Below are 54,132 nucleotides of genomic sequence, written 5' to 3'. Positions count from 1 at the left end.
CTCGGCCGCATCCACCCCGGCATGAAGGTTTCGGTCGCCTCCGATACGGCGCCCGACAAGCCCTACGAAGGCACGATCGGCTTCATCTCGCCGGTCGCCGAATTCACTCCGAAATCGGTGGAGACGCCGGAACTCCGCACCGACCTCGTTTATCGCCTGCGGATCGTCATCGACAAGCCCGGCCCGGATCTGCGCCAGGGCATGCCGGTCACCGTGCGCCTTCCCAGGCCGACGGCAGGCGGACAATGATTGCCGCCGAGACCGGCTCGCTGACAGGTTCGGACGACAAGCCGCTCGTCCGGATCGACGGCGTCACCAAGCGCTTCGGCGACGCACCCGCCGCCCTCGACACCGTCTCCGGCACGATCGGCGGCGGCGCGATCACCGGCCTCGTCGGCCCTGACGGCGCCGGCAAGACGACGCTGATCCGCCTGATGACCGGTCTGATGCTGCCCGACACGGGAACGATGGAGGTTCTCGGCTTCGACACCAGGAAGAATGCAGCCGGCATCCAGGCGGCGATCGGCTACATGCCGCAGCGCTTCGGCCTCTATGAGGATCTCTCGGTGCGGGAAAATCTCGATCTTTATGCCGATCTGCGTGGCTTGCCGAAGAGCGAACGCGCGAGCGCCTTCGACGAACTGCTCACCTTCACCGATCTCAAGCGGTTCACCGGCCGGCTGGCCGGGAAACTCTCCGGCGGCATGAAGCAGAAGCTCGGACTTGCCTGTGCGCTTTTGAAGAAGCCGCGCCTGCTGCTGCTCGACGAGCCGGGCGTCGGCGTCGATCCGATCTCGCGCCGCGACCTCTGGAAGATGGTCGAGAACCTGACGAAGGAAGGCATCGGCGTGCTCTGGTCGACCGCCTATCTGGACGAAGCGGAAGCCTGTGATCACGTGCTGCTTTTGAACCAGGGCAAGCTGCTCTTTTCGGGAAAACCGATGGAGATGACCGAGCGCGTCAAGGACCGGGTCTTCAGGGTATCCAATGTCACCGGCCGCCGCCGGCAGGTGCTCGCCGAACTCCTGCAGGCCGATGGCGTCATCGACGGCGTGATCCAGGGCGAGGCGATCCGCCTGGTCGCGGCGAAGGACAAGAAGCCCGATATCAGCAAGGCCGGCGATGGCGCAACACTCGCCCCTGCGCCGCCGCGCTTCGAGGATGCCTTCATCGATATGCTGGGCGGCGGTCCGGGTGGCCGCTCCAGGCTCGCAGAGGCGCAGCAATCGCTGAAGGCTGAGAACGACCGGCCGGTGATCGAGGCCAAGGGCCTGACCAAGCGCTTTGGTGATTTCACCGCTGCCGACGATATCGGCTTCGATATCCGCCGTGGCGAGATCTTCGGCCTGCTCGGTCCGAACGGCGCCGGCAAGTCCACCACCTTCAAGATGCTCTGCGGCCTGCTGAAGCCGACCGGCGGCGAAGGCCGCGTTGCCGGTTTCGATCTTCGCCGTGATGCCGCCGAAGCCCGCAACCAGCTCGGCTACATGGCGCAGAAATTCTCGCTCTACGGCGATCTCACCGTCATGCAGAACCTCGAATTCTTCTCTGGCGTCTATGGCCTTCGCGGAAAACACCGGCGCGAGCGCATCGACCTGATGGCGGACATTTTCGATTTCGGTCGCCATGCCGGCGAACCCGCCAAAGATCTGCCGCTCGGCCTGAAGCAGCGCCTGGCGCTTGCCTGCGCCGTTATGCACGAGCCGCGCGCCCTCTTCCTCGACGAACCGACCTCCGGCGTCGATCCGATCACCCGGCGTGAATTCTGGACGCATATCAATGCGCTGGTCGAAAAGGGCGTCACAGTGCTCGTCACCACCCATTTCATGGACGAGGCCGAATATTGCGACCGAATCTCACTGATCTATCGCGGCCGCTCGATTGCGCTCGGCTCGCCCGATGAATTGAAGGCGCGGGTCGCGACCAAGGAGCAGCCGGACCCGACGATGGAGGATGCCTTCATCGCCCTCGTGCAGCAATCGGAAGTGGAGGATGCCGCATGAGTGTCTCCTCCGGTCGGCTTCGGCGTCTTTCAGCCCTGGTGCGCAAGGAAAGCTTGCAGGCGATCCGCGATCCGAGCAGCATCCTCATTGCCTTCGTGCTGCCGCTGATCCTGCTTTTTCTGTTCGGCTACGGCGTCTCGCTCGATACCACCCGCACCCGCATCGGCCTCGTGACCGAGGAGATGACGCCGCTGACGCAGGATCTGTCGGCCAGTTTCCAGGCCTCACGCTATTTCGATGTGGCGATGGGCCGTGACCGGCGTCTTTTCGAAGAAGACCTCGTGGTCGGCAAGGTGCGCGGCGTCGTCGTTATCCCCGCCGATTTCACCACCCGCTACACCGCCGGCAACCGTCCCGATATCCAGGTGATCGTTGATGGCTCCGATCCGAACACGGCGAACTTCGTCCAGAATTATGCCCAGGACGCCGTCGCCAACTGGGAGCGGCAGAGACAGGCGGACGTCGCCTCGCATAGTCCCGCCATCGCGGTCGAGCAGCGCTTCTGGTTCAATCCTGAACTGACCAGCCGCAATTTCCTCGTGCCGGGCTCGATCGCCATCGTCATGACGCTGGTCGGCACGCTTCTGACCTCGCTCGTCGTCGCCCGCGAATGGGAGCGCGGCACCATGGAGGCGATGATGGCGACGCCGGTGACGGCGGTCGAACTGCTCGCCGGTAAGATCCTGCCCTATTTCCTGCTCGGCCTCACCTCGATGACGCTCTGCGTGCTGCTTGCGGTCTTCCTCTTCGGCGTGCCGTTCCGCGGCTCCGTCGCCGCCCTTTATACACTCTCGGCCGCCTTCCTGATCCCGGCGCTCGGCCAGGGCCTGTTGATCTCGACGGTAACGAAGAACCAGTTCCTCGCCTCGCAGTTGGCGCTGATTACAGCATTTCTGCCGGCCTTCCTGCTGTCGGGCTTCCTCTTCGAGATCAATTCCATGCCGACCGTGATCCAGTGGATCACCTTCATCGTGCCGGCGCGTTACCTGATCCCCAGCCTGCAGACGGTCTTCCTCGCCGGCGACATCTGGCCGATGTTCGTGAAGGCGATATCGGTCATGCTGACGATCGGCGCCATCATGTTCATGCTTGCCGCCCGCAGCACCAGAAAGAGGATCGGCTGAGATGGGATGGACAAGGCTTTACGCCCTCATCGTCAAGGAACTGCTGGCCGTGCTGCGCGATCCCAAGGGTCGCGCCATCCTGATCGGCCCGCCGATCGTCCAGCTTCTCGTCTTTTCCTACGCCGCAACTCTCGAAGTCCGTAATGTCGATATCATGATCCTCAACCGCGACAGTGGTCACTGGGGCCAGGAACTGATCGAGCGTATCGATGGCTCGCCGACCTTTCGCCGGATCGAGATGGCGGGAAGCCAGGCGGATATCCAGGTGGCGATCGATACCCAGACGGCCATTGCGGCGATAGAGATCGGCCCGGATTTTTCGCGCAATATCGAGGCGGGAGCGCCGGCCGACCTGCAGGTGGTGCTCGACGGCCGCCGCTCCAACGCCTCGCAGATCGTCGCCGGCTACCTCTCACAGATAGGCGCCGGCCTTGCTGCCGAGACGCCGGCCGGCAAACGGGCCGGCGCCGACATCGTCTCGACAGTGCCGCGCAACTGGTTCAATCCGAACCTCACCTACCAATGGTTCATGGTGCCGAACCTGATCGCCAGTATCGCGCTCCTGATCGGGCTTATCGTCACGGCGCTGTCGATTGCTCGCGAACGCGAGCTCGGCACCTTCGACCAGCTGATGGTCTCGCCGCTGCGCATGCACGAAATCCTGATCGGCAAGCTGATCCCGCCGATGATGATCGGCCTCTTCCACATCACCGTCTATATCCTGGCTGCCGTCTTCCTCTTTGAGGTGCCGCTGCGCGGCTCGCTCTTCCTGCTTTACGGCAGCGCGATCTTCTATCTCGGTTCGGTGGCCGGCCTCGGCCTGTTCATCTCGGCGCTGTCGATGACGCAGCAGCAGGCGATCCTCGGCGCCTTCCTGTTCATGGTTCCGGCCATGCTGCTCTCAGGCTTCGCCACGCCGATCGAGAACATGCCGAGCTGGCTGCAGCCGATAACCCTCATCAATCCGCTGCGCTATTTCCTGGTGATCGTCAAAGGCGTTTTCCTCAAGGATATCCCCTTGAGCGAGGTAGTGAACCAGACGATCCCGCTGGCGCTGATCGCCGCCGTCACACTCAGCGCCGCCGCCTGGCTCTTCCGCCGGCGGCTGGAATAAGGCATCCCGACCCATGCCTGGGCCACCTCACACAATGTGAATCAGCCTTCCAAAGCGTGACCCTCTCCTGCTGGAACCTCGAATTGGCGCGGTCGTTACCCAAACGCAACCCCAGTAAGGAGAAGCAAAATGTACAAGGTCCTACTTGTCTCCAGCGCTATTGCGCTGTCGTCTCTTGCAACCAATGCGCTCGCTGATGGCGCCGTGACCGGTGCAGCCGGTGGCGCCATCACCGGCGCGATCGTCGGCGGCCCCGTGGGTGCTGCCATTGGCGGCGTGGCCGGCGGTGTCGCCGGTGCCGTTGTCGACCCGCCGCCGCGCGAGGTCGTGACCTATGTCCAGCAGCAGCCGGCCCCGACTGCTTCCGTGGTCGTCCAGGAACCGATCGTCGTCGGCAAACCGCTTCCGGCAGACGTCGTCGTAACGCCGGTCCCTGACAACCCGAAATATGCTTATACGGTCATCAACAATCAACGCGTGATCGTCGAACCCCGCACCCACCGTGTGGTGCAGGTCATCGAATAATCAGGCAACCGAAGCCGCCTGCTGCGGCTCGGCAACTTCCGGCCCCGCTTCGGTGGGGCCTTTTTTCGTACGCTCGCGCCAGCTACCGATCAGCGAGAACAGAAGGATAAGGCGCTGTGGCAACTTGAACTCCTGCGGCAGCGTCTCTATCGGAATTCGCTCGCCATAAAGCTTGCCCTGTTTGAGCGACAGAATATGCATGCTGGAAAGCATCAGCCGACCCTCCATCCCGATTGATCGGATCAGCGTGGCTGACGCAACGGGGCTAGGTCCTTAAAGTCCGACTAAAAACTGCAAAAACTTGCAAAAGCCTATGGCCGCGGCCGCATCCCGGCGCGCGCCAGCCCTTCCAGAACCGGCGCAAAACGCTGGGGATTCTTGGCCGGCTGCCCCGCCAGAATGCCTTCCAGCGTCACATCAGGTGCCATTTTCTCGAGCGCGCGCAGGAACTGCCGCGCCTGCTCCATATTGCCGAGATGCGCGTGTGCGGCGATCAGCATCCAGTAAGTCGGATCGAAATGGGCGTTCAGCGCCAGCGAGCGTGACGCAAACGAAAGTGCTTCCTCGTAATTGCCGCGAAAGATTTCGGCCATGGCGATGCCCGTCAGAGAAAAACGCGCATCCGGATCGCGGGGTCCCAATTTCAGGGCGCGATGCAGGCGCTCGAGCGCATGCTCGATATCGCCGCAGTGCAAAGCCGCAATGCCGGAGCAAGCCGCGACCAGAAGATCGTTGGGATTGGCGGCAGCGGCCGCCTCCAGCACAGCCATGCCGCCTTCATAATCCTTGCCTGTCTGCAGCAACGCCATACCGCAATGGGCCATCACGCGGGGATCGCCGGCCGAATGCTGAAGCCCGCGCCGGGCAAGACTGACGCATTCCGCCTTGTCGTCCGTCCCGAGCCGCGGCCAGCCCATGGTAATGCGATGTTCGAGTACCCAGGCGGCATGCGAAAGCAGCATCGCATTTTCCGGCTCCATGGCGAGCGCCTCCTGCAGCAAGGCATAGGCGGCGGCATTGCTTTCGATCGACTCGTCGATGATCGCGGCAAGGGCGCGCAGATAGAGATCGTAAACTGCCGGACTGTTCGGCCGGTCACGTCGTGACCTCTGGATTTCGGCGATCTCGATCGCCGGCTCGACGATCGAGGCGACGCGTTCGGTGATATGGTCCTGGAAAGCGAAGACGTGGCTGATGCCGTCTTCAAAATGATCGGCCCAGAGATTGGTCGCGGTCACGCCGTCGACCAGTTGTACATTGATACGCACCTGCGCCCCTTCCCGCCGGATGCTGCCTTCGAGCACATAGCGCACGCCCAGTTCTCGAGCCACCTCTCGCACATCGACACTGCGTCCTTTGTAGACGAAGGCGGAATGACGCGAGACAACGGAAAAGGAGCGGAAGCGCGCAAGGGCGGTGATGATCTCCGCCACCACACCGTCGGCAAAATAATCCTGGTCGGCATCGCCGCCGAGATTGACGAAAGGAAGAACCGCGACGGAAGGCGGCTGCGACGCCACGGGCGCCATCCTGCCATCCTCCTGGCGCGGCAGGCGGTAGCCGACCCTGGGAACGGTGACGATCCACTCGGTGCCATCCGGCCGTGCGCCGAGAAGCTTCCTGAGCGCGGCAATCTGAACCGTAAGGTTGCCTTCCTCCACGGCAAGCCCCGTCCAGGCCCGGTCCATCAAATCCGCCTTGGTGACGACCCGGCCCTCAGCTTCCAGCAGCAAGCCGAGCAGCGCGACCGGTCGCGGTCCCGCCACAACGGATTTCCCGTCCCGCCACAGGCTTCCTGTCACGGGATCGTAAAGGAACGGACCAAAGGAGAGCCTCGAGCTGCCCATGCAGAAGCATAGCGTCAAAACCTCGCAAACGAAAAGCCGATGACGCGCCGATGCGCTGCGTAAGCCGCCGTCGGATGAACGGCGGCTTATCCAGCGGACAGGATCAGACCTTCAGCTCGCGCCGTTCGCGCTCGGTCACCATGGCGAGGTCGAGCACCTTCTGCAGGTTGGCGGCGTGGCGGAAGTTCGGGTCCGGCTGGATGCCGCTTGCCACGGCCTCGGCAAAACGCTCATAGTTGGTCGCCACCGGTTCAACCTCGATCTTCGTCCAGGTTGCGGTTTCGACATCCTCGCCGAGGCAGCCATGCAGCTCGGAACCGTTGGGACGATGGATGACCTCGAGGCTGCCCCTCTCGCCATAAATGCGCAGCTTCAACTCGTTCAGATGCCCTGTCGCCCAGCGGCTGGCATGAATGACGCCGAGTGCGCCATTGGCGAAATCGACGGACATGGTGAAGCTGTCATTGGCGTCGAGCAGATATTCGCCGATCTGACCGCCCGGCGCCTTGTTGAAGGTCTTCAGCCGCGCAAAGACGTGGTCGATGTCGGTCGCCGCGCCATAGGCGGCGAAATCCAGAATATGGATTCCGACATCGCCGAGCACGCCATTCGAGCCGTGGCCGGTGGAAAGCCGCCACAACCAGGTGGACTCGGTGCGCCAGTCGCCCCAGGCGCGCGACACCAACCAGCTCTGGAGATAGGATGCTTCCACATGTCTGATCGTGCCGAGCTCGCCGGCGAGCACCATCTCACGGGCGCGCTGCAGCGGCGCGACGTTGCGATAGGTAAGGTTCACCATGTTGATGACGCCGGCCTTTTCGGCCGCCTCCGTCATCTCCAGCGCCTTCGCATAATTCTCCGCCAGCGGCTTTTCGCAGAAGACGTGCTTGCCCGCAGCAATCAGCGCCATCGTCGTCGGGTGATGGATGCGGTCGGGCGTGACGTTCGTCGCCGCATCGAACTCACCCCAGGCGATCGCCTCCTCCAGGGAAAGAAACCGCTTTTCGATGTTGAATTTGTCGGCGAAGGCCGAAAGCCGATCGGGATCGGTGTCGACGGCGCCAACCACTGTCACGCCATCGATGAGGGGGAAGCGGGCGAGCTGGTTTTTCGCCATCACGCCCGTGCCAAGAACGAGTAATCGCATGGATGCTCCTCAGCGGTAACCGGCTTCGCCGGCTTGGTGTAGTTTCGGGCCGCGTTCGACGATCGGCTCCAGTGCTTTTTCTACCGGCACATTTGGAGCGTCGGTGATACCCGTCAACGAGCCCTCAGGGTTATAGGCCCACTTCACGCCGTTGATCAGCACCTTCTGGACATTGACGTCGTGATAGGTCGGATAGGTCTCGTGGCCGGGGCGGAAATAGAAGATGTTGCCGGCGCCACGGCGCCAGGTCAGGCCCGAGCGGAACACTTCGCCGCCCTGGAACCAGGAGATGAACACCGTTTCGAGCGGTTCCGGCACCGAAAACTGCTCGCCGTACATTTCTTCGTTCTCGAGTTCGAAATGTTCGCCGATGCCGGCGGCGATCGGATGGCGCTGATTGATCGTCCACAGACGCTCGCGCTCACCCGCCTCGCGCCATTTCAGCGCGCAGGGTGTGCCCATCAGCCGCTTGAAGATCTTGGAGAAATGGCCGGAATGCAGCACGAGCAAGCCCATGCCTTCCCAGACGCGCTTGGCGACACGCTCGACGACGACATCGGAGACCGCGCCGTGATCCTTGTGGCCCCACCAGGTCAAGACATCGGTTTCGGCAAGGCGGGCTTCGCTGAGGCCGTGTTCCGGCTCCTGCAGCGTCGCCGTCGTCGCCGAGATGCTGGGGTCGGCATTCAAAGCGTTGGCGATCGTCGTGTGCATGCCTTCGGGATAGATGCCCCGGACGATGGCATTGGTATTCTCGTGGATATTCTCTCCCCAGACGACGGTGCGAATGGCCATGATGTGCTCCTGTAGAAACCTGGAAGTATCGATAGGCGGGAAGGCAGGATTCAAAGCGCTTTGGAAAACGGTTCTGGCTGCGCCTCGTCTCCTCCACGTCCAAGGAACACATAGACCTTTGTCAGTATTTTGACAAAGGGGAAAATTTGTCGGACGAAGGCGGAAAATCCGCCTGGAAATACCACAGCAATATCAATGTGAAACGGATTTCGAGAAGAGATTGACGACCATAACGCCTGTTACGATCAGCCCGAGCCCGACGATGGCCGGCAGGTCGAGGCGCTGCTTGAAGAAGACCAGACCGACCGAGGAAATAAGCACGATTCCCAAAGCGCTCCAAATCGCATAGGCGATGCCGACCGGGATGCTCTTCAGCGTCAGCGACAGGCAATAGAAGGCGGCCGCATAACAGGCGACGACGAGTGCCGTCGGCCCGATGCGGGTGAACTGCTGCGACAGTTGCAGCGCGGTCGTGCCGATGACCTCGAGCACGATGGCTGCAAACAGCAGCCCATAGACGGCAGCTTGGCTCATGGCGAATTCCTTTCGGACTACTTGCCGGTCAGTTCGACAAGGCGATCGATGAGATCCCGCCTCAGAACGCCGTTGATATCATGGCTTTCTAACGTATCTGCGAACCAAAGTCCGTCGGCGGCGAAACGCACGACCTGCGCATCGAGGGAGGAGTCGGTGCCGATATACTCCTCCGCCCGTGCCTGCACCCATTGGCGCCAGCGAAGACGCAGCCGGGGTTCGGCCAGAAGCGCGATCGTCACCTGCGTCCAACCCCTGGAATCGTCGGGACGATCCTTGAGACCGGCTACCGCCCTGAGATAGGCGCGGGTAAAGCGGCCCTGCGGCTGCGGATCGCCGCGCATCAGTTCCTCAATATCAGCGTCGAACTTTTCGAGCAGGCTCTCGAACAGGGCATCGAGCAGCGCATTCTTCGTCGGAAAATGATGCAGCAGCCCGCCCTTGCTGACGCTGGAGGCAGCCGACACCGCATCGAGCGTGACCGCGGCCATGCCTTCGCTGGCAGCAAGGCGGGCGGCGACCTCCAGCAATTGCTGGCGCACGAGAGCGGGCTGTTTCTTACGATGATGAGCGTTCGACATGCAAATTAAAAGATACCGTCTGGACGGTTTTGTCAAGAGGAATCGATTGGAACCACTGCGATACCGGGATTATGCGCGAAATGCCGCGGCACCTTGATGACGGTTGCGATCGTTTTCCCAGAGGTGCATGTAGAGGCGGGGACAGATGGTATTCAGGGATGGTTTCGTGACGGAGAAAGTCACCACACTTTACGAGGCGATCGGCGGCGATCCCATCGTGCGGGCGCTGACGCACCGCTTCTACGAACTGATGGACAGGCTGCCGGAGGCGAGGAACGTGCGCGCCGTGCATCCGCCGAGCCTTCAGGGCAGCGAAGAGAAATTCTACGAATATATGACCGGATATCTCGGCGGTCCGCCGCTTTATACCGACAAGCGCGGCCATCCGCGCCTGCGCAGCCGCCATTTCGTCGCCGAGATCGGCCCTGTCGAGCGCGATGAGTGGCTGCTCTGCTTCCGCCGTGCCATGGATGAAACCATTGCCAGCCAGGCGCTGCGCGATCTCATCTGGGCGCCGGTCGAACGGCTCGCCTATCACATGCAGAACAAGGCCCCTGACGATAAGGCCATCTGGCGATAAGGATTGACCATGAGCTTGAACGCGCGTCTGGAGCCGGTGCTCTATCTCTTTGCCGGCCTGTTCGGCGTCGCCGGCGTGGGGCTCGCCGCCCTTGCCGCCCATGGCGGCGGCGAAGCCAATCTTGCGGCATCCGCATCAGCCATGTGCCTTGCCCACGCCCCGGCCCTGTTGGCATTGGCTCTCGGCAACGCCAGGCTCAGAACCGCCTGGCTGGCCGGTTTTCTGATGATTGTCGGAACGCTGCTTTTTGCCGGCGATCTCGTCACCTTGCGCTTTACCGGCTCCAGCCTCTTCCCCTATGCCGCACCGACCGGCGGCTGGGCGATGATGCTTGGCTGGCTGGCCGTTGCCGCGGGCGCTGTCTTCCGGGTTAAGGCTTGAGAGAGTTTTTGCTGACTGCTCACGTCTTCTCCTCCTTCATTCCTGTGCCTGTCACAGGAATGAGGGTATGCGTGGGGCCATGCTGAAGACAGAATCAAGATTTCGCTAAGAGCTAAATCACGCCGCACCAACTGCAATCAAACGCCATCAACCACATTGAAGCCTTCGAAAACCGGCGGCCCCTTGTAGATCGCCTTGTGATCGCCGGCATTGCGGTGCGCCGCGCGAAAACTTTCGGACTTCGTCCAGTTCTGAAAATCCGCTTCGCTTTTCCAGACAGTGTGCGAGGAATAGAGTGTATAGCCCTCCTCTTCGTTGACCTTGCCGCGCAGCAGCCGGAATTCGACGAAACCGGGCACCTCCGGCAGGCTGGAATCGCGGTTGCGCCAGACCGTCTCGAAATCACCTTCGCTTCCGGTTGCGACCTTGAAGCGGTTCATTGCGATATACATGGAATCTCCCTACGCCTGCCTCTTGCCCGCCCTTGCGGAACGCGAGGGAAAAGCGAGGATATTATTACCGTTTGCCGCCGCTTGGCCAAGCGGTCTTGTTGCGGCTTCTCCGGGCATACGCGCTTCCCAGGTCGGGAACAGCGTCACATTCTGGTGGATATTCTGGCGTTCGGCATGCTGCCGGAAAAGTGCGTAGAGCTCGGGCACGAGGCCCTCGCCGGTCTGCGCGGCGAGCTTGTGCAGGCCGATCATGGTGAAGCCGTCGGGGCGCTGGTCGTTCATCTTGCATTGTCTCGTGCGTTCATCGTTTGCAGCGCACGCTCCAGGCTGGATTTGCTGCCGTTGCGAAGCGGGATGAAGGCCTTGCCGAACTTCTTGCAGCCGGTCTTCACCCGCAGGCAGGCATCGTGGCTGATACAGTCGATCGGGCAGAACACGCAGTCGACCGAGGGAAGAACGGTATCGATGCGGGAAACCGCTTCGCGCAAGCCGCCGTCGTGATGAATGAGCTCGGCGCCGAAATTGCTGCAGATCTGGCGGAGATGCGCTACCTGGCAGTCGCGGCCGCCGACATAGAGGAAACTGCGGCCATCCAGTTTGGATCGCCCGGTGGATGCCTGAACAGCGTCCTCGCCCGCGCTGTCGCGGACCTCCCGGTTCGAACCTTTCTTGCCCTTGCGAGCCATATACCACCCGTTCACTCGTTGATCGTCACACGATTCCTGCGTGTGCGGATGGACCTTATTAAACTTGATTTTTAGAGTAAAGTATAAAGTTGATTATTTTTATCATATTTATCGAGCAGTGACTTGAACCGGAAAGGTGTAGGTGCGCGAGGACCCGGCCCAGTCATCTGGCATCGCGGGAAGATTACAGGAAGAGATCCGGGACATAACGGCACCGTCCACCTCGCCCAAGCCCGAACCTCGGACAAGGCCAGATGCGGTGATACCGCCGCTACGGTTGATCGTGATGCGAACATTCAGGGACGCAGAATCGCGACGATAGCGCGATTCCAGCCTGTCAACACAACGGAACAGTCGCGAGACGAGCTTGCCTTTGTAATTGGCTTCAGATGCGCCACCCGCCCCACTCCGTCCACCCGACGTGCGTGAATTATTGTCAGAGTTGGCGTCAGCCTGCCCGTCAACGGCGCCCATGCGCGACTCCTGTTTGGCGTCCCCCTCTGAACCCTGCGCCTTCTTTGGAGGCCGTTTTCTTTCCACCGGCTTCTTTTCCGCGGGCTTTTCCAGCTTCGGTTTGGGCTGCGGGTTGACGATCTCCACCGGCGGTTCCGGCTCGGGAGAATTCGCGGCCGTCTCGACAGGCTTGATCTCTTCCGGCTCGGGTTGCAGCGCGGTTGCGACGGGTGGTTCGGCGGATGTTACCGGTATCTCCGGAGACTGCTCCGGCACCACTGTCGACTTTGGCTGCGCAACTGAAGTTTCAGCGGGGTTTTCCGACACGAGCACCTCTGGTTCCGCAGTCGTCACCGTCTCCGCTGACTGACGCGTAACCTCCCGCGTGGGCTGCACGGCCTCAACCGGCTCCGCATCAGTCGGCTGAACAGTTTCCGGTTGGACAGCCTCTGGCTGTACCACTGCCGTGTCTACTGGCTGGACCGTCTCGGGCTCGACGGTTTCGGGAACAATTTCTTGCTGTATGGTCACTTCGGTCTCGCCGGCGGCACTCTGATCGGCGTCAGAGCTACCGAGCATGACGACGCTGATCGCTTCGCCTGCCTCCATCAGTGTCTCATCCGAAGGCTTGGGTATGACCAGAAACAGCGTGACGGCTAACGCAGCATGAAAGAAAAACGAACCAATACACGTCAGCGCCACCCGCCGCCGCACCGGAGTCTTCTCATCCTCCTGCTTTTCCACCGCCGCGTCCATCGGCGGCGCTGGAACAGAGGCTATCGGTTCTGCTTCCGGATGGTCGGGAAAGGAGGGTATTTGCGCGAAACGCGCATAGTGGACCACGGCCTCGCCAGCCGGCTGCCGCTGCACATTGCGCAGGTCGGAAAGCTCGTGGCCGGGATGCATGTTATTGTCGTTCAGACTGCCGTCAGCGTCCGGCTCCGCGATGAGCACCTGTCTCGATCTGGACTTCGCTGAAATTGCCATTGTGTATGCCTCGGACAGCCTGAAACATGTCCGCCGGAGTTCATCCCCGGCGTATTTTTAGCCCTCGAAGGGAACTGAAATCTGCGAGCGGGTGACCAGACCCTTCATGCATTCGCCGGCAACAGGTCCGTCGCAGACCGGCGTGTCGTTGATGATGATGCGCGTGACCGTCTCGCACTTCACGTTCGGCATATCGAACTGGCGCACGCGCTTCTTGCCCTGCGGCAGATCGCGGAAGTCGAGCACGGTGATGCGGTCGACGGCATTCTTGTCGTTGAAGAAGGCGAGCTCGAAGGAGATCTTGTTGATCGGCGCCTGAAGATTGTTCTCGGCGACGAAGGTCATCATGCAGCCCTTCTGCGATGGCGCCAGAGCGTTGAGTTCGATATCCAGCTTGGCGGTTGCCGCATCCTGCGCCTGGCATATGCTTGAAACCGCCATCACCATGCCAGCCGTAACAGCCGCAAACCTCACCGCCATAATCTTCTCCGCCATTGTCCCGATATCAGCAATCTCAAAAACTTGACTGCATTAGTCTCCTATTGCGTCTTTAAAAAACTATGAGTAAGAAAGTCAAGTTAATTGTCATCAAAACCGGCGATCCCGATCACCGGCTTCACGGAATTGCCAACCGAAATGATGGTTGAAAAGCCAGATAACTTTAAGCATGTGCCGCTGCAGAGCGAGCCTGCGGCGCAGCACCGGATCGTCGAAAGCCCGGATCTTTTCCGCGGCACGAACGAGATCATGATTCGACATGACGGCGTGGTCTACCGCCTGAAGATCACCCGTCAGGGCAAGCTCATTCTCAATAAGTAGGGTAGGACATGACCGAGCAGACAAGACCGGCGCCAGCCGAAATCCGTGCGTTTCGCGCTGAAAATCCGAAGATGCGCGAGCGCGATATCGCCGCCCAGCTGAAGATATCAGAGGCAGCCCTCGTCGCCGCCGAAACCGGCATCAGCGTCACCCGCATCGACGGCAGCGCATTGAAGCTTCTCGAACGCGTCGCCGGTCTCGGCGAAGTGATGGCGCTGTCGCGCAACGAAAGCGCCGTGCACGAGAAGATCGGCGTCTTCGAAAACATCAAGAGCGGCGCGCAGGCCGCCATCGTTCTCGGCGAGAATATCGACCTGCGCATCTTCCCGAGCCGCTGGGAGCATGGCTTCGCCGTCTCCAAGAAGGATGGCGACCAGGAACGCCTCAGCCTGCAATATTTCGACAAATCAGGCAACGCCGTGCACAAGGTGCATCTGCGCCCAAGCTCGAATGTCGAGGCCTATCACGCGATCGTCGCCGAGTTGAAGCTGGAAGACCAGTCGCAGGAATTTATCGAGGCCGAGACCTCGAATGCCGTCGATGAAACCGCCGACGTCAGCCGCGACGAGCTGCGCGACAACTGGAGCAAACTCACCGATACACATGAGTTCTTCGGCATGCTGAAGCGCCTGAAGATCGGCCGCCAGGCGGCCGTACGCAGCGTCGGCGACGACTATGCCTGGAAACTCGACAACACAGCGACGGCAGAGATGATGCATGCCTCGGTCAAATCAGGCCTGCCGATCATGTGCTTCGTCGCCAATAACGGCATCGTCCAGATCCATTCCGGCCCGATCTTCAACGTGCAGCCGATGGGTCCGTGGATCAATATCATGGACCCGACCTTCCATCTGCATCTGCGCCAGGATCACATCGCCGAGACCTGGGCCGTGCGCAAGCCGACCAAGGACGGGCACGTCACCTCGCTGGAGGCTTACGATGCCGACGGCGAAATGATCATCCAGTTCTTCGGCAAGCGGCAGGAAGGTTCCGACGAACGCGTCGAGTGGCGCGAGATCATGGAAAACCTGCCGCGGGCAGCAAGCGTGGCCGCATAAGGATCATAGCGATGACGATGCGTAACAATCTGCGCCGGATCCGTGCCTGGGAACTGGCCCTGACGGCAGCCGTCATGGCGCTGCCGTTGATCCCGACGGCGCGGCCGATCGAAGGCTTCGCCTTCGTGCGCGCCGCCCATGGCGAGGAAAAGAAGCTCGACACGTCACGCCTGGTTTCGGTCGGCGGCGACATCACCGAGATCGTCTATGCGCTCGGCGAGGAAAGCCGGCTGATCGCCCGCGACACGACGAGCATCTATCCGGAGGCGGCGCTGAAGCTGCCGAACGTCGGCTACATGCGTGCACTCTCGCCGGAAGGCATCCTCGCCATGAACCCGACGGCGATCATCGCCGTCGAAGGTTCAGGTCCGCAGGAGGCGCTGGCTGTGCTGAAGAATGCCAGCGTACCCTTCGAGACCGTGCCGAGCGCCTTTACCCGCGACGGCATCATCGCCAAGATCGACCGCGTCGGCACGCTGCTTGGCGTGCCGCACAAGGCGAAGGCACTTGAAGAAAAGGTCGCGGCCGATCTCGACGCGGCGATCGCCGATGCCGAAAAGCGCCCGGAGGCCGAACGCAAGCGCGTCCTCTTCATCCTCAGCGCCCAGAACGGCCGGATCATGGCATCGGGCACCGGCACCGCAGCCGACGGCATCGTCAAGCTCGCCGGCGCAGTCAACGCCGTCGGCGCATTCCCAGGCTACAAGCCGCTGACGGACGAGGCGATCATCGAAGCCAAGCCCGACTTCATCCTGATGATGAACCGCGGCGATGGCGCCGGCACCAAGAACGAGGACCTGCTGGCGCAGCCGGCGATCGCGCTGACGCCAGCAGGCGAGAAAAAAGCGATCATCCGGATGGACGGCGTCTACCTGCTCGGCTTCGGTCCGCGCACGGCAGCCGCGGCGCGGGATCTCAACACGGCGATCTACGGGGGCTGATCATGGCCCTGCCGCAAGCCATGGAACGAGGGCGACACGTCTCGATGGCAGACATGCGCGAAATCAAGCCCGCGGGCGACCGGACGCGGCTTGCCTTGCTGGCAATCGTTCTGCTTGCCGCCGGCTCGGTCTTCTCGATGCTGTTTTCGGTGACGACAGGCGCTTCAGATGCCTCGATCCTCGACGTTATCAGCAACATGGCCGGCTCCGAGACGGCGCTCAGCATGCGTGACCGGATCATCATCTTCGATATCCGCCTGCCCAGGGCGATCCTCGGCTTCCTGATCGGCGCCTCGCTCGCGGTTTCCGGTGCGGTGATGCAGGGCCTGTTCCGCAATCCGCTGGCCGATCCAGGCCTCGTCGGCGTCTCCTCCGGCGCAAGCCTCGGCGCAGTCACCATCATCGTGCTCGGCGGCGGCATCGCAGCCCCGCTCTCAGCCCTTCTCGACATCTACGCTCTGCCGGCGGCCGCCTTCGGCGGCGGTCTCGTCACGACGCTGCTGCTCTACAGGATCGCCACCCGTCACGGCCAGACCTCCGTGGCAACGATGCTGCTTGCCGGCATTGCACTCGGCGCGCTTGCCCTCGCCATGACAGGACTGCTGATCTACATGGCCAACGACCAGCAGCTGCGCGACCTGACCTTCTGGAGCATGGGCTCGCTTGCCGGCGCCACATGGACGAAGATCGCCGCGGCCGGCCCGATCATCCTGTTGTCCTTCACCGCCCTGCCCTTCATGGCGCGCGGCCTCAATGCCATCACGCTCGGCGAGGCGGCCGCCTTTCATATGGGCGTGCCGGTGCAACGGCTGAAAAATGTCGCGATCGTCGGGGTCGCCGCGGCGACCGGTGCGTCCGTCGCCGTCAGCGGCGGCATCGGTTTCGTCGGGATCGTCGTGCCGCATATCCTGCGCATGGCGATCGGCCCGGACCATCGTTTCCTGTTGCCGGCCGCAGCGCTTCTCGGCGGCTCGCTGCTGATCTTCGCGGATGTCCTGGCGCGCACCCTGGTTGCGCCGGCCGAACTGCCGATCGGCATCATCACCGCGGCGGTCGGCGGGCCGTTCTTCCTGTGGATCCTGCTGAGGCAGCGTTCGCGTCTTGCGCTGTGAGCGGATGTTGTGAGTGACGTTCAGATGATCGAAGTTTCCGGCGTCTCCGTGCGCCTTTCCGGCAAGGCCATCATCAGCGACGTTGCCTTCACCGCAAAGGCCGGCGAACTGACGGCGATTGCCGGACCGAACGGCTCCGGCAAGACGACGACGATGAAAGCCATCTCCGGCGAACTTGCCTATGGTGGCTCGGTGCGCATCGGCGGCGACGAGGTCAAGGGGTTGAAACCCTGGCAGCTTGCCGCCATCCGCGGCGTGCTGCCGCAGGCAAGCACCATCTCCTTTCCCTTCACCGTGCGCGAGATCGTCCGCATGGGCCTGACATCGGGTCTCAACCTGCATCCCGACAAGGCCGAGCAGACGGCGGCGGCCGCGCTCGCCTCCGTCGACCTGACCGGCTTCGAAGGCCGTTTCTATCAGGAACTCTCCGGCGGCGAGCAGCAGCGCGTGCAGCTTGCCCGCGTGCTCTGCCAGATCGCCGAGCCCGTCGTCGATGGCAAGCCCTGCTGGCTGCTGCTCGACGAGCCGGTCTCGAGCCTCGACATCAGCCACCAGCTGACCATCATGACGCTCGCCCGCAACTTCTGCCAACGCGGCGGCGGTGTCATCGCCGTCATGCACGATCTCAACCTGACGGCGCTCTTTGCCGACCGCATCGTGCTGATGAAATCCGGCCGCCTCGCCGCCGCCGGCAGCATCGGTGACGTGCTGAACGACGAAACGATGCTGTCGGTGTTCGGCTGCGCGCTGCGGATCAATCAGGTGCCGGCCGACGGCACCCCCTTCGTACTCGCCCACAGCGCCGTTTCCCGCCCCTGAGCCTGCCTGCACGGAACTTTTGACCGTGCGACACGTTGTCGGCAGTGATCTGGGTCAATGCCGGGCGATTTGATTCATGCAACGGACGGTGGTGACCCACGTGCGAAACAGGCGGGCTTGCGCGCGCCCCAGCCAATGGAGACAGCCATGAGCTATTCTATCTTCCAGTCCGGCCGCAGCCGCCGCAACGGCACCTTCCACAATTTGGAATCCGGCATCGAGGAGCAGATCGAAGCGTTACGCGACGAACTCGCGGAACTGACCCGCCTCGTTGGCAAGAGCTCACGCCACCAGGGCGACAAAATCCGCGGCCAGGCCAGCGCCGGCTACGAGGAACTGCTCGGCCGAAGCGAGGATCTGCTGCGCGAATTGCAGCACGGCTATGAGCGCGGCGCAACCGAAATGCGCGAGACCGTGCGCAAGCATCCATTGGCAACGATCGGCGCCGCAGCCGCTTTCGGCCTTGCCATCGCCTTCCTCGCCCGGCGCTGAGGAAGCGCGATGCTGTTATCGATCCTCAGCCTGCTGACGGGCGCAAGCGTGCACCGCACCGTTGCGCGCGCCAAGCGCAATGGCATCTTCATTGCGCTTGCCGTGCTCTTCCTCCTCACCGCCTACGCGCTGGCCGTCACCGCCGGCGCCATCTGGCTCGCCGGCATCTACGGCCCGGTCGGCGCGGCCCTCTTCCTGGCCGCCTGCGCGCTGCTGATCGCCGTCATCGCGCTGGTGGTGATGGCGGTCATCAACGCCCGGGAAGCGCGCCGCGCCCGTGAACGCCGCGCGGCACTGGAATCGCTGGCAACGGTCGGGCTCGGCCTCGTCCGCGCCCAGCCGCTCCTGACCGCCGGCGTCCTGGCGGCAATCGTCGCGGCCAATCTGGTGGGCTCGAAGCGCGAGGATTGATTGAGGTGGCAACCCACCTGCTCCTATCCCGCAACTGTCACGAGAATGGAGAGGGGAAAGTATTTCCTCTTCACATTACCAGCGGAAGATTAGGCATGACTCCCACCTCGCTCTCCCTCATTCCTGTGCTTGTCACAGGAATCCAGCTACGGCGCGTTCCGCGCGGTGAATGAACCGACACGGCAGGTGGGAAAAACCTTTCGCGCCCAAGGACTTGGGCGCACTGGATTCCTGTGACGAGCACAGGAATGAGGGACGAACAGTAGTGCGCGTTAGACAACTATCCACCACTTTTGGATACACGCCCTTCTAACACTCCCACGAACGCAAAAAAGCCGGCGCCCCGAAGGGGCAGCCGGCCTTCCTCCCAAGTATAACTCTTGTCAGAAGGCAAAGGCCTTCGACGTCAGCGGCGCCGACGTTGCGTCGGGGCCGAAATCCGCCTCGCCTGATATCTGCAGCAATTCCTGCAGTCGCTGGCGGGCCCGGTTGACGCGGCTCTTGATGGTGCCGACGGCGCAGCCGCAGATTTCGGCGGCCTCCTCATAGGAGAAACCCGAGGCGCCGACGAGGATGATCGCTTCGCGTTGGTCCGGCGGCAGCTGGTCGAGCGCCTTTTTGAAGTCCTGCAGATCGAGCGCGCCATATTGCGAGGGATGCATCGCCATCGATTCCGTGAACAGCCCGTCGCTGTCCTGTACCTCGCGGCCGCTCTTGCGCATCTGGCTGTAGAGTTCGTTGCGCAGGATCGTGAAGAGCCAGGCCTTCATATTGGTGCCCATCTCGAAATGATCCTGTTTGGCCCAGGCTTTCATGATGGTGTCCTGGACGAGATCGTCGGCACGGTCGTGCCGTCCGATGAGCGAGATCGCGAAGGCGCGAAGACTGGGGAGTGCCGCCAGCAGTTCCCGCTTGAAGCTGGGTTGCGCTTTATCTTCCATGCGGCGATCCTATTCGGCCATTTTGGCGGAAGCCATCATTTCAGCATGGTCGAGCTTTTCGAGAAGGTCGAGAAAACGATCGGGAATCGCTTCATCCTGTGCGGCCGCATAAAGCGACCGCAACCTGACGCCGATCTGATTGTTCGGGTCCAGGATGTCGCTTGCCCGCAGCTCCAGCTTTCGCTGATCGGCTGCCTCTTTCTTGCGTGTAGTCATCAATTCGTCTTCTCGCCGGTTGTCTGTTAGAGGGGCGTGCAGGGGATCAATCATGATTTCAACCATCGACTCCGAACGTTCCAGTGTCGATGTCGCCAGTATTTGCCGTTGCATGGGTCAAAACGCTACGCCCTTTCATTGTCGGCTGGAATAATGCGGCGCGACAAAAAAAGTTCCTCCCGTTCCGGAACTTTTTTAGCAAGGCGACGTTAACCGCTCATTGAAGCCAATGCCGGCCTGTATGCAGGAGCCATTAATGACACTTTCTACTCGAATTGCGCCGCACCTTCCTTATCTGCGCCGCTATTCCCGCGCCCTCACCGGCACCCAGACTTCGGGCGACGCCTATGTCGCCGCCGTCCTCGAAGCCATCATCGCCGATCTGTCGATTTTCCCGGATACGGCGAACGACCGGGTCGCACTCTACAAACTGTTTACGCAACTGTTTGGTTCCACGGCAGTCCAGATTCCAGAGCCGACTTCGCCCTATGCCTGGGAGCAACGCGCCACACTGAACCTTTCCAAGGTTTCGCCTCGTGCCCGTCAGGCCTTTTTGCTCGCCTCTGTGGAGAATTTTCGCGTCGCCGAAATCGCCGATATCCTGGAAACCGAGGAACAGGACGTCATGCATTTGCTCGACGTGGCCTCGCAGGAAATTTCCCGTCAGGTCGCCACCGATATCATGATCATCGAGGACGAGCCGCTGATCGCCATGGATATTGAGCAGATGGTCGAAAGCCTCGGCCATCGCGTCACCGGCATCGCCCGCACGCATGCCGAAGCCGTCGCGCTCTACAATAAGACCAAGCCGAGCATGGTGCTGGCCGACATCCAGCTTGCCGACGGCAGTTCCGGTATCGACGCAGTCAACGACATCCTCAAGACGTCGAGCGTGCCGGTGATCTTCATCACCGCTTTCCCTGAACGGCTTCTGACCGGCGAGCGCCCTGAGCCGACTTTCCTTGTCACCAAGCCCTTCAATCCGGACATGGTCAAGGCACTGATCAGCCAAGCTCTTTTCTTCAACGAATCGACCAGAGTGGCCGCCTGAGACGCAATTTTCCGGACTTCGGAACCAAATCGCCAAAGCATACGTTCCGGTGCTACCGGGACTCCGGTGGCTTTAACGGTTTTTGCAGCGCTTTGTTCTAGAGTTGACAGGCGGTGTCTGGAAGGGCGCTCCCTTCAGCGACGTTCAAGATGTCACAAGGAAAGGCGGTCGAGTGAATACGACTGAACCATTGTCCGGCGTGCCTTTCACCTTCGAAGGCAAAGCCGCAATGATGGAACGCGCGCTCGGCAGCGCCGGGATTTCAATCCTCTGCCAAGACGCCCGGCTGTCGATCTTCTACGCCGAAAATCTGCCGCCGCATTTTGCAGCGCTCTTTATGCCCGGCAACAGCGACGCTGCCCTTTTCGGCGACGCCCATGGGCGATATCTGACAGCGCTGAAACACAAGGTGCTGGAAACCGGGATCCCCAACAATGCCGAGGTCGAGATCGACGTCGACGGCGAAAGGCGTACCTATGAACTGAAGATCCAGCGCACCGGTGAACGCGGCGCGCACGGACTTCTCTCCGTCATGGCCGAAGTGACCGAAAGCCGGCACCGCGAAAAAGTGCTGAAATCGCTGCTGCGCGAACTCTCACACCGCTCGAAGAACCTTCTCGCCATCATCCAGGGGATTGCCACGCAGACCGCGCGCAACACGCTGTCTCTCGACACCTTCCTCCTCAAATTCCGCGGACGGCTGCAATCGCTTTCCAACTCGCAGGATCTGATTACGGATTCGAGCTGGCGTGGCGCCTATCTCTTCGAACTCGCCGAAAAGCAGTTCGCCCCCTATTGGCCGGAAACATCAGGCTCCATGCCTATCTATGGCATCAATGCGCATCTGACGCCGAATGCCGCCGTGCATCTCGGGCTCGCCCTCCACGAACTCATCGTCAACTCCGCCTCCTACGGCGCGATATCAGGCGGCGCCGCCTCGATCACGCTGAATTGCCGCGAAGCCGCAATCGGCGACAGGAAGGCGATCGAAGTCGCTTGGGCGGAGGTGCTTCATGATCAGTCGGAAGTCCACGAATTCAGCGACAACAGCTTCGGCCGCACCGTGCTGGAGCGGGTCGTGCCTTCGTCGGTCAACGGCAAGGCGGAGCTGAAACTCGTTCCCGGCCGCATCGAGTATCGCCTGACCATTCCGGAAACCGAATTCGAGATCTTCAAACGCGTGTGAAAGCCTGGAAATAGGCGCCAAACGGAAAAACAGCCGGTGCGAGGGCGGCGCACCGGCTGTCTTCACTCACCGGGAGGGGACCGTGAGTACGTCCGGATAGTGGGTTGGGGGCGCGCATGTTGGGTCGATGCGATCACCATCCGGATATCGCAATAACGGCGACATCAAACTTTGGTTCCCTCCGATCGGAAAAAAATTCGACTTTTTTGAATCTTTTTTCCGATGCCCTTGGCGCGGGGCGCGTCCAGCCATTTCACGAATGCGGACCAGATAAATTCTTCCAATAAAAACAATCGATTACTTGGCATCCAGCAAGAGAAAACCGTCAAAATTTTACCGTTTGATAAATTTTTAAACCTGAGTTACGCTTTCCCTCACAGGCCGTTTACCAATAATGAGGGAACTTCAATGGAACGACTGGAAACTGGGATTCATGCTGGCCGGCTTTCGCCCGCCGAGTATGAGGCTAATTTTTCCGATCTGCATCCGCGCCTCGACAATCACGAGGCGCTGGTCGCCGCCGACCGCTGTTATTTCTGTTATGACGCGCCGTGCATGACGGCCTGTCCCACCTCGATCGACATTCCCCTGTTCATCCGCCAGATTTCGACGGGCAATCCGATCGGCTCAGCAAAGACGATCTTCGATCAGAACATCCTTGGCGGCATGTGCGCCCGCGTCTGTCCCACCGAAGAACTCTGCGAACAGGCCTGCGTGCGCAACACGGCCGAAGAGCGGCCCGTCGAGATCGGCCGCCTGCAGCGTTATGCGACAGATGCCGCCATGCAGGCCGGCAAGCAGTTCTATGCCAGGGCCGAACCGACCGGAAAGACGATCGCCGTCGTCGGCGCAGGCCCAGCCGGCCTTGCCGCCGCCCATCGCCTGGCCGTGAAAGGCCATTCCGTCGTCATCTATGATGTCAGGGAAAAATCCGGCGGCCTCAACGAATACGGCATCGCCACCTATAAGACGGTCGACGATTTCGCCCAGAAGGAAGTCGACTACATCCTCTCGATCGGCGGCATCGAGGTCCGGCATGGGCAGCTTCTCGGCCGCAATTTCTCGCTTGCCGATCTGCAGGCCCAATATGACGCGGTCTTCCTCGGTATCGGCCTTGCCGGCGTCAACGCGCTGCGCATCGAGGGCGAGAACCTCGCAGGCGTCGACGACGCCGTCGATTTCATCGCGGCACTGCGTCAGGCTGAAAACAAGAGCGAAATCGCCGTCGGCCGCCGCGTCGTCGTCCTTGGCGGCGGCATGACGGCGATCGACGCTGCCGTGCAGGCGAAGCTGCTTGGCGCCGAGGAGGTGACGATCTGTTACCGCCGTGGCAAGGAACACATGAACGCTTCGGAATTCGAGCAGGATCTGGCAAGCTCCAAGGGCGTCATCATCCGCCACTGGCTGGCGCCGAAATCGATCCTGTCGCAGGACGGCAAAGTCGCCGCCATCGAAGTGGAATATACCAAGCTTCTCGAAGGCCGCCTGGTCGGCACCGGCGAAACCGGCGTCATTGCCGCCGACCAGATCTTCAAGGCGATCGGCCAGACGTTTGACGCCTCCGGTCTCGGTTCGCTGCGCATGGAAAGCGGCCGCATCGCCGTCGATGGCGAAGGCCATACCTCGCTCGACGGCGTCTGGGCCGGTGGTGACTGCGTCTTCGGCGGCGACGACCTCACGGTTTCCGCCGTCGCCCACGGTCGCGACGCGGCTGAATCCATCCACCGCACCCTCACCGCGGCCGCCGCTCCGGCTGTCGCGGTTGCATGAAGGGGAGAATGAACAATGGCTGATCTCCGCAATAATTTCGTCGGCATCAAGTCCCCGAACCCGTTCTGGCTGGCGTCGGCGCCGCCGACCGACAAGGCCTACAACGTCGAGCGTGCCTTCAAGGCCGGTTGGGGCGGCGTGGTCTGGAAGACGCTGGGCGAGGAAGGCCCGCCTGTCGTTAACGTCAACGGCCCGCGCTACGGCGCGATCTGGGGCGCCGACCGCCGCCTGCTGGGGCTGAACAATATCGAGCTCATCACCGACCGCGACCTCTATACCAACCTGCGGGAAATGAAGCAGGTGAAGATGAACTGGCCGGACCGGGCGCTGATCGCCTCGATCATGGTACCCTGCGAGGAGCAGGCCTGGAAGGCGATCCTGCCGCTGGTCGAAGAGACCGGCGCCGACGGCATCGAGCTCAATTTCGGCTGTCCGCACGGCATGTCCGAGCGCGGCATGGGTTCCGCGGTCGGCCAGGTGCCGGAATATATCGAAATGGTCGTGCGCTGGTGCAAGCAGTACACCCGAATGCCCGTCATCACCAAGCTGACGCCCAACATCACCGATGTCCGCCGCCCCGCCCGCGCCGCCAAGGCGGGCGGCACCGATGCCGTCTCGCTGATCAACACGATCAATTCGATCGTCTCCGTCGATCTCGACAACTTCGCCCCCAACCCGACGGTTGGCGGCAAGGGCAGCCACGGCGGTTATTGCGGCCCGGCGGTCAAGCCGATCGCGCTCAACATGGTGGCCGAGATCGCCCGTGATCCCGAAACCTACGGCCTGCCGATCTCAGGCATCGGCGGCATCACCACCTGGCGGGACGCGGCCGAATTCCTCGTTCTCGGCGCCGGCAACGTCCAGGTCTGCACAGCGGCGATGACCTACGGCTTCAAGATCGTCCAGGAGATGATCACGGGCCTCTCCGACTGGATGGACGAAAAAGGCCACCGCAACCTCGACGACATTACCGGCCGCGCCGTGCCCAACGTCACCGACTGGCAGTATCTGAACCTCAACTACATCGCCAAGGCCAAGATCGACCAGGACGCCTGCATCAAGTGCGGCCGCTGCTACATCGCATGCGAGGATACCTCGCACCAGGCAATCACCAACTTCGTCAACGGCGCTCGTCATTTCGAGGTGATGGACGAGGAATGCGTCGGCTGCAATCTCTGCGTCAGCGTCTGCCCGGTCGAGAACTGCATCACCATGGAGCAGCTTCCCGCCGGCACCCTCGACAAGCGCACCGGCCGCGTCGTCGACCCGAACTATGCCAACTGGACGACGCACCCGAACAACCCGATGGCACGCCAGGCGGCGGAATAGGGATTTGCAACGCCGCGGAAATCCGCGGCGTTGCAGTCTTGCCAGTAACGTTCGAAGCCTCGGGCCAATTTAACCGCCGAACGACTTCCGATAGGCATTGGGGCTCGTCCCGAGCCGCCTGCGGAAATGATGCCGCATCGTCGCCAGTGTTCCAAAGCCGCTGGCGACGGCGATATCGTCGAGCGAAACGGCAAGTTCCCTCTCCAGCAGATCGCGGGCATGGCGCAGCCGCTCCGTCAGCAGCCATTCGCCGACGCTGAGACCCGTCGTCGCTTCGAAGCGCCGCTGAAAGGTGCGCATGCTCATACCGGCTCTTTTGGCAAGCAGGCTGATCGGCTGGTCCTCGGAAAGGCTTTCGCGCATCCATTCGATCAGCGGCCCCAAGCGGATGCCCTCGCGCTCCTCGTGAACCGGCGCGCGAATGAATTGCGCCTGTCCGCCTTCGCGATGCGGTGGCACGACCAGCCGGCGGGCGACGCTGTTTGCCGCCTCCGAACCGAAATCGCCGCGCACCACATGCAGGCAGAGATCGATGCCGGCAGCACTGCCTGCCGCCGTCAGCAGGCTGCCTTCGTCCATGTAGAGAACGTCGGCATCGAGCGTGATGTCGGGATAACGCGCGGCAATCGTGGCGACATAGCGCCAATGTGTCGTCGCCCTGCGGTTGGCAAGCAGTCCCGATCCGGCAAGAACTGCAACGCCCGAGCAGAGCGACATGATGCGCGCGCCGCGCTGATGCGCTGCCGTCAGTGCTCTCGCGAGGGGTGCCGGCACCGGCGCATCGATCGCCCGCCAGCCGGGCACGACGATCAGGTCCGCCTCATCGAGCACCTCCAGGCCCTTGTCGACGGCGACCGTCAGCCCTCCGGCGGCGCGAAGCGGCCCCGGTTCGATGCCGCAGACCGAGAAGCGATACCAATCCTCCCCCATCTCCGGGCGTGGCAGGCCGAAGACCTCATAGACGATGCCGAATTCGAAAGTGCAGAGCCCGTCATAGGCAAGCGCTGCGACCAGCGGTCCTTTCGTCTGCTGCGGCGAGGAGTTTGGCATGATCTTTACGCTGTCAGTCATGATGGCCAATTTCGCAGAGCTTTAGCATCGGCGATACCAGGCTGCAATTCGAACCAAAAAGGAAATCGCAAATGCCAAGCCCCGTCGCAGACATCCCCGCCGCCGCTGCTGATATCGCCGCTGCCCATTTTGCCGCCAAGCTTGCCTTCGAGACCGATTGCTCCGACGTCCACGCAGCCTTTGCATCTGGCAAGGTCGATTTCGTTCTTCTCGACGTACGCTCGCCGACGCTCTTTGCAAAGTCCCACATTCCCGGCGCCATCAACCTGCCGCATGGCAAGATGACGGCGCACCGCATGTCGGCCTGGCCTTCCGACACGCTCTTCGTCGTCTATTGCGCCGGCCCGCATTGCAACGGCGCTGATAAGGCCGCACTTCGCCTCTCCCGCCTCGGCCTGTCCGTGAAACTGATGATCGGCGGCATGACCGGCTGGGCCGATGAACGCTTCACCTTCGAACAAGGCGTTCCAGCCGCGGCCTGAGCGGCCTCCCTTCTCCGCCGGCAGCGCCGCGCGTCTTTTCAGATGCCCGGCGCTGTCGCCCTTTGAATGGCCGCATAACTTAATCGAACGGAAGATCGCGACCGTCAGAACTCGACGACCACCTTGCCAAAGGGCCCGCGATAGAGATGATCGAGCGCCTGCGGGAATTCGTCGAAGGCATAGCGCTTGTCGATCACGGGCTTCAGCCCGGTCTGGTCGACTGCCCGCACCAGGTCTTCCAGCGCGCGGCGATGGCCGACGGAAATGCCCTGCACGACAGGCGCCTTGAGCAGCAGCGGAGCGGCCTGGCCGGAGACTTCGAAGCCTTCGAGCACGCCGATCACGGAAATGCGGCCATTGATCGCCACCGCTTTCAGTGCCAGGTCGAGATGCGGGCCGCCGACGATCTCAAGCACGTGGTCGGCGCCATAGCCGCCGGTCAGTTGGTAGAGTTGCTCAACCCAGTCGCCCTCGCGGCGGTTGATCGCGTGATCGGCGCCGAGAGCAACGGCGCGCTCGAGTTTCTCCGCGCTGCCTGAGGTGATGAAGACCTCGGCGCCGTGCGCCTTGGCGATCTGCAGGCCGAAAAGCGCCACGCCGCCGGTGCCTTGCACCAGCACCTTGTCACCGGCCTTCAGACCGCCGCGTTCGATCAAGGCGAACCAGGCAGTCAGCCCGGCGCAGGGCAAGGTGCTCGCCTGTGCTGCATCGAGCGTATCGGGTGCGCGCGAATACCATTCCTCCGACAGAACGGTGTATTGGGAAAGGACGCCGGGATAGACGCCGCCGCGTGTCTTGTAAGGCGGCGTGCGGGCATCGCCCAACCCGCGTCCGTCGATCCAGTCGGGCGAAAAGGTCGAAATGACCCGGTCGCCCGGCTTGAAACGGGTGACCTCAGGCCCGACCGTCTCCACGACCCCCGCCATATCGGAGGCCGGCACGAAGGGAAATTGCAGCGGCAATCCCATGCCGCTCTCCATCACCAGCCGGTCGCGGAAATTGAGCGAGACAGCTTCCGTCCGGACCAGGATCCTGTTTCCCGAAACCGGTTCGAGCCTCCGCTCGCCGACCGTGAGATTGTGCTCCGATCCAACCGCATCGATCTGCCATTGCCGTGTTGTCTGCATTGTCTTGCTCCTTGTCCATTGCAGGGAGCGAAAACATATCGTTGAATATTTCGCGCCAGTTGCGATATTAATTCACCAAAATGGTTCCAAAAAGGAAACAAATGGAACAGCTGAAAGGGATCTCGATTTTTGTCGAAGCCGTCGAGGCAGGCGGCTTTTCGGCTGCCGCCGAGCGGCTCCACCTCACACGCTCGGCCGTCGGCAAGACGATCGCACGTCTGGAACAGCGTCTCGGCGTTCGGCTTTTCAACCGCACGACGCGCATGCAGAGCCTGACCGAGGAAGGCCGTTTCTTCTACGAGCGCTGCCTGCGAGCGGTCGAGGAAATCCGCCTCGGGGAAGCCATGCTGGAATCCGGCCGGCGTGATGTGCGCGGCCGGTTGCGCATCTCCATGCCCGTGCTTTTCGGCCGCCATTGCATCGCGCCGATCCTCGCAAGCCTGCTCGATGAACATCCGGATCTCGAACTCGACCTTTCCTTCAGCGACCGGATCGTCGACCTGCTCGAGGACGGCTTCGACCTTGCCATCCGCAACGGACCGCTGAAGGACAATCCGGATCTGATGGCCCGGGCGATCGCCCGCCAGCGCATGACCGTCTGTGCATCGCCCGCCTATCTGGAAAGATATGGCGCGCCGCAGGCGATCTCCGATATTCCGCTGCATGAAGGCATCGTTTACAGGCGGGGCGATAACGACAAAGGGTGGATATTCCCCACTGCAGCCGATCCCGGACGGCGGATGCAGCCGAAGGCACGGCTGCGGCTCGACGACCTCGCGTCGATTTCCGATGCCGCCGTCGCCGGGCGCGGCCTGGCCTGGCTGCCTTGCTGGCTGGTACGCGAGCAGGTGCTGGCAGGCCGGCTCATTCAGGTGCTGAAGCACGAACCGGCCAATGTCTTCGATGCCCATGCCATCTGGCTACGCTCCCCTGTCATGCTGCCCAAGGTGAGGCTCGCGATCGACACGCTCGCCGCCAGACTGCCCGCAATGATGGGCTGAACGTTGGGTGCTGATCGCCAATGGTGGATTGCAGCCACCAGCTGGCGAGAAACCTATGTTATTCCTAGCCGTTTCTCTGGAAATAACCCGATGCCGCAGTATATCGCTAGTTCGTCGCCCCTCATAGCGCACGCCATATCACTCGGAACACGGTCAGCATGTCACTTCGCAGCGCCCTCCGCGCACAAACAGCAGATTGCCACGCCGCGGTCGACACTCTCTTCGGCAGTTTCAACCTCTCACGCCCCCAGGATTACAAGGCCTTCCTGCGCGCCCATGCCCAGGTCGTACCATCAGTCGAACATGCGCTTGAGCAAGCCGGAATCGCCCGCCTGCTCCCCGACTGGACGGGACGAAGGCGTGCACACCTGCTCGCTGCCGACATAAGGGCGCTCGACGATCGATTGCCCCCGCTCCTTCCGCAACCGGCATTGCATTGCGACGCGGCGGTCTGGGGGGCTGCCTACGTCCTTGAAGGCTCCAAGCTCGGCGGCGCCCTGCTCGCCAAGGCCATCCCTGATCACTTGCCCAGCAGCTACCTGAGCCCGCAAGGCCCGAAGGGCGCCATGCGGCTCTTCATGGATCGTCTTGACGGGAGCAACGTCGACGATCCCGCCGCTGCCATAACCGCTGCCCGCGATGTCTTCGACCTCTTCCTCAAAGCCGGGCAACTCGCGCTGGAAGCGGCCCCGATGGAAGCGGTCCCCACGGAAGCTGTCCAATGAGCGGCACGCACGAACCCGTCGATCTCACCAATTGCGACCGTGAGCCGATACACCAGCTCGGCTCGGTTCAACCCTTCGGTTTTCTCTTGGCGGTATCCTCAGACTGGATTGTCACGCGCGCCTCTACAAATCTGGTGGAGTTCCTCGGTGTTGCGCAGACCGACGCGATCGGCCGTCCCATTGTCTCCCTGATCACCCCTGAAGCACTCCACACGGTCCGCAACAAGCTGACCACGTTGCGCAGCTCCGACGTCGTCGAGCGCATTTTCGGCATTGCTCTGACGCCCGATCAAAACAGGTTCGACGTTGCCGTGCATCTGAACGAAGGTCAGGTCATCATCGAAGGCGAGCGCTGCCAGGAAGATAGGCGCGACGCCGCTTCCCTCTCGATGCGCAGCATGATGTCCCGCCTCGATCACACGGAAACAATGGAGGCTTTTTTCCGCGAAGGAGCAAGACAGGCGCGCGCCCTCACCGGCTTCGATCGGGTCATGGTCTACCGTTTCGATGAAAGCGGTTCCGGCGAAGTCGTGGCGGAAGCCGCCCGGGCCGGGATCGGCTCGTTTCTCGGGCTGCACTACCCGGCTTCCGACATTCCGGTGCAGGCACGCGCGCTTTATCTGCGCAACCTGTTCCGCATCATTGCCGATGTCGACGCCGTCCCGGTCCCGATCCTTCCGCCGCTCGACGAACACGGCCAGCCGCTCGATCTTTCCATGTCGGTCTTGCGTTCGGTCTCGCCGATCCATATCGAATATTTGAAAAACATGGGCGTTGGCGCCTCGCTCTCCATATCGATCGTCGTCGACGGCAGGCTCTGGGGCCTGTTTGCCTGCCATCATTACGGCCCGCGTCTGCCTTCGGCCCAAAGCCGCTCTACTGCCGAACTCTTCGGCCAGATGTTTGCTTCGCGCCTTGAAAGCCGCGAACGGCGGCAGGCTCTCGAATACGAGACCAAGGCGCGCCGCATCGCCGACCGGCTCCTCACCTCCGTGGCGGACAATGCAAGCCTGCTCGACGATCCCGCCTGGCTGATCGAGGCGCTTGCCGACGCCATTCCTGCCGACGGCATCGGCGTCTGGATCAACGGCCGGCTGGCACTTGCCGGCATCGGGCCGGACGAGAGAGGCTTCACAGCCCTCGTCCGCCACCTCAACCGCAATGCCGCCGGCCGCATCTATGCCGTGGACAGGCTCGCAGAAGCCTATCCGGATCTTGAGGTCGACGACGCGGTGGCGGGCATGCTCGCCATCCCCATCTCGCGTTCGCCGCGCGATTATGTCGTGCTTTTCCGTCAGGAATTGGTGCGCACCGTCCGCTGGGGCGGCGACCCGTACAAGCCGGTGGAGTACGGCCCCAACGGCCCGCGGCTGACGCCGCGCAAGAGTTTCGAAGCCTGGTCTGAACTGGTGCGCGGCCGCTCGCTGCCCTTCACCGAAGCCGAGCACCGCGTCGCCGAAACCATCCGCGTTACATTGATCGAGGTGGTGCTGCGCCTGACCGACGAGGTCAGCATGGCGCGCCAGACGGCAAACGAGCGCCAGGAACTGCTGATCGCCGAACTGAACCACCGTGTCCGCAACATATTGAGCCTCATCACCGGGATCGTCCGGCAGTCGCAGGCAACCTCCGTCAGCCTTGGCGACTACATCCGCCAGCTCGAGGGCCGCATCCAGTCGCTCGCACGAGCCCATGACCAGATCACCCGCGACCACTGGGCGCCCGCTTCGCTCCGGCAATTGCTGCTGGCAGAAACAGCCGCCTATCTCGGGAAAAACGCACAACGCATCCGGATGAGCGGCGAGGACGTACTGCTGGAACCGCAGGCATTCTCCACCGCCGCCCTTGTTTTCCATGAGCTGATGACCAACAGCGCCAAATACGGCAGTCTTTCCGGCAACGGCAGCGGCACCGTCGAACTCGGCTGGCGGCGCGACGACGAAGGCAATCTGCACATTGACTGGCACGAAAAAGACGGCCCGCCCGTCATCGAACCCAAACGCCACGGCTTCGGTTCGACCATCATCCGCCGCTCGATTCCCTATGACCTCGGCGGCAAGGCGGAGGTCCGCTACGCCAAGGACGGGCTCGAGGCGGATTTCTGCATTCCGGCGCGACATGTCGTCGGCCCGACGAGCGAATCGTCAAAGCCGGCTCCGGTCGGAGCGGCCGATCGCAAGACGATTGCCGACGATCAGCCACTCTCCGGCCTGAATGTTCTGCTGGTGGAAAACAACCTGATCATCGCCATGGATGGCGAGGACATCCTACGCCGGCTCGGCGCCGAGGTGGCAACGGCGCCAAGTGTCAGCGAGGCGATGGAAATCCTGGCTGGCCGGTCCTTCGATCTGGCGCTTCTCGATGTCAATCTCGGCGATGAGACGAGTTTCGGGATCGCCGACCGGCTGGCAGCTGACGGCGTGCCCTTCATTTTTGCCACAGGTTATGGGGAAGGCATCGCCCAGGCGAACAGCCATTCGGACGCACCTGTGCTGCAGAAGCCCTATACGATGGAAGGCATGACGGACATACTGGGCCGCGTGCCGCTTCCTAAAAGGCAATAGACCTCAGGTCTCGGAACGATCCGGTCGCAGCCCGCCGATGAAGAGCTGCTCCAGAAACCGCGCCGCATCCTCGAAGCGGCCCTCACCGGAATGCTCCTGTCCGAGCACGGCCCGCACCTGGACGTCGAAATCTGCGTAATGCTGCGTCGTCGACCAGATGGAGAAGATCAGGTGGTAGGGGTCGCATTTGACGATCTTGCCGGCTTTCGCCCAGGCGCGGATGACCTCCGCCTTCTCGTCGACCAGTTCCTTCAGCGGCCCCTTCAGCTCGTCCTCGATATGCGGCGCGCCCTGTAGCACCTCATTGGCGAAAAGCCGGCTCTCGCGCGGAAAATCGCGGGCCATCTCCAGCTTGCGTCTGATATAACTGCGGATTTCCTCCTCGGGATTGCCCTCGGCGTCGAAGGCCCGCAGCGGCTCCAGCCAGGTGTAGAGCACCCGGTCGATCAGCGCGCGGTGCATGGCTTCCTTGGTGCGGAAGTAATAGAGCAGATTGGGTTTCGACATGCCGGCCACTTCGGCGATCTGGTCGATGGTCGAGCCGCGGAAGCCGCTTGCCGAAAACACGTCGAGCGCCGCCTCCAGGATCTGCTCTTCCTTCTCCTCCTGGATTCGCGTCCGCCTCAGGGTTTTCGCTGCTCTCGGTATGGTCACAGGCTGTTATTTCCCCTTGAAATTCAACTTCTTCGCTCAAGTTTTGCCCGGAGACACCTCCTGCCGCTTTGTTGAGCAACTGCCCGTATTTTTATCGGCGATTTTCGTGATTTTCGTCTTGAGCCCGGCGGTGGAAGTTGTAATGTTTACCAATCGGTCAAATTATCCGCCAGATGAAAAACAAAGGCAACTGGCGATTTTCCGGCGCTCGACAAAACCAATAAGAAGCGCAGGAATAGACCACGGGAACAGGCAGGCATGCCCTTTGCATGACTGCCGCAAACAGGTGAGGGCATAGGAAATGGTGGCAGCACCAGGCGAGAACATGCGCGTCAATGGCGACCGTCTCTGGGACAGTCTCATGGACATGGCGAAGATCGGCCCCGGCATCGCCGGCGGCAACAATCGCCAGACGCTGACGGATGCCGATGCGCAAGGACGCGGCCTCTTCAAGACATGGTGCGACGAGGCCGGCCTGACCATGGGCGTCGACCGCATGGGCACGATGTTCGCCACCCGCCCCGGCACCGATCCCGATGCCTTGCCGGTCTATGTCGGTTCGCATCTCGACACCCAGCCGACCGGCGGCAAATATGACGGCGTGCTCGGCGTGCTCGCGGCCCTCGAAGTCGTACGCACCATGAACGATCTCGGCATCAAGACCAAACATCCTGTTGTCGTCACCAACTGGACGAATGAGGAAGGCGCCCGTTTCGCGCCTGCCATGCTGGCGTCGGGCGTCTTTGCCGGCGTGCACAGCCTGGATTTTGCCTATAATCGCAAGGACCCCGAGGGCAATCTGTTCGGCGACGAGCTGAAGCGCATCGGCTGGGTCGGCGACGAAGAGGTCGGCGCCCGCAAGATGCATGCCTATTTCGAATATCACATCGAGCAGGGGCCGATCCTCGAGGCCGAGGAAAAGCAGATCGGCGTCGTCACCCATTGCCAGGGCCTGTGGTGGCTGGAATTCACGCTGACCGGCAAGGAAGCCCATACCGGTTCGACGCCGATGAACCTGCGCGTCAATGCCGGCCTCGCCATGGCCCGCATCCTGGAAATGGTCCAGAGTGTGGCGATGGGCGAACAGCCGGGCGCCGTCGGCGGTGTCGGCCAGGTGTTCTTCTCGCCGAATTCCCGCAACGTGCTGCCGGGCAAGGTCGTCTTCACCGTCGACATCCGCTCGCCCGACAAGGAGAAGCTCGACCGGATGCGGGCCAAGATCGAGGCGAAGGCGCCCGAGATCACCGATGCGCTCGGCGTCGGCTGTTCCATCGAGGCAATCGGCCACTTCGAGCCGATCACCTTCGATCCGAAACTGGTCACCTCGGTGCGCGATGCCGCCGAGAGGCTCGGCTACAGCCACATGAACATCATCTCCGGCGCCGGCCACGACGCCTGCTGGGCCGCCAAGGTTGCACCTGCGACGATGGTCATGTGCCCGTGCGTGGGTGGTCTCTCTCACAACGAGGCCGAGGAGATTTCCAAGGAATGGGCGACGGCTGGAGCCGACGTGCTGTTCCATGCGGTGGTCGAGACGGCGGAGATCGTGGTGTGAGGTAATCGCCGCGAAGCTCGCCTTTCAAATCATTAAGGAATGGGGAACGATCATGACCACAGTCATCAAAAACGGCACCATCGTCACCGCCGACCTGACCTACAAGGCTGACGTGAAAATCGACGGCGGCAAGATCGTCGAGATCGGGCCGAACCTCTCGGGCGACGAGACGCTGGATGCCTCCGGCTGTTATGTCATGCCGGGCGGCATCGATCCGCATACCCATCTCGAAATGCCGTTCATGGGCACCTATTCCTCCGACGATTTCGAGAGCGGCACGCGCGCGGCCCTTTCCGGCGGCACGACGATGGTGGTCGATTTTGCGCTCCCCGCCCCCGGCCAGTCCCTGCTCGAAGCGCTGACCATGTGGGACAACAAATCGACCCGGGCCAATTGCGATTATTCCTTCCACATGGCGGTTACCTGGTGGAGCGAGCAGGTCTTCAAGGAGATGGAGACCATCGTCCGCGACAAGGGCATCAACACCTTCAAGCACTTCATGGCCTATAAGGGCGCGCTGATGGTGGACGACGACGAGATGTTCGCGTCGTTCCAGCGCTGCGCCGAACTCGGCGCCCTGCCGCTGGTGCATGCCGAAAATGGCGACGTCGTCGCCTCGATGTCGGCAAAGCTGCTGGCCGAAGGCAATAACGGCCCCGAGGCGCATGCCTATTCGCGGCCCGCAGAAGTCGAGGGCGAAGCCACCAACCGCGCCATCATGATCGCCGATATGGCCGGCTGCCCGGTCTATATCGTCCACACCTCCTGCGAACAGGCGCACGAGGCGATCCGCCGCGCCCGCGCCAAAGGCATGCGTGTCTATGGCGAACCGCTGATCCAGCACCTGACGCTCGACGAGAGCGAATATTCCAACCCCGACTGGGATCACGCCGCCCGCCGGGTGATGTCGCCGCCCTTCCGCAGCAAACAGCATCAGGACTCGCTTTGGGCGGGCCTTGCCTCCGGCTCGTTGCAGGTGGTCGCCACCGACCATTGCGCCTTCACCACGGCGCAGAAGCGCTTCGGCGTCGGCGATTTCACCAAGATCCCGAACGGCACCGGCGGCCTCGAAGACCGCATGCCGATGCTCTGGACGCATGGCGTCAACACAGGCCGGCTGACGATGAACGAATTCGTCGCCGTCACCTCGACCAACATCGCCAAGATCCTCAACATCTATCCGAAGAAGGGCGCGATCCTGGTCGGCGCCGATGCCGATATCGTCGTCTGGGATCCGAAACGTTCCAAGACCATCTCGTCCAAGGCCCAGCAGTCGGCGATCGACTACAACGTCTTCGAGGGCAAGGAAGTGACCGGCCTGCCGCGCTACACGCTGACGCGCGGCATCGTCGCGATCGAGGAAAGCACCGTCAAGACCCGCGAGGGCCACGGCGAATTCGTCCGGCGCGAGCCGGTGACGGCCGTCAGCAAGGCGCTGTCCACCTGGAAGGAGATCACCTCTCCGCGCAAGGTGGAGCGCAGCGGCATTCCGGCAACCGGCGTATGATGATGGTGCGTAACGATACGGCCATCAACCGGGGACCGACGCCTCCATGCCAATGACCTCACGCCGGCACCAAAGCGTCCAACTCCGGCAGCAGCACGACGCTCTCCTGCTCGTTCGGATCGGTGCGCGCGATGACCGCCGTGCACGGCGTGCAGCTGAGGTTTGCCGGCAGATGCGGCACGCCGGCCGGGATATAGAAAAGTTCGCCGGCATGGACGACGACGTGATGCTCCAGCCGGTCCCCGTACCAGGTATGCGCCTCGCCGGAGAGCATGTAGATCGCCGTCTCGTGCGCCTCATGCAGATGCGCCTTGGCGCGCACGCCGGGTGGGATCGTCAGGAGGTGCATGCAGATGCCCTTGGCGCCGACCGTCTCGGCCGCGACCCCTTCGAAATAGCTGAGCCCCTGCTTGCCGTCATAGGCATGATTGGGGCGAACGATGTGGCAGGTGGGCTTTGATGTCACGTCCATCCTCATCCTCCATGGAATGTATCGTCGATAAAACCGGCGATAATGATAACACGCAAACCGCGTTCCCGCGGGGAAAACAAGACTGGTCGCATTGATGCAAGCACCTTCCGTCGTATCCGCCAAGGATCTCTGTCTCACCTACCAGGCGAATGACGGCCCGGTGCGTGCCCTGAGCAATGTCAATCTCGATGTTCGCAAGGGCGATTTCGTCTCTTTCATCGGCCCGTCGGGCTGCGGCAAGACGACCTTCCTGCGTGTCATCGCCGATCTGGAGAAGAGCACCTCGGGCGAGATCTCGATCAATGGCATGACGCCGGAAGAGGCGCGCAAGGCCCGTGCCTACGGCTATGTCTTCCAGGCGCCGGCGCTCTATCCCTGGCGCACCATCGAAAACAACATCGCCCTGCCGCTGGAAATCATGGGATATTCTGGCGCCGACCGGACGAGGCGCATCGCCGAAGCGCTCGATCTCGTCAGTCTTTCCGGCTTCGAGAAGAAATTCCCCTGGCAGCTTTCCGGCGGCATGCAGCAGCGCGCCTCGATCGCCCGCGCGCTCGCCTTCGACGCCGACCTGCTGCTGATGGACGAGCCCTTCGGCGCGCTGGACGAGATCGTCCGCGACCATCTGAACGAAGAGCTGCTGAAGCTCTGGACCCGCACCAACAAGACGATCTGCTTCGTCACCCATTCCATCCCCGAGGCGGTCTACCTCTCGACCAAGATCGTGGTGATGTCGCCGCGTCCGGGCCGCGTGACCGACGTGATCGACTCGACCCTGCCTGCCGAACGCCCGCTCGACATCCGCGACACCCCCGAATTCCTGGAAATCGCCCATCGCGTCCGCGAGGGGCTGAGAACGGGGCATAGCCATGAGGTTTAGCCGGTTGAGTTCGAGGGATGGTTGGGCGTCCGGGGCCAGCAAATGGGGGCAGTCGCTGTGAAACCCGACACCTTCAAAGACAAGATCGTCCCCGTCACCACCATTCTGTTGGCCCTCCTCGTCATCTGGTATGTCGCTGCGGTCCTGATGAACGCGCCGTTCCAGCGCGACATGGACGGCCGCGCCGGCGCCACCCCTACGACCATCGAATTCATCGGCAAGACGCTCGCCCAGCCGAAGCCGATCCTGCCGGCGCCGCATCAGGTGGCGCAGAACGTCTACGAGAACACCTTCCTGCGCAGCCTTTCGAGCAATCGCAGCCTCGTCTATCACAGCTGGGTGACGCTCTCCTCGACCCTGCTCGGCTTCGGTTTCGGCATGCTGCTCGGCATCCTTCTTGCCGTGCTGATCGTGCACAATCGCGCCATGGACCGCTCGCTGATGCCCTGGCTGGTGGCGAGCCAGACCATACCGATCCTTGCGATTGCACCGATGATCGTCATCATCTCCTACAATGTGCTGACCGGCGACAATGCAATTGCGCATCTGCTGAACCTCGATTCCGACGCTTCCCGCCTCGTTTCCAAGGCGCTGATCTCCACCTACCTCTCTTTCTTTCCGGTCGCCGTCGGCATGGTGAAGGGGCTGCGTTCGCCCGAAATCATGCATCTCGACCTGATGCGCACCTATTATGCCAGCCCGATGCAGACGTTCTGGAAGCTCCGCGTTCCCGCCTCGATCCCTTTCCTCTTCACCTCGATGAAGGTCGCGATCGCCGCCAGCCTGGTCGGCGCCATCGTCGGCGAGTTGCCGACGGGGGCTGTCGCCGGCATCGGCTCGAAGCTGCTCGCCGGCTCCTATTATAGCCAGACCATCGACATCTGGGCCGCCCTCGTCGCCGGATCGCTGCTGGCCGGTATCCTGGTCGCGATCGTCGGCCTTGCGGCGAAGATCGTCGACCGCACCATGGGCGGGAGGCCGGCATGAGACATTTGAGCTTTTCCTGGCAAGGCGTCGTTGCCCTCCTTCTCTGTCTCGCGGCGCTGACGGCCCTGCCGCTCCTGGCCGATGGCGCGCCGCGCCCCTTCACCGACGGCACGGCAAGCCTCACTTTCACCATCGTCATCACGGCAGCCCTCCTGTCCTTCGCGCCGCAGCCGCCGGCCTATCGTGCCACCGTCTTGTTTATCGGCGCACATGGCGCCGCCTGGATGCTGCTTTCCGCTCTCTCCGGCAATGACGGCGCGGCCACACGGGCTTTCTTCCTGCTGCTCTTTGCCTGCTGGCTGCTTGCCTGGCGATGCGTCACCGAGCTGTCGAAATTGCAGCCCGTCACCACCTTCGGCAGATCGACACTCCAACTGCTGATCCCGGCGATCTTCGGCGCCTGGATACTCATCCTCTGGGAGGCGGTTACGCGCGGTGCCGGCGTCCCCTTCATCCTGCTGCCGCCGCCGAGCGCCATCGGCGCGCGCATCATGGCCTCGCTGCCGATCCTCGGCGACGATGTCAGGCAGACGATCTTCAAGGCGGTGCTGATCGGTTACATCGCCGGCTGCCTCAGCGGCTTCGCCGTCGCGGTGCTGGCCGATCGCATCGTCTTCCTGCGCCGCGGCCTGCTGCCGATCGGCAACATGGTGTCGGCTCTGCCGATCATTGGCGTCGCCCCCGTCATGGTCATGTGGTTCGGCTTCGACTGGCCGTCGAAGGCCGCCGTCGTCATCATCATGACCTTTTTCCCGATGCTGGTGAACACCGTCGCCGGCCTTGCCGCCTCCGGCAGCATGGAGCGCGACCTGATGCGCACCTATGCCTCGAGCGACTGGCAGACGCTGCTCAAGCTCAAGCTTCCGGCAGCAATGCCCTTTATTTTCAATGCACTGAAGATCAACTCGACGCTGGCGCTGATTGGTGCCATCGTTGCGGAATTCTTCGGAACGCCGATCGTCGGCATGGGCTTCCGCATCTCCACCGAGATCGGCCGCATGAATGTCGACATGGTCTGGGCGGAAATCGCCGTCGCGGCGCTGGCCGGCTCGATCTTCTATGGTGTCATCGCCCTGACCGAACGGGCGGTGACGTTCTGGCATCCGTCTATCCGTGGTGGCTAGACGCGCGCGGGCTTTGCAAACAGGTCCGGGCATAACTTCAGAGGGTAAGGATAAGAAAATGAGAAAGTTGATGGTTGCAATGATGGCAAGCGCGATGTCGCTTGCAGCAGCCCATGCGATGGCCGCCGACAAGGTGGTGCTGCAGTTGAAATGGGTCACGCAGAGCCAGTTCGGCGGTTATTACGTCGCCAAGGACAAGGGCTTTTACAAGGAAGAAGGCCTCGACGTCGACATCAAGCCGGGCGGCCCCGATATCGCCCCCGAGCAGGTGATCGCCGGCGGCGGCGCCGATGTCATCGTCGACTGGATGGGCGGCGCCCTGGTTGCCCGCGAAAAGGGCGTTCCGCTCGTCAACATCGCCCAGCCCTACCAGAAGTCCGGCCTGGAAATGGTCTGCCGCAAGGACGGCCCGGTCAAGACCGAAGCCGACTTCAAGGGCCACACGCTCGGCGTCTGGTTCTTCGGCAACGAATATCCCTTCTTTGCCTGGATGAACAAGCTCGGCCTGTCCACGGAAGGCGGCCCGAACGGCGTCACCGTGCTGAAGCAGAGCTTCGACGTACAGCCGCTCGTCCAGAAGCAGGCCGACTGCATTTCCGTCATGACCTATAACGAATACTGGCAGGCGATCGATGCCGGCTTCAAGCCGGAAGAACTGACGGTCTTCAACTATACCGAGATGGGCAACGACCTTCTCGAAGACGGCCTCTATGCGATGGAAGACAAGCTGAAGGACCCGGCCTTCAAGGAAAAGATGGTCAAGTTCGTCCGCGCTTCGTTGAAGGGCTGGAAATATGCGACCGAGAATCCCGATGAAGCCGCCGAGATCGTCATGGACAATGGCGGTCAGGACGAAAACCACCAGAAGCGCATGATGGGCGAAGTCGCCAAGCTGGTCGGCGACGGCTCCGGCAAGCTGGACGAAGCGCTCTATGCCCGCACGGCAAAGGCGTTGCTCGACCAGAAGATCATCAGCAAGGAGCCTGCGGGCGCCTGGACGCACGACATTACCGACGCCGCTGCCAAGTAGTTTCGGCAATATTGCGAAGCGAAACGCGCGGAAGATTTCCGCGCGTTTTGTTTTTTCGGCGCAAGACCGGAAAAAACACCTTGCAACTGTCGCATTTATCGGGCGTCAAACGTCATGGGGTAGAAGCGCGATCAATCTTCGTAATGTTGACATAACCTTGCGGTGATTGATTGACGTCGGAATGGTAATTATTATCGCCTCATGGGGAATTGTTTTCTGCCGGACTTGTAGATCGAGCAAATCGATACCACCTACAAGCCGAATTTGCCGGCGAGGGATGAAGACGGCAAAGGATCGGCGGATACCTCTGAGAATGCAGGAAGGGCAGTGGCCTGATCGCGCGCTGAGTGGCAGACGCGCGAGTTCGGCCAACCTTATCATAAGATTGGACGAAGACGCATGGCACGTAAGCCGATTGGAATTCTAGGCGCCTCCACCCTTTTCGCAGCAGCTCTGGCTGCATCAACCGCATTTTCGCAGGAAACGCCGGTCGCAAAACCGCAGCAGAACCTGCCGGCAATCGTCGTCACCAAGGCTGTCAATCGCACTCTCGTCGACCGTGTCATCGGCACGGGAACGATCAAGCCCGTCGAGGAAGTCTATATCCAGCCGCAGGTCGAAGGTCTGTCGATCCGCACGCTGAAAGCCGATGTCGGCGACAAGGTTCAGGCGGAAAGCACGCTGGCGACGCTCAATGACGACGCGCTGGTGCTGGAAAAGAGCCAGATGATGGCGACGAAAGCCAAGGGTCAGGCAAGTCTCGCCCAGCTGCGCGCCCAGCTCATCGAGGCACAGGCCAATGCCGAACAGGCAAGGCAGCAGCAGGCCCGCGCCCAGGAAATGGTCAAGAAGGGCACGGTTTCCACCGCCCAGGTCGAACAGGCCGATGCGACTGCCGCCGCCGCCAATGCCCGCGTTGTCTCCGCCGAACAGGCGATCGAGGTCGCCGAAGCCGATCTCAAGGTCTTCGACAGCCAGATCGCCGATGCCGATCTGAAGCTGGCACGCACCGACGTGAAGACGCCGGTCGCCGGCACGGTCTCGGCGAAAAACGCCAAGGTCGGTGCGATAGCTGCCGGCAACGGCGACCCATTGTTCACCATCATCCGCGACGGTGATGTCGAGCTTGTCGCCGAGGTCGCCGAAAGCGATATCGTCAGGGTCGTGGCCGGCCAGAAGGCGGCAATTTCGCTTTCCGGCAGCCGCGAGAAGCTTTCCGGCGCCGTCCGCCTGGTGTCGCCGACCGTCGATCCGGTCACCCGCCTCGGCCTCGTCCATATCTCCATCGACGATGACAGCAAGGCGCGTTCCGGCATGTATGGCAGCGCCGAGATCATCGTCCGCGAGACCGAGGGCGTATCGCTTCCCCTGACCGCCGTGCTGACCGGCAATGAAGGCTCCTCCGCCCGCAAGGTCGAGGATGGCGTGGTGAAATTCGCCAAGATCGAGACCGGCATCCAGGACGGTGCCTATGTCGAGATCGTCGATGGATTGAAGACCGGCGACGAGGTCGTGGCCAAGGCGGGCGCTTATGTCCGTGACGGCGACCACATCACTCCGGTGCGTGAACAGCCCCCGGCTTCCAACTAAAGAGACCATCCGATGAATTTTTCAGCCTGGTCCATTCGAAATCCCATCGCGCCGCTTCTGGCCTTCTGCCTGCTGGTGTTCATCGGCATGCAGTCCTTCAATTCGCTGCCGATCACGCGCTTCCCGAACATCGACGTGCCGCTCGTTTCGATCAGCGTGACCCAGAGCGGCGCCTCACCGGCTGAACTCGAAATGCAGGTGACGAAGGAGATCGAAGACGCGATCGCCTCGATCACCGGCATCGACGAAATCCAGTCGACGGTGACCGACGGCAGCTCGCAGACCAATGTGATGTTCCGGATGGAAGTGCCGACGGAACAGGCCGTACAGGACGTCAAGGACGCGATCGACCGAATCCGCAGCGACCTGCCGGCGACGGCCGAAGCGCCGATCGTCACCAAGGTCGATGTCGAGGGCCAGGCGATCCAGACCTTCGCCGTTTCCTCGCCCGATATGTCGCTGGAAGAACTCTCCTGGTTCGTCGACGATACCGTCAAGCGTGCGCTGCAGGGCCAGGCCGGTATCGGCCGCGTCGATCGCTATGGCGGCGCCGAGCGCGAAGTGCGCATTGAACTCACCCCCGGCAAGCTCGATGCCTATGGCATCACCGCTGCAAGCGTGAACCAGCAGCTGCGTGGCACCAACATCGACCTCGGCTCCGGCCGCGGCCAGGTGGCCGGCAGCGAACAGGCGATCCGTGTTCTGGGCGATGCCCGCAACGTCGCCGAGCTCGCCGACACGACGATCGCGCTGCCGAACGGCCGCTTCGTCAAACTGTCCGATCTCGGTGTCATCAAGGACACCTATGAAGAGCCGAAATCCTTCTCGCGCTTCAACGCCACGCCGGTTGTCACCTTCGGCGTCTTCCGCTCGAAGGGCGCCAGCGAAGTCAGCGTCGCCGAGACCGTAGCGCAAAGCCTCGACAAGGTGCGGACCGAAAACCCGAACGTGAAGATCGAACTGATCGACGATTCGGTGTATTTCACCTATGGCAATTACGAAGCCGCCATCCATACGCTGCTCGAAGGCGCGTTGCTCGCCGTCATCGTCGTCTTCCTGTTCCTGAGGAACTGGCGCGCGACGCTGATTTCGGCAATCGCCCTTCCGCTGTCTGCGATCCCGACCTTCTGGATCATGGACATGATGGGCTTCTCGCTGAACCTCGTCAGCTTCCTCGCTTTGACGCTCGCGACCGGTATTCTCGTCGACGATGCGATCGTCGAAATCGAAAACATCGCCCGCCACATCAAGATGGGCAAGACGCCCTATCGGGCGGCGATCGAGGCGGCTGATGAAATCGGCCTTGCCGTCATCGCCACCACCTTCACGATCATCGCCGTCTTCGTGCCGGTTTCCTTCATGCCGGGCATTCCGGGCCAGTACTTCATCCAGTTCGGCCTGACGGTCGCCTTCTCCGTCTTCTTCTCGCTGATGGTCGCACGCCTCATCACCCCGATGATGGCCGCCTATCTCATGCGCGCCGAAGACGGCATGGAAGACCATCACGACAATGACGGCCTGCTGATGCGTGGATACACCCGTCTCATACGCGGCACGACCGGGCGCTGGTATACGCGTTACGCGACGCTGATTGTCGCCTTCGCTTTCCTGGTCGGCTCCGTTTTGCTGCTGATGCAGGTTCCCGGCAGCTTTTTGCCGCCGGAAGATGCCTCGCGCATCGTTCTCTCCGTCGAGCTGCCGCCCAATGCACGGCTTGACGATACCGAGAAGACGACGGATGCGATCTACGATCGGGTCAAGGACATCAACGGCGTCGAAAGCGTCTTCGTCCTCGGCGGCGCATCGCCGAAAGGGGATCTCGAACTGCGCCGCGCCACCATCACGCTGGCGCTTCACAAGCTCGACCAATCGCTGATCAAGAAGATGGTCAATGACGGGCTCGGCCATATCCCGGTCATCGGGCCGATGCTGCCGAAGGTGGAAGTCCACGGCCGCGAACGTCCGCAATGGGATATCGAAAAGGAAGTCTTCGCCAAGTTGCGCGACATTCCCGACGTTCATATCCTCAAGCTCAACGACCGCGGCGAACGCGACCTCTCCTTCAACTTCCTCTCCAAGAACGAGAAGGACCTGAACGACGCCGTCGGCATTCTGGAATCCAAGCTTCGCGCTGATCCGCTGCTGGCCAATGTCAGCGCCGACGGCGCCCTCCCCCGCCCGGAACTGCAGGTTTACCCGCGCAAGGACGAGGCCGCCCGCCTCGGCATCACGCCGCAGCAGATCTCCGAGACCATCCGCGTCGCCACCATCGGCGATGTCGATGCGGCCCTTGCCAAGATCTCGCTCGACGATCGCCAGATCCCGATCCGTGTCCAGGCGGCACTCGACATGCGTCGCGACCTTGCGGCGCTGCGGGCACTGAAGATCCAGACCGCCAGCGGCGGCACCGTTCCGCTCGCGAGCGTCGCCAATATCGACTATTCGGAGGGCGTAAGCTCGATCAAGCGCAACAACCGCTACCGCGTCGTCTCGATCGGTTCCGACCTGCCGCAGGGCGTGGCGCTCGACACGGCTTCGGCCCGGTTCCGTGAAATCGTCAAGGAGGCCAATATTCCGGCCACGGTGCACCTTGCCGAAAGCGGCGACACCAAAGTCCAGTCCGAGATGCAGCAGAGCTTCGTCAACGCCATGTTGATGGGCCTCCTGCTGGTGCTGACGGTGCTGATCCTGCTCTTCAAGGACGTGATCCAGCCCTTCACCATCCTGTTCTCACTGCCGCTCGCCATTGGCGGCGTCGCAGCCGGCCTGATCCTCACCAGCAATCCGCTGTCCATGCCCGTCATGATCGGTATCCTGATGCTGATGGGTGTCGTCACCAAGAACGCCATCCTGCTCGTGGATTTCGCCATCGAGATGCGCCACCAGGGCATAGCCCGGGTCGAAGCCATGGTCGAAGCCGGCCGCAAGCGCGCCCGGCCGATCATCATGACCTCGATCGCCATGTCGGCAGGCATGCTGCCTTCCGCGCTCGGTGTCGGCGAAGGCGGCTCCTTCCGGGCGCCGATGGCGATCGCGGTGATCGGCGGCATCATCGTCTCGACGGTGCTCTCGCTCGTCGTCGTGCCCTCCTTCTTCCTGATCATGGACGATCTGTCCCGCCTGCTCGGCTGGGCTTTCGGCCGGCTGGTGGGCCGGAAGGACAATGAGGACCTGCCGCTGTCGCGCGAGGATCTCACCCGCGTCACCCGCGAGAACCGCAGCGAGATCGACTCGCTGGAGGAGCGCCTGACCGCGATCGAAAAGCCGGAAAGCAAGCGCAAGACCGCCAACAGCAACGACACCAACGTGCTCCGCCTGCCGCCCTTCGCGGCGGAATAGTCAAAAAACCCACAAAATGAACGGGCCGGGAGTCAACTCCCGGCCCGTTCATTTTGCCATTCCTTTTTCGCCGTTCTGACCGTCAGAGCCCGCCCTGCTCCCTGAGGAAGCTGACGATCGAGCTGATGCCGTCGCCGCGCTTCATGTCGGAGAAGACGAAGGGGCGGCTCGCACGCATCCGCGTCGCATCCCGGTCCATCACCTCGAGATCGGCGCCGACATAGGGCGCCAGGTCCTTCTTGTTGATGACAAGCAGGTCCGAGCGGGTGATGCCAGGCCCGCCCTTGCGCGGGATTTCCTCGCCCTGGCAGACGGAGATGACATAGATGGTGATATCGGCAAGATCGGGCGAAAAGGTCGCCGCCAGATTGTCGCCGCCGGATTCGATGAAGACGACGTCGAGATCGGGGATCCGCTGGTTGAGGCCGGCGATCGCCTGCAAATTAATCGTCGCATCCTCGCGAATAGCGGTATGTGGGCAGCCGCCGGTCTCGACGCCGACGATGCGGTCGGAAGGCAGTGCCTGCATGCGCACCAGCGCTTCGGCATCCTCGGTCGTATAGATGTCGTTGGTGACGACGGCGACGGAATAATCGTCGCGCATCGCTTTGCAGAGCTTTTCGGTCAGCGCCGTCTTGCCCGAACCGACCGGCCCGCCGATGCCGACACGCAAAGGTCCGTTTCTTGATTTCATGTGCCTTACTCCAATCCAAGCTGATGATAGCGAAGCCGCCCGCCCGCGCCACCGTCAAATGACTTAGAGCGCTTGTTTTTCTTCGAATCACGGAAGCGCTCTATCTCGTTGTTTTCACGCAATTCCGGGCGCAAAACCGCTGCGCACTTTTGCTGGAATTGCTCTAGCCACAGCGATAATTTCGCACCGTCACGAGCGGAACAGCCGCGTCGTCTGCATCTCGTGGCGCAGGCTGGCAATATCGGCCTGCACGGTCGCCGAGCCCAGATCGTCGAGCGTCGAGGCTGCCGCCCGTCGGGCGACCTCCGCGATACATTCTTCAAGACCGGCAAGGATGGCAACGCCATTCCTCTGTCCGGCAACGCCGAGACGGATGCCTGCCGATATCGCCTGCGATGCATAGGCATGCAGGAAGATGGCAAGCGCCTTCTCGGGCTTTATGTCGTGGGCGCCCGTCACCGCCCCGACCGCAATGGGATAAGCGACCTTGTCAGGCAATCGCTCGAACACCTCGTCCGGCCAGGCCCGCGCCGCCGCAAGAAAAGCCTCGCCGAGCAACATCGTTTCCTGATGGCGCTCGCGCGACCCGGCAAGCGCTTCGGCGAGTGCGGCAATCTCGGCAAGGCGCAGGGGCTCTGCCTGGTACCTGTGACTTTCGGCCAGAAGCACGGCATCGTTCCAGACCGACCCATGGCCGATCAGCGTGCCGATCCAGGCCGCAAGCGAGCTCGAATCTGTAACCAGCCCGTCGGACACTGCCCGCTCCAGCCCTCCCGAATAGGCAAAGCTGCCGATCGGAAAGGCCGGCGAGAGCCATGCCGTCAGGCGCAGCAATGCCTGGAGCTCGCGATCATTCGTCATCAAGGCTCAGTCGTGCTTGTGGTCGTGATGTCCATGGTCATGATCCCGTCCATGGTCATGATCCCGTCCATGGTCATGACTATGGTCATGATCATGACCGCGATCGTGGCGGTGCTCATGCTCATGCTCGTAGCCATGTTCGTGATCATGGTCATGGCCGTGATTATGAGCAAGATCGTGATCATGCCCATGCGAATGCCCGCCGTGAGAATGGTAGGCGCCGCGCGCCGGCTGGAACGGCTCGTCGATTTCGAGAACGACGGCGCCGAGGCCCTGCAGCATGGTGCGGATGACATGATCGCGCAGGATGACGATGCGGTCTTCCTCGATCTGCGCAGCAAGATGCCGGTTGCCGAGATGCCAGGCGAGTTCCACCAGATGCGTGCGGTCGCGTCCGCGAACCTCGAAGAGCTTCTCGTCGGCAGCGAGGATCTCGATCAACTCGCCGTCGTCACGTACCAACAGATCGCCATTGGCGAAAAGCACCGCATCCTTGAGATCGAGCATGACCATCTCGCCATTTTCCAGATGCAGCAGCTTGCGGCGCAAATGGCGCAAGTCATGCGGCAGCTTGACCTGGGCGGTCGGATGGGAGGAAGGGGTTCCGGCAGGAAGATAGGAAGTAACGCGCTGCATGGTATGTCCGTTTTCTGAGAGGACGACCATGCAAAATAGCTCTTCCCGATGCAAGCACCAATGGTTTTTCACTCGGATCCATCTTTATATTCCGTAAGCCTGCATCACGTTGTCGCTCTCCAGCCCCCTGCCTTCGACATCGACGCCGTTCTCCGCAAGCCCGTGCCAGGCATGATGCAAACCCTCCCGCTCGTGCACGACGCGATTGCGCCCAAGCGCCTTGGCCAGATAGAGCGCCCGGTCGGCAGAAGCATAGACCTGCTGCTTGTTGCGCTCGGCGACGAGATCGGCCACACCGCCGGAAACGGTAATGCGGATGTCGTGCCCGTCCGCCTTGATGGCGCCGCTTGCGATCCGGGCTCGGACACCTTCGATGCGCTCCATCCGTGCCTCCAGCGGCTCGCCGGAGACGATGACGCCGAACTCCTCCCCACCCAGCCGTGCGACAATGGAAATTTCATCGAAGGTAGATGTGAGCATGCCTGATACTGCGGTAATGACGGCATCGCCGCAAGCATGGCCGAAGCGATCGTTGATCGCCTTGAAGCGGTCGACATCGAAAATCACAAGCGAAGCGTTGCCCTCGGTTTTTTCCAGTGCCTCCGTAAAGGCGCGCCGGTTCAGCAGGCCGGAGAGCGTGTCCGTGCGGCTGAGCTTTTCGAACTCCGCCCGCGACAGCGTCAGCTCATGCAGGGCAAAACCGGCAGCCAGCGACAGCATGCCGGAAACCGTCCCGCCGACGAGCCAGGAAAAAATGGCGCCGAAGCTGATCGCATGCGAGAGTGTCACCGGCAACAGGCCGAAAAAGCCAAGCGGCGGTATCGTCAGCACCATGATGACGCCGGAGAGGACAACGGCAAGAAAGCTCATCTTCAGCGCGAAGACATAGACGTTTCTGCGATGTTGAAAATTGCCAAAATCGGCCTGCAGCGACATCCAGTTTCTCATGAGAATCGACCTTCCTGCCCGGCGTTTCAAGGCATTGATAAGAGCCCAATTGCTGCGGGTGTCTTAATCGACTCGTTAAAATTCGAACGGTTTCAGACGATTCGGTGGACAGAATTTTTCTAGCAGGGGATGCAGCTTTCCAATCCCTGAATCGAACAGCTCAGAGAGACACTTAACTAATTGACATAAAAGCGATTTTCTACGCTGGTCAGTGCCGCTGTTCCAGAATGGTTTAGCTGGGGAAAACATCGGTTTTCCCAGCGATTTTTACAACCAGATGGAGAGTGCGGTTCACAATTCACTTTAGGAGTGGGCGGGCTCGGCGGTTGCTTCAATTGTAGACAGAAACAGATAATCGCAATGCTTGTGGAAGCGGGTTCCATAAGCCGGTTCGAAGCCCGGCCGAGCGCAGGGCAGCGGCAGTCCAGGTGTTGCAGCCGAAGAGGGCGTTGAAGTATCCCTTGGCCTCGAAGAACCGGTCGATCTCGCCGTATCCGGCATCCGGGATCGGCACCACCGTGCCTGCGTCGCGGACGAAGCTCTCCGAAATAAAATCGCGCAGCCGCGCCAATTGATCGTCACTGACATCGAATGCCGTAACGGTGGGCTGCGGCTCGGTGATATGACCGGCAAGGTCCACATGCAGCGCCGAACGGTCGATCGTCAGCGCGCGCAGCACCGGCACCGGCTTCAGCTCCGCCCATGTCGGCGTTTCCAGATAGAAGGTACGGCCGCCCCAGCCGATAATGAGCCATTCGGCATTCGGATGGCCAAGCGGAAAACCGGTATCGCCGAGGAAGGAGAAAGCCGCCCGCGTTTCCGCGTCGAGCGGAATGGCAATATCGGTATGGATAGGACCCGACAGCAGGAGAATCCGATGCGTCATCGCCGCAGACGCCTTGGCCGGCGCAATCAGCGGCCTGGGAATGAAGGTTCCGCAGGCCGCCACAAGCACAAGCAGGAAGACGATCCGCAACAGCCAGCGGATGCCTGTTCTCATCAGGGCCGTCCGTCGCACATCGGACGTGGACCTAAAACAGGAAGTAGCGCTGCGCCATCGGCAGCACCGTCGCCGGCTCGCATGTCAGCAATTCGCCGTTCGCCCTCACTTCGTAGGTCTCCGGATCGACCTCGATCTCGGGTGTCAGGTCGTTGTGGATCATCGATGCCTTGGAGATGCCGCCGCGCGTATTCTTCACCGCAACCAGTTGCTTGGCGACGCCGAGCCGGCCCTTCAGGCCGGCGTCGAGCGAGGCCTGGCTGACGAAGGTGACGGAGGAATTGGTGAGGCTCCTGCCGTAGGAAGCAAACATCGGCCGGTAGTGGACCGGCTGCGGCGTCGGGATCGAGGCGTTCGGATCGCCCATCGGCGCGGCCGCGATCGAGCCGCCGAGCAGCACCATGTCGGGCTTCACCCCGAAAAAGGCCGGGTTCCACAGCACGAGGTCGGCGCGTTTGCCGATCTCGACCGAGCCGATCTCATGGCTGAGACCATGGGCGATCGCCGGATTGATCGTATATTTGGCGATATAACGGCGAACGCGGAAATTGTCGTTGTCACCCTTTTCTTCCTTCAGCCGGCCGCGCTGACGCTTCATCTTGTCGGCCGTCTGCCAGGTGCGGATCGCCACTTCGCCGACGCGGCCCATGGCCTGGCTGTCGGACGAGATGATCGAGAAGGCGCCGATATCATGCAGGATATCTTCCGCCGCGATCGTCTCCTTGCGGATCCGGCTTTCGGCAAAGGCGATATCCTCGGGGATCGACGGCGACAGGTGGTGGCAGACCATCAGCATGTCGAGATGCTCGGCGATGGTGTTGACCGTATAGGGCCGCGTCGGATTGGTGGACGAGGGAATGACGTTCGGCTGGCCGCAGATCTTGATAATGTCGGGCGCGTGCCCGCCGCCCGCCCCTTCCGTGTGGAAGGCATGGATGGTGCGGCCCTTGATCGCGCCGATCGTATCCTCGACGAAGCCGCTTTCGTTCAGCGTGTCGGTGTGGATCATCACCTGCACGTCATATTCGTCGGCAACCGACAGGCAGCAGTCGATGGCGCCTGGCGTCGTGCCCCAATCCTCGTGCAGCTTCAGCGAGGTGGCGCCGGCTAGCACCATTTCGGTGAGCGCCCCCGGCAGCGAGGCATTGCCCTTGCCGGCGAAAGCGAGGTTCATCGGGAAGGCGTCGGCCGCTTCGATCATCCGCGCCAGATGCCAGGGACCGGGCGTGCAGGTGGTGGCAAGCGTGCCATGCGCCGGCCCCGTGCCGCCGCCGAGCATGCAGGTCATGCCGCTCATCAGCGCTTCTTCGATCTGCTGCGGCGCGATGAAGTGGATATGGCTGTCCATGCCGCCGGCGGTGATAATCTTGCCTTCGGCGGCGATCGCCTCCGTGCCCGGGCCGACGATGATATTGACGCCAGGCTGCATGTCAGGATTGCCCGCCTTGCCGATCGCGACGATGCGCCCGTCCTTCAGCCCGATATCGGCCTTGTAGATGCCGGAATGATCAACGATCACCGCATTGGTGATGACCGTATCGACCGCGCCATCCGCCCGCGTCACCTGGCTCTGGCCCATGCCGTCACGGATCACCTTGCCGCCGCCGAACTTCACCTCCTCGCCATAGGTGGTGAAATCCTTCTCGATCTCGATGAAAAGCTCCGTATCGGCAAGGCGCACCTTGTCTCCGGTGGTCGGTCCGAACATGCCGGCATAGGCGGCGCGCGAGATCTTGTAGGGCATCCATCAGGCTCCGTGGGAAGAAGAGATAAGGTTTTTTCCGCCGAGCCGGGTGAGGCGGCCGGCGGCAATATAACTATCGACAAGCTGCCTTTCGGCCGCAAAAGGGTGCCATTCCCAGCCCGCATGGCCGAAGCCGGCGAGCGTCACCTCGGCATCGGCATGTGTCTCCAGCACCTCGCCGATCACGATCATGCCGCTGCTCGGCACGACATATGGCTGCGGATCAAAAGTCGAAAGCGACGCGTCGACGGCCTCGTGGATCGACTTGCCGATGACGACGTGCCTCTTGCCGGTATCGGCACAGAAGGCGTTGAACTCAACGGTATAGTCGTCGCAGAAATCGTCGAGTTCCGGATGCGAGACGGCAAGCGGCGCGCGCAGCGCGGCGAATTTTTCCGGATCGCGCACGCTCCAGATCTCGCGCGCCGAAACGACGCCGGGATGGGCGCGCCACTCACGCGAACCGAGCATCGCTTTCGCCGGCCGGCCGGTATTGCAGACCGCGACGGCATCGGTGCGGCTGCCGCCGTCGCCATAGGAGCGACATTCGTTGAAGCGGACGACGAAATCGGCGGCATCGATGATGCCTGCCATCCCTTCTCCGACCTCACCATTGCCGACGATCATGATCTTCCTGATCACCTCAGTTGCTCATCGTGTCTTCGAGCTCTTTCAGCTCTTTCGTGCGTTTGTCCGTGATGTTGGCGAGACATCCGGCGACCAGCATCGGCTCCATCGTGCCGCCGCGGGCCTGAAAGCCGAAGGCGTCACATTCGGCGTCGCGATAATCGATCCAGGCGCGCTGCGCTTTGACCAGCGCCTGCTCCGCGCCCTTCATGTCGCCATCTAGGTCCTTGTCGATCGCCGCCAGGGCGGCGCGGGTCTTCTTGTATTGCGCATTCAGAGCCTTGTCGGCAGCCTCATGGCGCGCCGCCTCGCAGGCCGTCATGTCCGATTGCGTCTTGGGACTGTTGCAATCGATCTCCTCGGCGGAGGCGCTACCAGCCATGAGCAGCATCGCCGCTCCGACCAGGCAGATATTCAAACGCATGCGTTCCTCCCGACCATCGCTCTTAGAGCTTGCCCATCACCAGCTGGCGGAAGCCGTAAACCTCGCGCTTGCCGGAAAGCGGGATCAGCGTCACCGAGCGCGTCTGCCCCGGCTCGAAGCGCACCGCCGTTCCCGCCGGGATATCGAGCCGCTTGCCATGTGCAACAGCGCGATCGAAGGAAAGCCCGGCATTGGTCTCGGCGAAATGATAGTGGCTGCCGACCTGCACTGGCCGGTCGCCCGTATTGGAAACCTCCAGCGTCACCGTCTGCGCGCCGGCATTCAGTTCGATGTCGCCGCTTGCGGCAATGATTTCACCTGGAATCATCTCGTCCTCCTTAAGCCGCCTTGGGCGCACAGCCCTCGGCCTTCAGCACGCGCTTCGTCGACGCCGGATTTTTGGCAAGCATATCAACCGGCCGAATAGGCCTCGCGACGAGATTGCCGCCGCAGTTCGGGCAGACACCTTTCAGCACGCCCTCGACGCAATCGGCGCAGAAGGTGCATTCATAGGTGCAGATCCGTGCCTCGGTGCTGTCCGCCGGCAAATCCTTATCGCAGCATTCGCAATTGGGCCTGAGCTCCAGCATTCCTATCTCCTCACCGGATCGGCTCGTGCACGGTGACGAGCTTGGTTCCATCCGGGAACGTCGCCTCCACCTGCACGTCGTGGATCATCTCGGCAACGCCCTCCATCACCTGGCCACGGCCGATCACATGGGCGCCGGCTTCCATCAGCTCGGCAACCGGGCGGCCGTCGCGGGCGCCTTCGACGACGAAATCGCTGATCAGCGCGATCGCTTCGGGATAGTTCAGCTTGACGCCGCGCTCCAGCCGCCGCCGCGCCACCATCGCCGCCATTGATATCAGCAGCTTGTCTTTTTCTCTCGGAGTGAGGTTCATTGCTTGCCCATCTGCTTCATACCTAGAACAGGATGATCCTGTTCTGCATTAAAGAGTTAGAGCCTGATGTCGTCCGAAAACCGCTCACACTTTTCGGCATCATGCTCCAGGTTCATAGATTCCAGACTTTCGGCACAGGCGCGCCATTGCGCAAGGCGGAAATGACCGGGATCAGGATTTTTCTGAGTGAGAATCCGTCGGCCGCCGCAAGGCGGACGACAAGCTTGCCATCCCAGGCGCTTGCACCGCCCATCGATCCTTCGACGAGCGGCCGGACCTTGGCGAGATAGGCTTCGGAAAGCGGTCCGGCATAAAGCAGCGTCGCAAAGGCCACCTGCCCGCCGAGCACGGCCTGCCGCGCGGCCAGCGCCGCCACGCCTTCGGAAAGCCTGAGTTCCTCGGCATGGATCAGTTGGCCCGAGCGGCGGATGCGCCAGCGGTCGCGGAACAGCCCGGTCTCCACCGCCTCCCCCATCGCCTTGCGGCCGAGCAGGACGGCTTCGACGGCCAGAAATTCGGCACTCTCGTCAAGATCGACATCCAGCCGGCGGAAAAGTGCGGCTCTATCGAAGAGGATCGTTTCCTGCGGCAGCCAGTCGACGCGAGCCTGGGCTCCAACCTTGATGCTGGTCGTCACCTCGGCGGTGCCGGCCGATGCCTTGTAAATCTTCTCGCAGGCCTGGGTGGTGACGTCGATGCGCGTACCGGCGCCGGCATCGACGCTCCAATCCATCCGGTCGCCGCCGGTGAGCCCGCCAGCGGTGTTGATGATGACGGCTTCCATGGAGGCATTGAAGGTATCAGGCAGGCGGATCTTCGCCGCTCCCTCCTGA

Annotated in this window: 59 protein-coding genes (2 of these 59 running past the window's edge); 30 read left to right on the top strand and 29 right to left on the bottom strand. The window is 62.0% G+C overall.

The annotated features are described in order from the left end of the window. The 5 genes from hlyD to ACMUVN_RS25995 all read left to right on the top strand — a co-directional run. Positions 1–249: the final stretch of a secretion protein HlyD gene (hlyD, locus tag ACMUVN_RS26015; RefSeq protein WP_028758587.1), read on the top strand. It extends 762 nt beyond the left edge of the window; 249 of the gene's 1,011 nt are visible here — the last part of the coding sequence; its start codon lies beyond the left edge, outside the window; the stop codon is at positions 247–249. Beyond that, on the top strand, positions 246–2,003 hold the full coding sequence (locus ACMUVN_RS26010) for an ATP-binding cassette domain-containing protein (RefSeq protein WP_063474417.1): 1,758 nt from the start codon (positions 246–248) through the stop codon (positions 2,001–2,003). The genes hlyD and ACMUVN_RS26010 overlap by 4 nt, the downstream gene beginning before the upstream one ends. Further along, on the top strand, positions 2,000–3,127 hold the full coding sequence (locus ACMUVN_RS26005) for an ABC transporter permease (RefSeq protein WP_414815638.1): 1,128 nt from the start codon (positions 2,000–2,002) through the stop codon (positions 3,125–3,127). Before ACMUVN_RS26010 ends, ACMUVN_RS26005 begins: the two co-directional genes overlap by 4 nt. Position 3,128: 1 nt before the next feature. Beyond that, positions 3,129–4,241 (top strand): ABC transporter permease, encoded by a 1,113-nt coding sequence (locus tag ACMUVN_RS26000; RefSeq protein ID WP_047611565.1) that lies wholly within the window; start codon positions 3,129–3,131, stop codon positions 4,239–4,241. Positions 4,242–4,370: 129 nt separating this feature from the next. After that, entirely contained in the window at positions 4,371–4,766 is a 396-nt protein-coding gene (locus tag ACMUVN_RS25995; protein ID WP_047611566.1) for a DUF1236 domain-containing protein, read from the top strand. Here ACMUVN_RS25995 and ACMUVN_RS25990 read toward each other — a convergent pair whose 3' ends face one another. The 6 genes from ACMUVN_RS25990 to ACMUVN_RS25965 all read right to left on the bottom strand — a co-directional run bounded on the left by ACMUVN_RS25990 (position 4,767) and on the right by ACMUVN_RS25965 (position 9,670). After that, positions 4,767–4,979, bottom strand: coding sequence for a hypothetical protein (locus tag ACMUVN_RS25990; RefSeq protein ID WP_028758592.1), 213 nt, complete (start codon positions 4,977–4,979; stop codon positions 4,767–4,769). Positions 4,980–5,077: 98 nt separating this feature from the next. Beyond that, positions 5,078–6,613: a winged helix-turn-helix domain-containing tetratricopeptide repeat protein gene (locus ACMUVN_RS25985; protein WP_063474415.1), complete on the bottom strand. Its 1,536-nt coding sequence runs from the start codon at positions 6,611–6,613 to the stop codon at positions 5,078–5,080. Positions 6,614–6,716: 103 nt separating this feature from the next. After that, positions 6,717–7,760, bottom strand: coding sequence for a Gfo/Idh/MocA family protein (locus tag ACMUVN_RS25980; protein ID WP_028758594.1), 1,044 nt, complete (start codon positions 7,758–7,760; stop codon positions 6,717–6,719). Positions 7,761–7,769: 9 nt separating this feature from the next. Further along, a complete protein-coding gene (locus ACMUVN_RS25975) occupies positions 7,770–8,555 on the bottom strand; it encodes a ThuA domain-containing protein (protein ID WP_183844608.1) in 786 nt (261 codons plus the stop codon). Between the two features lie 192 nt (positions 8,556–8,747). After that, positions 8,748–9,089 carry an SMR family transporter gene (locus ACMUVN_RS25970; protein ID WP_063474413.1) on the bottom strand — a complete coding sequence of 114 codons (342 nt, stop codon included), beginning with the start codon at positions 9,087–9,089 and terminating at the stop codon, positions 8,748–8,750. A gap of 17 nt (positions 9,090–9,106) precedes the next feature. After that, positions 9,107–9,670 (bottom strand): TetR/AcrR family transcriptional regulator, encoded by a 564-nt coding sequence (locus tag ACMUVN_RS25965; RefSeq protein WP_028758874.1) that lies wholly within the window; start codon positions 9,668–9,670, stop codon positions 9,107–9,109. A 166-nt stretch (positions 9,671–9,836) separates the two neighbouring features. Between ACMUVN_RS25965 and ACMUVN_RS25960 the strand changes: the two genes are divergently transcribed. Both ACMUVN_RS25960 and ACMUVN_RS25955 read left to right on the top strand, forming a co-directional pair. Continuing rightward, positions 9,837–10,250: a group II truncated hemoglobin gene (locus ACMUVN_RS25960; protein WP_183903325.1), complete on the top strand. Its 414-nt coding sequence runs from the start codon at positions 9,837–9,839 to the stop codon at positions 10,248–10,250. Between the two features lie 9 nt (positions 10,251–10,259). After that, the gene (locus ACMUVN_RS25955) at positions 10,260–10,631 is read left to right on the top strand and encodes a DUF423 domain-containing protein (RefSeq protein ID WP_047618751.1); all 372 of its coding nucleotides are present in this window, start codon (positions 10,260–10,262) and stop codon (positions 10,629–10,631) included. Between the two features lie 137 nt (positions 10,632–10,768). On the opposite strand, the gene ACMUVN_RS25950 is transcribed toward ACMUVN_RS25955, so the two are convergent. From ACMUVN_RS25950 to ACMUVN_RS25930, 5 genes are all read right to left on the bottom strand, one after another. Next, a complete protein-coding gene (locus tag ACMUVN_RS25950; RefSeq protein ID WP_028758871.1) occupies positions 10,769–11,083 on the bottom strand; it encodes an antibiotic biosynthesis monooxygenase family protein in 315 nt (104 codons plus the stop codon). Positions 11,084–11,092: 9 nt separating this feature from the next. Continuing rightward, positions 11,093–11,365 (bottom strand): hypothetical protein, encoded by a 273-nt coding sequence (locus ACMUVN_RS25945; protein ID WP_028758870.1) that lies wholly within the window; start codon positions 11,363–11,365, stop codon positions 11,093–11,095. Continuing rightward, the gene (locus ACMUVN_RS25940; protein ID WP_414815636.1) at positions 11,362–11,769 is read right to left on the bottom strand and encodes a DUF2325 domain-containing protein; all 408 of its coding nucleotides are present in this window, start codon (positions 11,767–11,769) and stop codon (positions 11,362–11,364) included. The genes ACMUVN_RS25945 and ACMUVN_RS25940 overlap by 4 nt, the downstream gene beginning before the upstream one ends. A gap of 108 nt (positions 11,770–11,877) precedes the next feature. Then, positions 11,878–13,209, bottom strand: a complete 1,332-nt coding sequence (locus ACMUVN_RS25935) for a TonB C-terminal domain-containing protein (RefSeq protein WP_414815635.1) — start codon at positions 13,207–13,209, stop codon at positions 11,878–11,880. A 57-nt stretch (positions 13,210–13,266) separates the two neighbouring features. After that, the gene (locus tag ACMUVN_RS25930) at positions 13,267–13,689 is read right to left on the bottom strand and encodes a hypothetical protein (RefSeq protein WP_028758867.1); all 423 of its coding nucleotides are present in this window, start codon (positions 13,687–13,689) and stop codon (positions 13,267–13,269) included. Positions 13,690–13,845: 156 nt separating this feature from the next. Here ACMUVN_RS25930 and hemP point away from each other — a divergent pair, with 156 nt between their 5' ends. The 7 genes from hemP to ACMUVN_RS25895 all read left to right on the top strand — a co-directional run bounded on the left by hemP (position 13,846) and on the right by ACMUVN_RS25895 (position 18,861). Further along, on the top strand, positions 13,846–14,028 hold the full coding sequence (gene hemP / locus ACMUVN_RS25925; RefSeq protein ID WP_028758866.1) for a hemin uptake protein HemP: 183 nt from the start codon (positions 13,846–13,848) through the stop codon (positions 14,026–14,028). Between the two features lie 8 nt (positions 14,029–14,036). Beyond that, the gene (locus tag ACMUVN_RS25920) at positions 14,037–15,086 is read left to right on the top strand and encodes a hemin-degrading factor (protein ID WP_047618744.1); all 1,050 of its coding nucleotides are present in this window, start codon (positions 14,037–14,039) and stop codon (positions 15,084–15,086) included. 11 nt (positions 15,087–15,097) lie between these two features. Then, the gene (locus ACMUVN_RS25915) at positions 15,098–16,027 is read left to right on the top strand and encodes an ABC transporter substrate-binding protein (RefSeq protein WP_047618741.1); all 930 of its coding nucleotides are present in this window, start codon (positions 15,098–15,100) and stop codon (positions 16,025–16,027) included. Positions 16,028–16,029: 2 nt separating this feature from the next. Continuing rightward, complete coding sequence (locus ACMUVN_RS25910) at positions 16,030–17,139, top strand: iron ABC transporter permease (RefSeq protein ID WP_047618739.1); 1,110 nt, start codon at positions 16,030–16,032, stop codon at positions 17,137–17,139. Positions 17,140–17,163: 24 nt separating this feature from the next. Then, positions 17,164–17,958 (top strand): heme ABC transporter ATP-binding protein, encoded by a 795-nt coding sequence (locus ACMUVN_RS25905; protein ID WP_132573189.1) that lies wholly within the window; start codon positions 17,164–17,166, stop codon positions 17,956–17,958. 147 nt (positions 17,959–18,105) lie between these two features. Then, positions 18,106–18,450 (top strand): DUF883 family protein, encoded by a 345-nt coding sequence (locus tag ACMUVN_RS25900; protein WP_132573191.1) that lies wholly within the window; start codon positions 18,106–18,108, stop codon positions 18,448–18,450. Between the two features lie 9 nt (positions 18,451–18,459). Further along, positions 18,460–18,861: a hypothetical protein gene (locus ACMUVN_RS25895; protein ID WP_132573193.1), complete on the top strand. Its 402-nt coding sequence runs from the start codon at positions 18,460–18,462 to the stop codon at positions 18,859–18,861. Positions 18,862–19,244: 383 nt separating this feature from the next. Here the strand turns inward: ACMUVN_RS25895 and ACMUVN_RS25890 are convergent, their stop codons facing one another. Together ACMUVN_RS25890 and ACMUVN_RS25885 are read right to left on the bottom strand one after the other, a co-directional pair. Further along, positions 19,245–19,802 carry an RNA polymerase sigma factor gene (locus tag ACMUVN_RS25890; protein ID WP_007630757.1) on the bottom strand — a complete coding sequence of 186 codons (558 nt, stop codon included), beginning with the start codon at positions 19,800–19,802 and terminating at the stop codon, positions 19,245–19,247. Positions 19,803–19,811: 9 nt separating this feature from the next. Next, the gene (locus ACMUVN_RS25885) at positions 19,812–20,018 is read right to left on the bottom strand and encodes a NepR family anti-sigma factor (protein ID WP_024319398.1); all 207 of its coding nucleotides are present in this window, start codon (positions 20,016–20,018) and stop codon (positions 19,812–19,814) included. Positions 20,019–20,274: 256 nt separating this feature from the next. Between ACMUVN_RS25885 and ACMUVN_RS25880 the strand changes: the two genes are divergently transcribed. The 4 genes from ACMUVN_RS25880 to preA all read left to right on the top strand — a co-directional run bounded on the left by ACMUVN_RS25880 (position 20,275) and on the right by preA (position 25,354). Then, positions 20,275–21,069: a response regulator gene (locus tag ACMUVN_RS25880; RefSeq protein WP_047618726.1), complete on the top strand. Its 795-nt coding sequence runs from the start codon at positions 20,275–20,277 to the stop codon at positions 21,067–21,069. 190 nt (positions 21,070–21,259) lie between these two features. Continuing rightward, positions 21,260–22,255, top strand: a complete 996-nt coding sequence (locus tag ACMUVN_RS25875; protein ID WP_047618776.1) for a sensor histidine kinase — start codon at positions 21,260–21,262, stop codon at positions 22,253–22,255. Between the two features lie 408 nt (positions 22,256–22,663). Next, complete coding sequence (locus ACMUVN_RS25870; protein WP_414815634.1) at positions 22,664–24,025, top strand: NAD(P)-dependent oxidoreductase; 1,362 nt, start codon at positions 22,664–22,666, stop codon at positions 24,023–24,025. 15 nt (positions 24,026–24,040) lie between these two features. Further along, positions 24,041–25,354: an NAD-dependent dihydropyrimidine dehydrogenase subunit PreA gene (preA, locus tag ACMUVN_RS25865; protein WP_047618719.1), complete on the top strand. Its 1,314-nt coding sequence runs from the start codon at positions 24,041–24,043 to the stop codon at positions 25,352–25,354. 69 nt (positions 25,355–25,423) lie between these two features. Here preA and ftrA read toward each other — a convergent pair whose 3' ends face one another. Beyond that, positions 25,424–26,425: a transcriptional regulator FtrA gene (gene ftrA / locus ACMUVN_RS25860; RefSeq protein ID WP_414815633.1), complete on the bottom strand. Its 1,002-nt coding sequence runs from the start codon at positions 26,423–26,425 to the stop codon at positions 25,424–25,426. A gap of 71 nt (positions 26,426–26,496) precedes the next feature. Here ftrA and ACMUVN_RS25855 point away from each other — a divergent pair, with 71 nt between their 5' ends. After that, entirely contained in the window at positions 26,497–26,907 is a 411-nt protein-coding gene (locus tag ACMUVN_RS25855; RefSeq protein WP_414815632.1) for a rhodanese-like domain-containing protein, read from the top strand. Between the two features lie 104 nt (positions 26,908–27,011). Here the strand turns inward: ACMUVN_RS25855 and ACMUVN_RS25850 are convergent, their stop codons facing one another. After that, on the bottom strand, positions 27,012–28,034 hold the full coding sequence (locus ACMUVN_RS25850; protein WP_168333385.1) for a zinc-dependent alcohol dehydrogenase family protein: 1,023 nt from the start codon (positions 28,032–28,034) through the stop codon (positions 27,012–27,014). A 101-nt stretch (positions 28,035–28,135) separates the two neighbouring features. Here ACMUVN_RS25850 and ACMUVN_RS25845 point away from each other — a divergent pair, with 101 nt between their 5' ends. The 3 genes from ACMUVN_RS25845 (at position 28,136) to ACMUVN_RS25835 (ending at position 32,324) form a co-directional block, all read left to right on the top strand. Further along, on the top strand, positions 28,136–29,035 hold the full coding sequence (locus ACMUVN_RS25845) for a LysR family transcriptional regulator (protein ID WP_168333386.1): 900 nt from the start codon (positions 28,136–28,138) through the stop codon (positions 29,033–29,035). 158 nt (positions 29,036–29,193) lie between these two features. Then, entirely contained in the window at positions 29,194–29,760 is a 567-nt protein-coding gene (locus ACMUVN_RS25840; RefSeq protein ID WP_414815631.1) for a biliverdin-producing heme oxygenase, read from the top strand. Further along, entirely contained in the window at positions 29,757–32,324 is a 2,568-nt protein-coding gene (locus ACMUVN_RS25835) for an HWE histidine kinase domain-containing protein (RefSeq protein ID WP_414815630.1), read from the top strand. Before ACMUVN_RS25840 ends, ACMUVN_RS25835 begins: the two co-directional genes overlap by 4 nt. Positions 32,325–32,327: 3 nt before the next feature. Here ACMUVN_RS25835 and ACMUVN_RS25830 read toward each other — a convergent pair whose 3' ends face one another. Beyond that, entirely contained in the window at positions 32,328–32,978 is a 651-nt protein-coding gene (locus ACMUVN_RS25830) for a TetR family transcriptional regulator C-terminal domain-containing protein (RefSeq protein WP_025570386.1), read from the bottom strand. 301 nt (positions 32,979–33,279) lie between these two features. Between ACMUVN_RS25830 and ACMUVN_RS25825 the strand changes: the two genes are divergently transcribed. Further along, entirely contained in the window at positions 33,280–34,533 is a 1,254-nt protein-coding gene (locus tag ACMUVN_RS25825) for a Zn-dependent hydrolase (RefSeq protein ID WP_414815629.1), read from the top strand. A 52-nt stretch (positions 34,534–34,585) separates the two neighbouring features. Beyond that, the gene (gene hydA, locus ACMUVN_RS25820; protein ID WP_183904758.1) at positions 34,586–36,040 is read left to right on the top strand and encodes a dihydropyrimidinase; all 1,455 of its coding nucleotides are present in this window, start codon (positions 34,586–34,588) and stop codon (positions 36,038–36,040) included. 58 nt (positions 36,041–36,098) lie between these two features. Here the strand turns inward: hydA and ACMUVN_RS25815 are convergent, their stop codons facing one another. Beyond that, positions 36,099–36,512, bottom strand: coding sequence for a cupin domain-containing protein (locus ACMUVN_RS25815; RefSeq protein WP_414815628.1), 414 nt, complete (start codon positions 36,510–36,512; stop codon positions 36,099–36,101). Positions 36,513–36,606: 94 nt separating this feature from the next. Between ACMUVN_RS25815 and ACMUVN_RS25810 the strand changes: the two genes are divergently transcribed. The 6 genes from ACMUVN_RS25810 to ACMUVN_RS25785 all read left to right on the top strand — a co-directional run bounded on the left by ACMUVN_RS25810 (position 36,607) and on the right by ACMUVN_RS25785 (position 45,462). Further along, complete coding sequence (locus tag ACMUVN_RS25810; RefSeq protein ID WP_063474392.1) at positions 36,607–37,392, top strand: ABC transporter ATP-binding protein; 786 nt, start codon at positions 36,607–36,609, stop codon at positions 37,390–37,392. Positions 37,393–37,449: 57 nt separating this feature from the next. Beyond that, the gene (locus ACMUVN_RS25805; protein WP_025570395.1) at positions 37,450–38,379 is read left to right on the top strand and encodes an ABC transporter permease; all 930 of its coding nucleotides are present in this window, start codon (positions 37,450–37,452) and stop codon (positions 38,377–38,379) included. Continuing rightward, the gene (locus tag ACMUVN_RS25800; RefSeq protein WP_047618701.1) at positions 38,376–39,503 is read left to right on the top strand and encodes an ABC transporter permease; all 1,128 of its coding nucleotides are present in this window, start codon (positions 38,376–38,378) and stop codon (positions 39,501–39,503) included. Before ACMUVN_RS25805 ends, ACMUVN_RS25800 begins: the two co-directional genes overlap by 4 nt. Before the next feature lie 58 nt (positions 39,504–39,561). Then, entirely contained in the window at positions 39,562–40,533 is a 972-nt protein-coding gene (locus ACMUVN_RS25795) for an ABC transporter substrate-binding protein (protein WP_047618698.1), read from the top strand. A 399-nt stretch (positions 40,534–40,932) separates the two neighbouring features. After that, positions 40,933–42,123: an efflux RND transporter periplasmic adaptor subunit gene (locus ACMUVN_RS25790; RefSeq protein ID WP_047618696.1), complete on the top strand. Its 1,191-nt coding sequence runs from the start codon at positions 40,933–40,935 to the stop codon at positions 42,121–42,123. A 12-nt stretch (positions 42,124–42,135) separates the two neighbouring features. Then, entirely contained in the window at positions 42,136–45,462 is a 3,327-nt protein-coding gene (locus ACMUVN_RS25785) for an efflux RND transporter permease subunit (protein WP_047618693.1), read from the top strand. Between the two features lie 82 nt (positions 45,463–45,544). On the opposite strand, the gene ureG is transcribed toward ACMUVN_RS25785, so the two are convergent. From ureG to ACMUVN_RS25725, 12 genes are all read right to left on the bottom strand, one after another. Then, positions 45,545–46,156 carry an urease accessory protein UreG gene (gene ureG / locus ACMUVN_RS25780; RefSeq protein WP_063474389.1) on the bottom strand — a complete coding sequence of 204 codons (612 nt, stop codon included), beginning with the start codon at positions 46,154–46,156 and terminating at the stop codon, positions 45,545–45,547. A 189-nt stretch (positions 46,157–46,345) separates the two neighbouring features. Next, positions 46,346–47,017 (bottom strand): urease accessory protein UreF, encoded by a 672-nt coding sequence (locus tag ACMUVN_RS25775; protein WP_414815627.1) that lies wholly within the window; start codon positions 47,015–47,017, stop codon positions 46,346–46,348. Between the two features lie 6 nt (positions 47,018–47,023). Beyond that, entirely contained in the window at positions 47,024–47,653 is a 630-nt protein-coding gene (locus ACMUVN_RS25770; protein WP_414815626.1) for an urease accessory protein UreE, read from the bottom strand. 84 nt (positions 47,654–47,737) lie between these two features. Then, positions 47,738–48,601: a GGDEF domain-containing protein gene (locus ACMUVN_RS25765; RefSeq protein ID WP_025570373.1), complete on the bottom strand. Its 864-nt coding sequence runs from the start codon at positions 48,599–48,601 to the stop codon at positions 47,738–47,740. Positions 48,602–48,932: 331 nt separating this feature from the next. After that, the gene (locus tag ACMUVN_RS25760; protein ID WP_414815625.1) at positions 48,933–49,601 is read right to left on the bottom strand and encodes a TIGR02117 family protein; all 669 of its coding nucleotides are present in this window, start codon (positions 49,599–49,601) and stop codon (positions 48,933–48,935) included. Positions 49,602–49,632: 31 nt separating this feature from the next. Beyond that, positions 49,633–51,345, bottom strand: a complete 1,713-nt coding sequence (ureC, locus tag ACMUVN_RS25755) for an urease subunit alpha (RefSeq protein WP_047618681.1) — start codon at positions 51,343–51,345, stop codon at positions 49,633–49,635. Between the two features lie 3 nt (positions 51,346–51,348). After that, entirely contained in the window at positions 51,349–51,972 is a 624-nt protein-coding gene (locus tag ACMUVN_RS25750) for a glycosyltransferase family 29 protein (protein ID WP_097545158.1), read from the bottom strand. A 16-nt stretch (positions 51,973–51,988) separates the two neighbouring features. Next, on the bottom strand, positions 51,989–52,396 hold the full coding sequence (locus ACMUVN_RS25745) for a lysozyme inhibitor LprI family protein (protein WP_029868292.1): 408 nt from the start codon (positions 52,394–52,396) through the stop codon (positions 51,989–51,991). Positions 52,397–52,418: 22 nt separating this feature from the next. After that, on the bottom strand, positions 52,419–52,724 hold the full coding sequence (locus ACMUVN_RS25740; RefSeq protein WP_025570364.1) for an urease subunit beta: 306 nt from the start codon (positions 52,722–52,724) through the stop codon (positions 52,419–52,421). Between the two features lie 10 nt (positions 52,725–52,734). Then, positions 52,735–52,986, bottom strand: a complete 252-nt coding sequence (locus ACMUVN_RS25735; protein WP_029868293.1) for a DUF1272 domain-containing protein — start codon at positions 52,984–52,986, stop codon at positions 52,735–52,737. Positions 52,987–52,996: 10 nt separating this feature from the next. Then, the gene (locus ACMUVN_RS25730) at positions 52,997–53,299 is read right to left on the bottom strand and encodes an urease subunit gamma (protein WP_025570360.1); all 303 of its coding nucleotides are present in this window, start codon (positions 53,297–53,299) and stop codon (positions 52,997–52,999) included. 112 nt (positions 53,300–53,411) lie between these two features. Then, positions 53,412–54,132: the 3' portion of an urease accessory protein UreD gene (locus tag ACMUVN_RS25725; RefSeq protein WP_025570358.1), read on the bottom strand. The gene runs 101 nt beyond the window's last position; 721 of the gene's 822 nt are visible here — the last part of the coding sequence; its start codon lies off the right edge, out of view; it ends in the stop codon at positions 53,412–53,414.

This window comes from Rhizobium sp. IY2 (assembly GCF_047532935.1).
Classification (GTDB): Bacteria; Pseudomonadota; Alphaproteobacteria; order Rhizobiales; family Rhizobiaceae; genus Rhizobium; species Rhizobium anhuiense.
This window is presented reverse-complemented; position numbering and strand designations above follow the sequence as displayed.

What these genes read in the sequence shown, in the direction of transcription:
- ACMUVN_RS26010 (WP_063474417.1), top strand. Translation starts at nt 246, where the DNA reads ATGATTGCCGCCGAGACCGGCTCGCTGACAGGTTCGGACGACAAGCCG.
- ACMUVN_RS26005 (WP_414815638.1), top strand. Translation starts at nt 2,000, where the DNA reads ATGAGTGTCTCCTCCGGTCGGCTTCGGCGTCTTTCAGCCCTGGTGCGC.
- ACMUVN_RS26000 (WP_047611565.1), top strand. Translation starts at nt 3,129, where the DNA reads ATGGGATGGACAAGGCTTTACGCCCTCATCGTCAAGGAACTGCTGGCC.
- ACMUVN_RS25995 (WP_047611566.1), top strand. Translation starts at nt 4,371, where the DNA reads ATGTACAAGGTCCTACTTGTCTCCAGCGCTATTGCGCTGTCGTCTCTT.
- ACMUVN_RS25990 (WP_028758592.1), bottom strand. Translation starts at nt 4,979, where the DNA reads ATGCTTTCCAGCATGCATATTCTGTCGCTCAAACAGGGCAAGCTTTAT.
- ACMUVN_RS25985 (WP_063474415.1), bottom strand. Translation starts at nt 6,613, where the DNA reads ATGGGCAGCTCGAGGCTCTCCTTTGGTCCGTTCCTTTACGATCCCGTG.
- ACMUVN_RS25980 (WP_028758594.1), bottom strand. Translation starts at nt 7,760, where the DNA reads ATGCGATTACTCGTTCTTGGCACGGGCGTGATGGCGAAAAACCAGCTC.
- ACMUVN_RS25975 (WP_183844608.1), bottom strand. Translation starts at nt 8,555, where the DNA reads ATGGCCATTCGCACCGTCGTCTGGGGAGAGAATATCCACGAGAATACC.
- ACMUVN_RS25970 (WP_063474413.1), bottom strand. Translation starts at nt 9,089, where the DNA reads ATGAGCCAAGCTGCCGTCTATGGGCTGCTGTTTGCAGCCATCGTGCTC.
- ACMUVN_RS25965 (WP_028758874.1), bottom strand. Translation starts at nt 9,670, where the DNA reads ATGTCGAACGCTCATCATCGTAAGAAACAGCCCGCTCTCGTGCGCCAG.
- ACMUVN_RS25955 (WP_047618751.1), top strand. Translation starts at nt 10,260, where the DNA reads ATGAGCTTGAACGCGCGTCTGGAGCCGGTGCTCTATCTCTTTGCCGGC.
- ACMUVN_RS25950 (WP_028758871.1), bottom strand. Translation starts at nt 11,083, where the DNA reads ATGTATATCGCAATGAACCGCTTCAAGGTCGCAACCGGAAGCGAAGGT.
- ACMUVN_RS25945 (WP_028758870.1), bottom strand. Translation starts at nt 11,365, where the DNA reads ATGAACGACCAGCGCCCCGACGGCTTCACCATGATCGGCCTGCACAAG.
- ACMUVN_RS25940 (WP_414815636.1), bottom strand. Translation starts at nt 11,769, where the DNA reads ATGGCTCGCAAGGGCAAGAAAGGTTCGAACCGGGAGGTCCGCGACAGC.
- ACMUVN_RS25935 (WP_414815635.1), bottom strand. Translation starts at nt 13,209, where the DNA reads ATGGCAATTTCAGCGAAGTCCAGATCGAGACAGGTGCTCATCGCGGAG.
- ACMUVN_RS25930 (WP_028758867.1), bottom strand. Translation starts at nt 13,689, where the DNA reads ATGGCGGTGAGGTTTGCGGCTGTTACGGCTGGCATGGTGATGGCGGTT.
- hemP (WP_028758866.1), top strand. Translation starts at nt 13,846, where the DNA reads ATGATGGTTGAAAAGCCAGATAACTTTAAGCATGTGCCGCTGCAGAGC.
- ACMUVN_RS25920 (WP_047618744.1), top strand. Translation starts at nt 14,037, where the DNA reads ATGACCGAGCAGACAAGACCGGCGCCAGCCGAAATCCGTGCGTTTCGC.
- ACMUVN_RS25915 (WP_047618741.1), top strand. Translation starts at nt 15,098, where the DNA reads ATGACGATGCGTAACAATCTGCGCCGGATCCGTGCCTGGGAACTGGCC.
- ACMUVN_RS25910 (WP_047618739.1), top strand. Translation starts at nt 16,030, where the DNA reads ATGGCCCTGCCGCAAGCCATGGAACGAGGGCGACACGTCTCGATGGCA.
- ACMUVN_RS25905 (WP_132573189.1), top strand. Translation starts at nt 17,164, where the DNA reads ATGATCGAAGTTTCCGGCGTCTCCGTGCGCCTTTCCGGCAAGGCCATC.
- ACMUVN_RS25900 (WP_132573191.1), top strand. Translation starts at nt 18,106, where the DNA reads ATGAGCTATTCTATCTTCCAGTCCGGCCGCAGCCGCCGCAACGGCACC.
- ACMUVN_RS25895 (WP_132573193.1), top strand. Translation starts at nt 18,460, where the DNA reads ATGCTGTTATCGATCCTCAGCCTGCTGACGGGCGCAAGCGTGCACCGC.
- ACMUVN_RS25890 (WP_007630757.1), bottom strand. Translation starts at nt 19,802, where the DNA reads ATGGAAGATAAAGCGCAACCCAGCTTCAAGCGGGAACTGCTGGCGGCA.
- ACMUVN_RS25885 (WP_024319398.1), bottom strand. Translation starts at nt 20,018, where the DNA reads ATGACTACACGCAAGAAAGAGGCAGCCGATCAGCGAAAGCTGGAGCTG.
- ACMUVN_RS25880 (WP_047618726.1), top strand. Translation starts at nt 20,275, where the DNA reads ATGACACTTTCTACTCGAATTGCGCCGCACCTTCCTTATCTGCGCCGC.
- ACMUVN_RS25870 (WP_414815634.1), top strand. Translation starts at nt 22,664, where the DNA reads ATGGAACGACTGGAAACTGGGATTCATGCTGGCCGGCTTTCGCCCGCC.
- preA (WP_047618719.1), top strand. Translation starts at nt 24,041, where the DNA reads ATGGCTGATCTCCGCAATAATTTCGTCGGCATCAAGTCCCCGAACCCG.
- ftrA (WP_414815633.1), bottom strand. Translation starts at nt 26,425, where the DNA reads ATGACTGACAGCGTAAAGATCATGCCAAACTCCTCGCCGCAGCAGACG.
- ACMUVN_RS25855 (WP_414815632.1), top strand. Translation starts at nt 26,497, where the DNA reads ATGCCAAGCCCCGTCGCAGACATCCCCGCCGCCGCTGCTGATATCGCC.
- ACMUVN_RS25850 (WP_168333385.1), bottom strand. Translation starts at nt 28,034, where the DNA reads ATGCAGACAACACGGCAATGGCAGATCGATGCGGTTGGATCGGAGCAC.
- ACMUVN_RS25845 (WP_168333386.1), top strand. Translation starts at nt 28,136, where the DNA reads ATGGAACAGCTGAAAGGGATCTCGATTTTTGTCGAAGCCGTCGAGGCA.
- ACMUVN_RS25840 (WP_414815631.1), top strand. Translation starts at nt 29,194, where the DNA reads ATGTCACTTCGCAGCGCCCTCCGCGCACAAACAGCAGATTGCCACGCC.
- ACMUVN_RS25835 (WP_414815630.1), top strand. Translation starts at nt 29,757, where the DNA reads ATGAGCGGCACGCACGAACCCGTCGATCTCACCAATTGCGACCGTGAG.
- ACMUVN_RS25825 (WP_414815629.1), top strand. Translation starts at nt 33,280, where the DNA reads ATGGTGGCAGCACCAGGCGAGAACATGCGCGTCAATGGCGACCGTCTC.
- hydA (WP_183904758.1), top strand. Translation starts at nt 34,586, where the DNA reads ATGACCACAGTCATCAAAAACGGCACCATCGTCACCGCCGACCTGACC.
- ACMUVN_RS25815 (WP_414815628.1), bottom strand. Translation starts at nt 36,512, where the DNA reads ATGGACGTGACATCAAAGCCCACCTGCCACATCGTTCGCCCCAATCAT.
- ACMUVN_RS25810 (WP_063474392.1), top strand. Translation starts at nt 36,607, where the DNA reads ATGCAAGCACCTTCCGTCGTATCCGCCAAGGATCTCTGTCTCACCTAC.
- ACMUVN_RS25800 (WP_047618701.1), top strand. Translation starts at nt 38,376, where the DNA reads ATGAGACATTTGAGCTTTTCCTGGCAAGGCGTCGTTGCCCTCCTTCTC.
- ACMUVN_RS25795 (WP_047618698.1), top strand. Translation starts at nt 39,562, where the DNA reads ATGAGAAAGTTGATGGTTGCAATGATGGCAAGCGCGATGTCGCTTGCA.
- ACMUVN_RS25790 (WP_047618696.1), top strand. Translation starts at nt 40,933, where the DNA reads ATGGCACGTAAGCCGATTGGAATTCTAGGCGCCTCCACCCTTTTCGCA.
- ACMUVN_RS25785 (WP_047618693.1), top strand. Translation starts at nt 42,136, where the DNA reads ATGAATTTTTCAGCCTGGTCCATTCGAAATCCCATCGCGCCGCTTCTG.
- ureG (WP_063474389.1), bottom strand. Translation starts at nt 46,156, where the DNA reads ATGAAATCAAGAAACGGACCTTTGCGTGTCGGCATCGGCGGGCCGGTC.
- ACMUVN_RS25775 (WP_414815627.1), bottom strand. Translation starts at nt 47,017, where the DNA reads ATGACGAATGATCGCGAGCTCCAGGCATTGCTGCGCCTGACGGCATGG.
- ACMUVN_RS25770 (WP_414815626.1), bottom strand. Translation starts at nt 47,653, where the DNA reads ATGCAGCGCGTTACTTCCTATCTTCCTGCCGGAACCCCTTCCTCCCAT.
- ACMUVN_RS25765 (WP_025570373.1), bottom strand. Translation starts at nt 48,601, where the DNA reads ATGAGAAACTGGATGTCGCTGCAGGCCGATTTTGGCAATTTTCAACAT.
- ACMUVN_RS25760 (WP_414815625.1), bottom strand. Translation starts at nt 49,601, where the DNA reads ATGAGAACAGGCATCCGCTGGCTGTTGCGGATCGTCTTCCTGCTTGTG.
- ureC (WP_047618681.1), bottom strand. Translation starts at nt 51,345, where the DNA reads ATGCCCTACAAGATCTCGCGCGCCGCCTATGCCGGCATGTTCGGACCG.
- ACMUVN_RS25750 (WP_097545158.1), bottom strand. Translation starts at nt 51,972, where the DNA reads ATGATCGTCGGCAATGGTGAGGTCGGAGAAGGGATGGCAGGCATCATC.
- ACMUVN_RS25745 (WP_029868292.1), bottom strand. Translation starts at nt 52,396, where the DNA reads ATGCGTTTGAATATCTGCCTGGTCGGAGCGGCGATGCTGCTCATGGCT.
- ACMUVN_RS25740 (WP_025570364.1), bottom strand. Translation starts at nt 52,724, where the DNA reads ATGATTCCAGGTGAAATCATTGCCGCAAGCGGCGACATCGAACTGAAT.
- ACMUVN_RS25735 (WP_029868293.1), bottom strand. Translation starts at nt 52,986, where the DNA reads ATGCTGGAGCTCAGGCCCAATTGCGAATGCTGCGATAAGGATTTGCCG.
- ACMUVN_RS25730 (WP_025570360.1), bottom strand. Translation starts at nt 53,299, where the DNA reads ATGAACCTCACTCCGAGAGAAAAAGACAAGCTGCTGATATCAATGGCG.